This window comes from Zoogloea oryzae (assembly GCF_030161255.1).
Classification (GTDB): domain Bacteria; phylum Pseudomonadota; class Gammaproteobacteria; order Burkholderiales; family Rhodocyclaceae; genus Zoogloea; species Zoogloea oryzae.
Genome location: NZ_BSPX01000010.1, coordinates 1 through 54,084, shown reverse-complemented (window position 1 = coordinate 54,084; position 54,084 = coordinate 1). Strand labels below are relative to the sequence as shown.

The window sequence follows — 54,084 nt, the reverse complement described above, 5'->3', positions numbered from 1 at the left end:
GCGCTCTCTGTTTTCTGCGACTCAAGCCTGTATATCGATGGAAAGCCTGTGATCCTGATGGAGGTGGATGAGCAGTACCGCTACGAGCTGGATCTGGACGATTTCTACAAAGGCAATCTGGCGCTGTGTGTTAGCCGACTGATCGATAAGAACCTTATTCAGAAGGTTGCTACACAGTTCATGACTACGGAGCCTGTCGAGCTTAAGTATCAGTCTGGAAAGACCTACTTGGTCCACCGGATTGAAGGTGTTGGCCCGGATGCAGAGACAGCGGTGCGGGTGGATGGCTATGCACCAACCGACCACTGTCTGGATATCTGCAAGCTCTACGAGGCCAAGTTGAACATTGCGTCGGTGCGCAGTCTTGAACTGCTGCAAGCTCAACTGGAGGACGAGTCCATTCAGTCGGTAGAAGGCTCGCACAAGAGTAGTTTTGAGTTCGTATCGCAGATCTGATCGACTGGAAACAACCATGCAGAACATCCTCATCATCGTCCACGCCCCACCCTACGGCAGCGAGCGTTGCCTGTCGGCCCTGCGTCTTGCCACCGCCCTGGCCGGGCGGGATGGTGACAGGCCCGAGCTGCGCGTCTTTCTCATGTCCGACGCCATCCACGCGGCCCTGCCCAATCAGCAGGACGGGGCTGGCAGCGGGCTGCAGGGGATGATCGAGCAGCTGGTGGAGCTGGGTGTGCCGGTGAAGCTGTGCCGCACCTGTGCGCTGGCCCGGGGGCTGGTGGAACTGCCGCTGATCGCCGGCTGCACCATCGGCACCCTGCCGGAGCTGGCCGAATGGACGCTGGCGGCGGACAAGGTCATCACCTTCTAGCCATTTGCAGCGTTTTGGACCAAAAAGCAGCGTTTCTTCACAAGAATATCGATTCTTGCGGCGGGAAACGTCGTTTCAGCCCGAGAAAGAAGGATTCAGCGCCTGAAACGATCTTTTCGGCGCGTGCAACGAAGTTTCAGGGCGTGAGGGTTCAGTTTCAGCCGCTGAAACGATGATTCAGGGCCTGAAACCTTGATGCGGGGGTGGGCAAGTGTGTTTCAGCGTGCGAAACGATGCTCGCCAAGCTGCAAGGGCGTTTCGGTGCCGAACGGCCTGATACCGCGTGTGCCTGTGCCCGGCCGGGACGGATTCACCACTTCGCCCTGCCAGCAGGTAGTGCTGCGCATCGGTGATGGCCGGTACGTCTCAATGCCGCGAGAACAGATCCCGCAGCTTGCACAGGGTGGTGGTGATGTCGAAGCGCTGGTCGGGCAGGGGCTGGCCGGAGACGATGCGGGTGATGACCTCGGCGGGGTCGGTCTCGCCGGTGAGCATCACGTCGGTGCCGCGGGTGCGCATGTGGCGCACGAAGCCGTCGCCGGCGCTGGCGGCGACCACCAGATCCACCCCGTCGAGGGGGTGGGGGGCGTTGTCCTTGAACACGTGCAGCACCTGCTCGGCGGCCAGGTCGATCTGGCGGGGCGCGGGCAGCAGCTGGCCGGGGGCGTAGCGGGCGAGGTCGTAGAGCAGCCAGTGGCGGGCCTGGCCGGCGTGGCCGCCGACGGTGGCGAAATCCCGGGTGGCGATGGCGATCTTCATGGTCGGGGGCGGGGCAGTGGGTGGGTTCAGGGGGCGGGCCGCAGGGTGACGGCCACGTCGCGGGGCGGGGCGAAGTAGGGGCTGCTGGTGACGAGCACCCCGGCGCCGGCCCGGGCGAAATCTTCGGCGTTGCCGGCATTCACCCCACCGGCGGCGGCGATCAGCGGCGGGCGAGGCATGCGCGCGGCGATGGCGGCGATACGGGCCACCGCGGCGACGGGGAGTTTCTCGAGCTGCAGCACATCCGCGCCGGCGTCGAGCCACAGGGCGGCTTCGGCTTCGTCGCCCACTTCCACCACGATGCGCCGCTCGGGCCACGCATTGCGCAGGCGGGCGAGGCTGGCGGCGGGGGATTCATCAAGAAAGGCCCGGTGCTCGGCAAACACCAGCAGGGTTTCGGAGAGGCTCAGGCGGTGGGGCGTGGCGCCGCCGCACAGGATGGCCTTGATGGCGGCGGCCTTGGTGCCGGGAAAGTTCTTGCGGGTGCACGCCACCGACGTTACCGGGTTGCCCCGCCGGGCGGCGGCCACGATGGCGGCGGTGGCGCTGGCGATGCCCGAGAGGTACTCCATCAGGGTCTGGCTGGTCTTCCACACGGCGTGGAGATCGGCCGCCCGGCCTTCGAGGCGCAGGATGAGCTGGCCGGCGTCGAGCACGCTGCCGCCGGCGGCCACCGGGCCGGCGATGATGAGATCGCGCAGCTGGCCCATGCGGGCGGCTTCCTCGCTGCCGCACAGGGTCATCGGGCCCCGGGCACGGTATTCGAGCACACCGGGCGCATCGCCGATGCCCAGCGCAAAGGTGGTGGCGTCGCCCTCGGGGGTGTCTTCGCCGAGGATGGCTTCGAGGGCCGGGTCGGGCAGCCGGTAGGGCGACATGAGCGGGCGCTACACCGGGCAGGTGGGCGAGAAGCTGTAGAAGCCGCGGCTCACGGTGCCGTCGCTGCCGCACACGGTGCGCCGCCAGGTGAGCCAGCGGTCATCCCGCAGGCGCCAGGCGCGCAGGGTCTCGCCCCGGGTGACGACGGTGTAGAAATCCTCGTCGTTGTCGGAGCGGGTTTCGGTGAGCACGTAGCTGTGGTGGTAGAAGCAGCGCAGGTCGTAGGCGTCGTAGCCGAAGGTGCGGCTGGCGGCCAGTTCGTATTCCCGGTGCACCGTGAAGCTGATCGGGGCCACCACCATGTCGCGCCAGGCGGGGGGCAGGTCGTCGAGCCAGCGGGCGTCGTCGCGCTTCTCGCTGCGGGCGGCGGCCAGGTTGAGGCGGGGCGGCGGGAAGAACATGGCGAGGCGGCCTCCTCAGGCGTCGAAGTGCATCCTGAGCCCGTCGAGCACGCGGGCCAGGGGCTGGTTTTCGATGCTGCTGGGCATGTCGGGCAGCGGGTTGGGGTATTCGTAATACACGCCGTAGGTGCCAGGGCGCTGCCCGTGCAGGAAGACGTGGGCGCGCAGGCGGTCGAGCTCGGCGTGGCGCAGGGTGACGATGGCGGGGTCGGTGCCGCTGTCGGGTTCGATGTCGCAGGCTTCACCCAGGGCCGGGTCGAAGGAGACGAGCAGGCGGCGCAGGGCGCGGTCCTTGGGCAGGGCCCAGGCGTTGGTGTTCATGGCAGCAGCTCCGGTCGGATCTGGGCGAGCCAGGTGTCGATGCGCGCTTCGGTGAGCACCGGCTGATTCACCTGGTCGAGGGCGAGGCCCAGAAAGTATTCGCCCTCCAGCGCCCGGGAGGCGTTGAAGTCGTAGCCGGCGGCGGGCCACTGGCCGACGAGCCGGGCGCCCCGGTCGCTGAGGGCTTCGTGGAGGATGCCGATGGCGTCCACAAACACGGCCGGGTATTTCTTCTGGTCGCCCAGGCCGTACAGCGCGATCACCTTGCCGGAGAGGTCGACCCCGGCCAGCTGGGGCATGAACTCCTCCCAGCTCGGCTTGAGGCCCACCGAATCGCCCGGCAGCTCGCCGTCGCCGTAGGTGGGGCAGCCGAGGATCAGGGCGTCGTGGGCGAGGAACTCATCCAGCGTGGTGCGGCCGATGTTGACCGGTGCCGCCGCCACGTCGCCGAGCTTCTTCGCGATCTGCTTGGCGATGAGGCGGGTGCGGCCGGTGTCGGTGCCGAAGAAGATGCCGATGGACGTCATGGCGCGGGGGCTCGAAGGTCAGTGGCTCGGGGGCGGGTCTTGGGTGAGCTCGTCGGGCAGGCAGCCGACCGGGTCGCCGAGGCTGCCGTCGGCGCCGGTCTCGAAGCGCACGAGGTAGATCTCGCGGCTCGGGTCGACTTCCGAATGACCGAAGTGCACCACCACGCCCCGGGCGCCGGCGGGGGCGATCAGGCCTTCCTCGTCGTCGATGCCGGGCATGCCGCCATCGTTGAGGATGTCCTCGGCCGCAAAGACCATGTCGCCGATGTCGTACTGGGTTGCGCTCATGGCATCAGCTCCAGATGTCGGCCGGGGCCAGCAGGCGCTCGACCGGGGCGTCGAGGAGCAGGTGTTCCTCGATGATGGCGGAGACGTCGGTGGGCTTGATGCCGGTGTACATCACGCCTTCGGGATAGACGATGGCGGTGGGGCCAGCCTGGCAGGGGCCGAGGCAGCCGGTGTTGGTGAGCTGGAAGCCCGAGGCCCACAGGTTGCGGGTGGTGAATTCGTCCGAGAAGGCCTGCCAGACCTGGCCGCAGCCCTTGTCCTGGCAGGAACCGCGCGGGTGGCCCTGGGGGCGGCCCTGGACGCAGACGAGGATGTGTTTTTTGGGTTTGGGCATTTTTGTGGCTCCTGAAAGTGCAAGTGCTGGGGTCAGGAGCCTCTCGTGCAAGTTGAGTGCCAGATTTTTTGTCTGGCAAATCAGCGGCTTGCCGGCCGTGCGCGATGTCGCAAAGCCGACAAGCGGGTCAGAATTGCTTCACTTCGATGTTGAGGGTCTGGATGCGGTAGGCGATCTGGCGGGGCGTCATGCCCAGCAGGCGCGCGGCCTTGGCCTGCACCCAGCCGGCTTGTTCAAGCGCGGCCACGACCCGCTCCTTCTCGGAGATGCCCGGGTCGTTCAGATCCACGTCGGCCGGCGGCCGGGCAGGCGCCGGGCTGCCCAGGCCCATGTCGCGGGGCGGGCGGGCCGGCTGGCGTTCGCGGGTGCTCGGGAAGCGGATCAGATCCACGTCGATGACGCCATCTTCCGACAGCACGGCGGCCCGCTCCAGACAGTTCTCCAGCTCGCGCACGTTGCCCGGCCACTCGTGGCTGGCGAGGCGGCGCTGGGCCATGTCGGTGAGGGTGAGCTTGCGCTTCTGCTCGCCGCCGATCTTGGTGAGCAGGTGGCGGGCGATCTCGGGGATGTCCTCGATGCGCTCCCTCAGCGGCGGCAGGAACAGGGGCATCACGTTGAGGCGGTAGAACAAGTCCTCACGGAAGTCGCCGAAATCCACCGCGGCTTCCAGATCCCGGTGGGTGGCGGCGACGATGCGCACGTCCACCTTCACGGTGCGGCTGCCGCCCACGCGCTCGAACTCGCCTTCCTGCAGCACCCGCAGCAGCTTGGCCTGGAAGGAAGGCGAGATTTCGCCGATCTCGTCGAGGAACAGGGTGCCGCCGTTGGCCTGCTCGAAGCGCCCCTTGCGGGCCTCGACGGCGCCGGTGAAGGCGCCCCGCTCGTGGCCGAAGAGCTCGGATTCGAGCAGGTTCTCGGGCAGCGCTGCACAGTTGAGCTTGACCATCGCGTTGCGGGCGCGGGGCGAGTTGTAGTGGATGGCGTTGGCGATGAGCTCCTTGCCGGTGCCGGTCTCGCCGCGGATCAGCACGGTGGTGTTCCACTTGGCCACCAGGCGCGCCTGGTCGAACACCCGGCGCATCACCGCAGAGCGGCCAACCATGCTGTCGAAGCCGAACTGGTGGCGCACCGTGCGGCGCAGCAGGTCGCGCTCTTCGACGAGGCTGGATTTCTCCTGCTCCACTTCCAGCGACAGGCGCAGGGCCTGGCCGATGAGGTTGGCGACCATCTCGACGAACTGGCCGCGCTCCTGGATCAGGCCGTCTTCCGGCGCCTCGGGCTGCACCGCCAGGATGCCCTGGAGGTTGCCGCCGACCTTGATCGGCACCGCGATGAAGGGCAGCTCCTGCTGGTAGATGCCCTGGCGGTTGAGGAAGCGCGGTTCGTCGGCGACCCGGGTCAGCATCACCGAGCGGGGCTTCTCGAGCATCAGGCCGAGGATGCCCTCGCCGGGCTGGTACTGCACGCCGGTGGGGCCCGTGGGGTGATGGAGGGTGTGGGTGATGAGGTTGCCGCTCTGGGCGTCGACGACGCCGATCATGCCGGCGGTGAGGCCGGCTTCGTCCTGCAGTACCCGCAGCACGTCGCGCAGGGTCTCCTCGAACACCAGCGAACGGCTGAGAACCCGGCTGACCGCGTAGAGGGCGGCGAGCAGCTGGATGTTCAGCTCGTGGGTGCGGCAGTAGCCGCCGGGGGGCGGACAGTCCGCGGAGTGGATCACGTGTTCGTGCATTCTGCTCTCGTCGTTGTGTCTCAGATCGGGTCGCCGTCCAGGCGGAACTCGACGACCACGTGGCAGCCGCCGCCGGGGCTCTCGTCCAGGTCGATGATGCCGCCGTGGTCCGAGACGATCTGCTGGGCCCGCGACAGGCCGGTGCCCAGGTGGCGGCTCGCCCCTGTCTTGGCCGAGAAGAAGGGCTCGAAGGCCCGGTGGCGCAGCTCGGCCGGGATGCCGGGGCCACTGTCGGTGACGGTGACGACCATGCAGTTGCGTACCACCGAGGTGGCGAGGGTCAGCTCGCGGCGTTTCCAGCCTTTGGTGTCCATGGCTTCGATGGCGTTATCCACCAGCGCCTTGAAGAGCATCCGCAGCTGCAGCGGGCGGCCCAGCAGGGGCGGCAGGGTGGCGGCCGGGTGCCAGTCCACCACCACGCCGGCGCGCAGCAGGCGGGGCGTGCACACTTCCAGCACGTCGCGCAGCAGCTCGTTGAGATTGACGCTGAAGACCATCTCCGGCGCGCTGGGCGGGATCACCAAGCGCAGGGATTCCATGTGCTCGCGGCCGGCGGAGAGGGCGTGCTTGAGCAGGTCGGCGCTGGACGGATCGCGCCGCTGCAGGATCGAGACCGCCGAGGCCATCACGTTCATGGGTTCTTCGAGCCGGAAGATCGCCGCGGAGAGGCCCTCGCGCAGGGCGGCGGTGCGCTCTTCCTCGGCCATGGCGGCCTGCAGGGCGGCGGTGCGGGCGCGCTCCTGCTCGGCGCGCAGGCTGGTGACGTCGGAGATCACCAGCAGCAGCCCGGGCTGGTCGGACGAGGCGAAGTAGTTGTCGGCGCTGTCGCTGTGGATCTGGATCATCGAGGTGGTCACCGACAGCCAGCGGGGCCGGCCGTTGCGGTGGTCCACCCGGGCTTCGCGGTTTTCGAAGACGCAGGTGACGATGTCGTCGGAGAGCTGCGTGCGCCAGGTGCCCAGCACGCTGTCGAGCAGGGTGTGGGCCGGTTCGGCCACCCGCAGGTCGGTGACGAGCTTCTTGTAGGCCTGGTTGTCCAGCAGCACCCGGCCCTTCTGGTCGAGGAGGGCGATGGCGATCGGGGCGGCGTCCACCACCGATTCGATCAGCGCCTTCTGGTTGCGCACCATCTGCTCGAGCCGGTGGAACTCGGTGATGTCCCGGTGCATGCCCAGGTAGTGGGTGGTCTTGCCGGCGGCGTCCACCACCGGCGAGATCGTCAGCTCGGCCAGGTACAGCTGGCCACTCTTCTTGCGGTTGAGGAGCTTGCCCGACCAGGGTCGCTGCTCCATCAGCGCGGTCCACATGGACTGGTAGATCTCCCGCGGGGTGGTGCGGTTAGAGAGCATCGACTCGTTGTTGCCCACCACCTCGCCGGGGGTGTAGCCGGTGACCCGGGTGAAGCTCTCGTTGGCGAAGAGGATGTTCGCCGCGAGGTCGGTGATCGAGATGGCCAGATCGGCCTGGTCCACGGCCTGGAGATAGACCTCCGGCGGAAGCTTCGGGCTGGGTTGCGCGTGTTGAGCCGCGAGGCATTTGGCTGACGGCATGAATTTGGCTCCTCGGGTGTGCGTTTCTCGGATCGGACGCTTCTTTGGTTTGCCGGAGCATCTTCCGTGCCGTGGTGCACAAAAATGCCCGTTTCCCGCGGCTGGCGCGGCAGACGGCGGGTTTTCGGGGCAAATGCGACATAAACGCCTGTCGGCTTTGTGACATTCCGCCCCCCGAAATCCGCCCCTCTTTGGTGCGTGCCCCACAATTCCGCACGCCGCCGGGCATTTGCGGCACTGCAGCGAGGTTGGCATGGCTTATGCGTTGGGCTGGCTAAACCCGAACAGAGGCGCCATCCCATGAAGGACTTCCTGCTACTGCTGCTGTCGACCGCGTTGGTGAACAACGTGGTGCTGATCAAGTTTCTTGGCCTGTGCCCGGTGATGGGCGTTTCCAAGAGCGTGGACAGCGCCCTCGGCATGGGCCTGGCGACCACCTTCGTCATCACCCTGGCGGCCGGCGCGTCGTGGATGCTCGACAACTGGTTGCTCCAGCCCCTGGGCCTGGGCTATCTGCGCATCCTCACCTTCATCCTGGTGATCGCCGCGGTGGTGCAGTTCACCGAGATGTTCATCAAGAAATCGAGCCCCGGGCTGTACCAGTCGCTGGGCATCTACCTGCCGCTCATCACCACCAACTGTGCGGTGCTGGGCGTGGCGCTGCTCAACGTGCAGCAGGGCTTCAGCCTGTTCAAGAGCCTGGTGTATGGCTTCGGTTCGGCCCTGGGTTTCACCATCGTGCTGCTGATCTTTGCCGGGCTGCGCGAGCGCGTGGCCCTTGCCCGGGTGCCGGCGGCCTTTGCCGGCGCGCCGATCGCCTTCGTCACCATCAGCCTCTTGGCCCTGGCCTTCATGGGCTTCTCGGGCATGAACGTGTAAGGGAGCGCCGCAAAATGTTGATCGCCATCTTCAGTCTCACCGTGCTGGGTGCCGTGCTCGGCATCGTGCTGGGTTTCGCCAACAAGGTCTTGCGGGTCGAGGGCAACCCCGTCGTGGACGAGCTGATCGCCATGATGCCGGGCTCCAACTGCGGGCAGTGCGGATTTCCGGGCTGCTCCGGCGCCGCCACCGCCATCGTCGATGGCACGGCGCCGCCCACCTGCTGTCCGCCCGGTGGCAAGAGCCTCGCTGCGGCGATCGCCGCCAAGCTGGGCCTCACCGTCGATCTGTCGGGGCTGTCGGACGATGGCCCGAAGATCGCGATGGTGGCCGAGGAGTTGTGCATCGGCTGCTGCCGCTGCAGCAAGGTATGTCCGACCGATGCCATCGTCGGCGCGGCCAAGCAGATCCACAACGTGCTGCGGGAGGCCTGTACCGGTTGCAGCAGTTGCGTCGAGAAATGCCCCACCGAGGCGCTGGCGATGAAGCCGGTGCCGGTCACCGTCCAGCACTGGGTGATGCCCAAGCCGCTGGCAGCATGAGGAAAGCGATGACGATCCGCGAACGCAATCTGCCGGCTGCCGTGGTCACGGCGCAACGGGTAACGGGAGCCTAAGGAGCCACCATGGACTTCAGCAGTCTGATCAAGAAACTCACGGGCAAGCACTGGGGCGTGCATCCGGCCGACCACAAACGGCCGGCCGCCGACCAGCCCGTCCATGCGGTGCCGCTGCCGCAGCGCCTGCATCTGATGCTGTCCCAGCACGTGGGTGCCGCTGCGCGCCCGGTGGTGCTGGTGGGCCAGAAGGTGAAGAAGGGCGAACTGATCGCGGCGGCCCAGGGCAACATCTCGGCTCCGCTGCATGCGCCCACCTCGGGTGTCATCAGCGCCATCGGCGAGATCACCGCGCCCCACGCCTCGGGCCTGCCGGCGATGGCGATCACCCTCACGGTTGACGGCGACGACCGCTGGATCGAACCCGACAACCTGCCCGCCGACCCCTACGCCCTGGCCGCGGCCGACGTGGCCGCGCGGGTGGCCGCCGCCGGCGTGGTGGGGATGGGCGGGGCGACCTTCCCGTCTTCGGTCAAGCTCAACCTGGGGCGCCGCTCCGACATCGACACCCTCATCATCAACGGCAGCGAGTGCGAGCCCTATCTCTCGTGCGACGACCGGCTGATGCGCGACAAGGCCGCCGAGATCGTGTCGGGCATCCGCCTGATGCTGATCGCCACCGGCGCCGGCTGCGCGAAGGTGGGCATCGAGGACAACAAGCCCGAGGCCATCGCGGCGATGCTCGAGGCCGCCAGGGGTTTCGACAACATCACCATCGTGCCGGTGCCGGCGCGCTACCCGATGGGGTCCGACCGCCAGCTGATCGTCGAGCTGACCGGCCGCGAGGTGCCGTCGGACGCCCGCGCCGCCGACGTGGGGGTGATCGTCCATAACGTGGGCACTGCCCGGGCCGTGCATGACGCGGTGGTGCTGGGTCGGCCGTTGGTGAGTCGCCTCGTGACGGTCAACGGCGCCGCCGCGGCCATGCCCGGAAACTACGAAGTGCCGCTGGGCATGCTGGTGAGCGACCTGATCGCCTTCACGGGCGGGGCCAGGGGCGAGGTGGCCCGGCTGGTGATGGGCGGCCCGATGATGGGCACCCTGCTGCCCCATGCCCGGGTGCCGGTGGTCAAGGGCACCAGCGGCATCCTGCTGCTCGACGCGAAGGAGGCCGAGGCGCTGGAGCCCGAAGCCTGCATCCGCTGCAGCAGCTGCGTGAAGGCGTGCCCGATGGGGCTGCTGCCCCTCGAGATGAGCGCCCGCATCCGCAACGACGACCTGGATGGCGCGATGGACCTGGGCCTCGCCGACTGCATCGCCTGCGGCTGCTGCGCCTACGTGTGCCCGTCGCACATCCCCCTGGTGCAGTACTTCTACCACGCCAAGGGCGATCTCTCGGCCCGGGAGCGCGCCAAGCTGCGCACCGAATCCACCAAGAAGCTCGGCATTGCCCGGCAGGAGCGGCTCGAGCGTGAAGCGCGCGAGAAGGCCGAAGCCGCCGCCAAACGCAAGGCCGAGCGGGCCGCCCAGCAGGCTGCAGCCGCCGCAGCCGCGGCGCCAGCCAGCACCGAACCGCAGAAGGGAGAAATCGCGTGAATCTCGCCACCCTCCAGGGCGAAGCGATCGCCTCGCCCCACGCCCACGGCGGCAACACCGTCGGGCGCACCATGGTCCGGGTCCAGCTCGCGCTGGTGCCGGCCACCCTCTACGGCTTCTGGCTGTTCGGCTGGCCGTCGTTCTTCCTGTGGCTGCTGACGGTGGTGTCGTGCCTCGTCTTCGAGGCCATGGCCCTGCGCATGACCGGCTCCACCCGTGTGCGCAAGACGCTGTTCGACGGTTCGGCGCTGCTCACCGGCTGGCTGCTGGCGATGACCCTGCCGCCGTGGGCGCCCTGGTGGGTGGCGGTGGTGGGCGGCTTCATCGCCATCGTGATCGGCAAGCAGGTGTTCGGCGGGGTGGGGCAGAACGTCTTCAACCCGGCGATGGTCGCCCGGGTGGCGCTGCTGGTGTCGTTTCCGGTGCCGCTCACCCAGTGGGTGCTGCCCATGAGCCTGGCCAGCGTGCCGACGCCGGATTTCCTGCAGGGGCTGCACATCTTCGTGACCAGCGCGCCGCCGCTCGACGGCATCGCCAGCGCCTCGCTGCTGGGCCACACCAAGACCGAGATGTCCCGGGGCATCGACCTGCTGCAGTCCCTCGCCGCCGCCAACGCGCCGGCCCTGTCATGGTTCGGTACCCGGGCGGGCAGCCTGGGCGAGTCGGCCTCGCTGCTGATCCTGGCAGGCGGGCTCTACCTGCTGGCCACCGGCGTCATCACCTGGCACACGCCGGTGGCGGTGCTGGCGGGGCTGGCGATTCCGGCGGCCATCGGCCACGCGGTGGACCCGGCCCATTATCTCGGTGTTGCCGAGCACCTGCTCTCCGGTGCGGCGATGCTCGGCGCCTTCTTCATCGCCACCGACTACGTGACATCCCCCAACACCGGCCCGGGGCAGATCGTCTTCGGGCTGTGCGTCGGTCTCATCACCTGGATCATCCGCACCTGGGGGGGCTACCCCGAGGGCATGGCCTTTGCCGTGCTGATGATGAACGCCCTCACGCCGGTCATCGACCGCCTGGTCAAGCCGCGCATCCTCGGCCGCGACCGCAAGGGCAAGCCGCTGGAAATTCCGGCCAAGTAAGGGAGCGCCTGACCCATGAAACTGGACGAAATCCGCGAGCACATCGGCTACCAGCCGGTGCTGCTCGGCATCGTGGCCCTGGTGGCGAGCGCTGCGCTGGCGATGGCTGCCGGCTCTACCGGCGAGGCCATTGCCGCCGCCGAGGCCAAGGATCTGCGGGATTCCCTCGCCGAGGTGCTGCCGGCAGGGCTGGCCGACAACGATTTCCTGAAGGACACGCTGGCCATCGACAAGGCCGGCAAACCGGTGACGATCTACCGCGCCCGCCGCGCCGGGGCCGTGAAGGCTGCGGTCTTTCAGGTGGCCGAGCGCGGCTACGCTGGCGAGATCAGCATCCTGATGGCCGTCGATGCCGAAGGCCACACCCTGGGCGTACGGGTGCTAAAGCACACCGAGACCCCGGGCCTGGGCGACAAGATCGAGGTGAAGAAAGACCCCTGGGTGAAGGCCTTCGACGGCAAGTCCCTGGGCGATCCGGCCCCCGAACGGTGGGGGGTGAAGAAAGACGGCGGCGTGTTCGACCAGTTTGCCGGCGCCACCATCACCCCCCGGGCGGTGGTCAAGGCGGTGAAGGGCGGGCTGGATTTTTTTGCCGAGCACCGCACGGAAATCACAGGAGGCTGACATGAGCAACGACTACCGCAGCATCATCAAGGAAGGCCTGTGGGACCAGAACGTGGTGTTCTCCCAGCTGCTGGCCATGTGTCCGACCATGGCGGTCACCACCAGCGGCACCAACGGCCTCGGCATGGGGCTGGCGACCACCGCGGTGCTGGTGGTCTCCAACGTGCTGGTGTCGATGATCCGCCACACCGTCAGCTCCCAGGTGCGCATTCCGGTGTTCGTGGTGCTCATCGCCACCCTGGTGACGGTGGTGGACATGGCCATGAACGCGTGGCTGCACGATCTGTACAAGGTGCTCGGGTTGTTCATCGCGCTGATCGTGGTCAACTGCGCCATCCTCGGCCGCGCCGAGGCCTTCGCGGTGAAGAACGGGGTCGCCGCCTCGGCGGTGGATGGGCTGGCGATGGGGCTGGGCTTCACCGGCGCGCTCACGGTGGTGGGGTTGCTGCGGGAGTTCCTCGGCGCCGGCACGCTGTTCGCGCAGGCTTCCAACCTGCTCGGGCCTTCGTTTGCCTTTCTTGAAATGAAACTGCCCGGCTATGGCGGCGCACTGCTGATGATCCTGCCGCCTGGGGGCTTCGCCCTGCTGGGCTTCCTGCTCGCCGGCAAACGGGCGATGGAGCGGCGCGCCGAAGCCCGGGCGTCGGCGCGGGACAGCGGGCTGGCCACGCCGTCGGCGGCTTGAGGAGACCACAAAATGCAGATTGGCGTTGCTTACTCCGAACCCGGAAACCAGATCTGGGTGACCATCGAGGTGCCCGAGACGGCCACGGTGACGGATGCCATCAAGCGCTCGGGCATCCTTGACCAGTTCCCCCATATCGACCTCACGAAGCAGAAGGTCGGTGTCTTCGGGCGGCTGGTGAAGCTCGATGCAGCCCTGCGCCCGGGTGACCGGGTGGAGATCTACCGCGGCATCATCGCCGACCCTGAAACCGTGCCCCGGCGCGATCTCGCCGACGACTGACCTGCCTCGACCGGCCGGCCCGCCCGGCCGGTTTCATGTCGGCTCCCCGATTTTTCATTTGCCTTCGAGAACGCCCATGTCCGCTCATCCTTCGCACCCACCCCGTCCGGGCCGGGCGCTGCTGGCCCTTGGCCTGCTGCTCCCCGTGTCGGCCTTCGCGGCCGGCAGCCTGCCGTCCGTCGGCGGCATTCCCCTGGATTTCATCCTCTTCGCGCTCACCCTGCTGGGTGTGGCGCTGTTCCATAACGCCACCCTCTACGTGGCTCTTGTCGGCCTCGTCACCATCAGCGCCTACAAGGTGCTCATCACCGGCTTCAAGACCGGCGCCGGCGTGGCCGGCCTCGTCGGCCATCTGGGGCACGAATGGGTGACCATCGCCAACCTGTTCTGCCTGCTCACCGGCTTTGCGCTGCTCGCCCGGCATTTCGAGAAGAGCCACGTGCCGGTGATCCTGCCGCGCTTCCTGCCGGACGACTGGAAGGGCGGCTTCCTGCTGCTGGTGATGGTCTTCGTGATCTCCAGCTTCCTCGACAACATCGCCGCGGCGCTGATTGGCGGCGCGATGGCCCATCAGCTCTTCAAGGCCAAGGTGCACGTGGGCTACCTGGCGGCCATCGTCGCGGCGTCCAACGCGGGTGGCTCGGGCAGTGTGGTGGGCGACACCACCACCACCATGATGTGGATCGACGGGGTGAGCCCGCTGATCGTGGTCGATGCCTACGTGGCGGCGGGGGTGGCGCTGGTGATCATCGGCTACTTCGGTGCCCGTCAGCAGCACGCCTACTCGCCCATCCTGCGCCACGCCCACCAGCACACCCATGTGGACTGGGGGCGGATCTTCGTGGTGTTGGTGATGCTGGTGTTCGCGGTGGTCACCAACATCACCATCAACGTGAAGTTTCCCGAGATGGCCGACGCCTTCCCCTTCATCGGTGTGGCCGTGTGGGCGGCGATCCTGCTGACCATCCCGGTGCGCCGCCATGACTGGGAGGTGCTGCCGGACACCATCAAGGGCTCGGTCTTCCTGCTGTCGCTGGTGCTGTGCGCCTCGATGATGCCGGTGGAGGAGCTGCCCGCCGCATCGTGGCAGTCGGCGCTGGCGCTGGGCTTCGTGTCGGCGGTGTTCGACAACATCCCGCTCACCGCGCTGGCCCTGCGCCAGGGCGGCTACGACTGGGGCTTCCTGGCCTACGCGGTGGGCTTTGGCGGCTCGATGCTGTGGTTCGGCTCGTCGGCCGGCGTGGCCCTGTCGAGCATGTTCCCCGAGGCCCGCTCGGCGGCCCAGTGGCTGCGCCATGGCTGGCACGTGCCGGTGGCCTACGTGACCGGCTTCTTCATCATGCTCACGGTGATGGGCTGGCATCCGGATGCCGACCACAACGCCCCGGCGCCGGTCGCGCTGGAGGCGCCTGCAGCCACCCCCGTCGGCCACTGAGTTCCTCCGCGCTTCTGCCCGAAGGCCGCCCTCTGGCGGCCTTTGTCTTTGGTGGGGCGCTGTTGGGTTTGTACCGGCAGCGGGGCTTTGTCGGCTTTGCGACATGCGTGGGATGGCCTTCAGGCCTTTAAAAACAGAGGTTTGGAGCTGGCACTCAAATTGCAGGAGGGTAGTGGAACCCTTGGAGAGGCCAGCATGAAAGCCAGCGAAATCCAGGCCCTGCTCGACGAGCCGGCCTGCAGCCACAACAAGAAGGAAAAGTCCGGGTGCGCCAAGCCCAAGCCCGGCGCCACCGCCGGCGGGTGTTCCTTCGATGGCGCACAGATCGCGCTGCTGCCGATCGCCGACGTGGCCCACATCGTCCACGGCCCCATCGCCTGCGCGGGCTCGTCGTGGGACAACCGGGGCACCCGCTCGTCTGGCCCCACCCTGTACCGCATCGGGATGACCACCGATCTCTCCGAGACCGACGTGGTGATGGGCCGCGGCGAGAAGCGCCTGTTCCACGCCATCAAGCAGGCCATCGACAGCTACTCGCCGGCCGCGGTGTTCATCTACAACACCTGCGTCACCGCGCTGATCGGTGACGACGTGGAGGCTGTCTGCCGCGCCGCCACCGAGCGCTGGGGCACCCCGGTGGTGCCGGTGGATGCGGCCGGCTTCTACGGCACCAAGAACCTCGGCAACCGGCTGGCCGGCGAGGCGATGTTCAAGCACGTGATCGGCACCCGCGAGCCCGAACCCGCCGCGCCCCGCGCCGACGGCCTCCCGACCTACGACGTGAACCTGATTGGCGAATACAACATCGCCGGCGAGTTCTGGCACGTGCTGCCGCTGTTCGACGAGCTGGGCCTGCGCATCCTGTGCACCCTGTCCGGCGACGCGCGCTTCCACGAGGTGCAGACCATGCACCGGGCCAGGGTGAACATGGTGGTGTGCGCCAAGGCGCTGCTCAACGTGGCCCGCAAGATGGAAGACAACTTCGGCATCCCGTTCTTCGAGGGCAGCTTCTACGGCGTGCAGGACATGAACAACGCCCTGCGCGACTTCGCCCGCATCATCGGCGACGCCGACCTGATCGCCCGCACCGAGGCGGTCATCGCCCGGGAGGAGGCCAAGTCCCGCGCGGCCCTCGACCCCTGGCGCGAGCGCCTCACCGGCAAGCGCGTGCTGCTCTACACCGGCGGCGTGAAGTCCTGGTCCATCGTCTCGGCCCTGCAGGACCTGGGCATGAAGGTGGTCGCCACCGGCACCAAGAAGTCGACGGAAGAAGACAAGGCGCGCATCCGCGAGCTGATGGGCGACGACACCAAGATGATCGACGACGGTAGCCCCAAGGCGCTGCTGTCCACCTATCACGAGTACAAGGCCGACATCCTCATCGCCGGCGGCCGCAACCTCTACACGGCCCTGAAGGCGCGGATCCCCTTCCTCGACATCAACCAGGAGCGGGAATTCGGCTACGCCGGTTACGCCGGCATGGAAGAGCTGGCCCGCCAGCTGGCCCTGTCGATGGGCAGCCCGGTGTGGGCGTCGGTGCGTAAGCCGGCGCCGTGGGCCGCCAAGCAAGGGCCGGGCACCGTGCTCGCCGCCTGAGGAGATCAAGATGGCTGAAATCGTCCATTCCAAGAAGGCGCTGGCGGTCAATCCGCTCAAGGTGAGCCAGCCGGTGGGGGCCTCGCTGGCCTTCCTCGGCCTGGGCCGGAGCCTGCCGCTGATGCACGGCTCGCAGGGCTGCACGGCCTTCGGCAAGGTGTTCTTCGTGCGCCACTTCCGCGAGCCGATTCCGCTGCAGACCACGGCGATGGATCAGGTGGCCTCGATCATGGGCGCCGACGACAACGTGGTCGAGGGCCTGCGGGTGCTCTCCGAGAAGAGCAAGCCGGACGTGATCGGGCTGGTGACCACGGGGCTGTCCGAAACCCAGGGCACCGACATCCGCCGCACGGTGCGGATCTTCCGCGAGAAGCACCCGGAATACGCCGGCGTGGCGGTGGTGCCGGTCAACACGCCGGACTACGTGGGCTGCCTCGAAAGCGGCTATGCGCTGGCGGTGGAATCGATGATCGACGTGCTGGTGCCTGAAGGCCGCAGCGCCGGGCGCCGGCCCAAGCAGGTGAACGTGCTCGCCTCGGGCATGCTCACCCCCGGCGACATCGAGGCGATCCGCGAGTGGATCGAAGCCTTCGGCCTGCGCGCGGTGGTGCTGCCGGACATCGGTGACTCCCTCGACGGGCACCTCACCGACGCCGAGTTCTCGTCCCTCACCATCGGCGGCACGCCCCGGGCCGAGATCGAGATCATGGGCGAATCGGCGGCCACGCTGGTGGTCGGCCCGTCGCTCTTCAAGGCGGCGGATCTGCTCCACGCCCGCACCGGCGTGCCCGACTACCGCTTTGCCGGCCTGATGGGGCTGGAGGACTGCGACGCCTTCACCCAGGCCCTGGCCGACATCTCCGGCCAGCCGGTGCCGGCGCGCATCGACCGCTGGCGCGCCCAGCTGCAGGACGCGATGGTCGATTGCCACTTCATGCTCGGCTTTGCCCGCGTGGCCCTGGCGGCCGACCCGGACCTGCTGGGCATGCAGGCCACCTTCCTCACCGGCATGGGCGCCGAGATCGTCGCCGCGGTGAGCCCGGCCAAGCACGAGAGCCTGGCGCTGCTGCCGGTGCCCAAGATCGTCATCGGCGATCTGGAAGACCTGGAGAAGGACGCCCGCGCCGGCGGCGCCCAGGTGATCGTCGCCAACTCCCACGCCGCGGGCACTGCCGAGCGGCTGGGCCTGCCCCTGATGCGGGCCGGCTTTCCCCAATACGACCAGGTGGGCGGCTACGCGCGCACCTGGGTGGGCTACCGCGGCACGCGGCAGGCCTTGTTCGATTTCGCCAACCTGATGCTGAGGCAACACCATGAACTCGAACCCTATCAATCAATCTACCGGGCCGAGCCCCGCCTCGGCGACAACCATGGCGCCCCGTCGTCTGCAACTGGTCTGGTCCATTAAAGAGGAGCCCGCCGCCGTGCTCAGGGTCGCCTTCGCCTCCACCGACCGCAGTCGGGTCAATCAGCACTTCGGCGCCGCCGAAGGTTTTGCCATCTACGAAGTGGTGCCCGACAAGGCCACCCTCGTGGGCGTCGCCGACTTTCCCGAAGAGGCGATGGACGGCAACGAGAACAAGCTCGCCGCCAAGGTGGAGTTTCTCGCCGGCTGCCACGCGGTGTACGTGATGGCCATCGGCGCCTCGGCGATCAAGCAGCTCATGGCCAAGGGCATCCAGCCGATCCGCACCGACGAGGTGGACGCCATCCCCGAGCTGCTGGCCGAGATCAGCCGGGCGATGAAGGAGGGCGGCGTGCAGTGGATCGACCGCGCCATCGCCGCCCAGACCAAATCCGACGACCGCTTCTCGGAGATGGAAGACGAGGGTTGGCAGGGATGAGCGCGCCCTTCATCGAACACCGCGGCGTGGTCCGCCGCATCGAGGGCGGCAAGGCCATCGTCGCCATGGAGACCGGCGGCTGCTCGGCCTGCGGTCACGTGAGCGCCTGTGGCGTGGGCAAGATGGCCGGCGACCGCCCGGCCACGCTGCTCACGGTGCCCCTCGAAGCGGGCGTGGCGGTGGGGGATGTGGTCACCGTCGGCCTGCCGGCGGCGGGCCTGTCGGCCAGCGCCGTGCTCGGCTACCTCTTTCCGGCCATCGCCATGCTGCTGGGGGCGGCGCTCGCTGCCGCCTTCGACGGCCGCGATGGCGTTACTGCACTGGGGGCGATGGGGGGCTTTCTCGCCGCCCTGATCCTCGCCCGATTTGCGGTCGCACTGGCGCCCCGCCTGATGCCCGCTCCCCGGCTCGTGCCGATCCGCACGCCTTCCTCACCCATTTCCATCCAGGAGTTTCATCATGACTGACCCCGTCGTCGAACGCGATCCCATCCTCGATACCGATTTCATCAAGGAGATGGCCCGCCAGATGCGCGCCCTCGACACCTACGGCACCTACCAGGGCTGGACGGTGGAGAAGATCCTCGACCCCTACATCCTCACCAAGGAGCGCAAGGCGGAGATTCCGCTGATCGGCGACCCGGACGACGTGACCATCGCCCGCGTCAAGGCCTTCTACAACGCCATCGCCGTGCTCATCGAGAAGGAATGCAAGCAGCTCGCCGTGCCGCTGGTGCACCTCACCCACGAAGGCTTCGGCCGCGCGCTGATCACCGTCGGCAAGCTGGTCGCCGTGGATCGCACCCTGCGCGACGTGCATCGCTTCGGCTTTGCCAGCCTCTCGAAGATGAAGGACGAGGCCGACAAGATCCTCTCCGTGGCCCTTGAGCGCATCGGCGAATACCCCGCCGTCGCCGGGATGTGAGCAGGGAGGCCGTCATGAGCACTGCCGAAGAGATCGCGGCCCTCGACAAGGAAGTGAAGAAGCTCAAGCGCATCGCTTCCGAATGGGCCTCCCAGCTGCACGACCTCGTGGAAGACCGCCTGCCGGCGGGCTACCACGAGATCCCGGGCATTTCCCAATCCACGTACGACGCCTGCCAGGCATGGGCGGAGGCCAACGCCCGCCTGTCTGCGGCACAGAAAGGTTGAACCATCATGGCGCAGATCACTGGCCTGACCCGCGGGGGCGTGGAATGGACGCCCGAATTCGTCACCAACCTGGATCAGGCCAAGTGCATCGGCTGTGGCCGTTGCTACAAGGTCTGTCCGCGCAACGTGCTCGATCTGGTCGAGCGCGAGCTGGAGGATGACGACGACTCCGACGACGACAACATGATGGTGATGTCCATCGCCAACGGCGCCGACTGCATTGGCTGCGGCTCCTGCGGCCGGGTGTGCCCGAAGGACTGCTACACCTACTCGCCGGCGAGCGTGTGATGTCCGGGCCCGTGCCTGCCGCTGCGGTTGCGCCGCAGCCCGACGCCGCCACCGGGGCCGCCGTGTGCGCGGCCCTGCGGCGGGAGGTGGAGCGCCTTGGGCTGTCCATCGGCAACGAGCCGGACTGGTCGCTGCTCTCCTTCGAGGAGAAGACCGACCCCTTCTCCCAGGAGGTGAGCCTGATCGGCACCTGGCGCGGCTCGGCCCGCTACGGCACCGTCACGCTGTTCCCCGATGGGCGCGTGTTTGCCGAATACCAGGTGCTGCTGCCCCATCCCGACAAGCCCGAGCGCTACGTGGAATCCGTGCAGGTGTGGGGCAAGCCCGACACGCTGCGCGGCGAGGCCGTGATCGCCGCCTACATGACCTGACGATGGACACGCAGCCGCGGCTGATCCTGCTGCACAAACACAAGACCAGCGGGCGGGTGCGCTTTTTGTGCCTGCCCTATGGCGTCGTCGCCTTCAAGGCCCTGCCGGCGCTGGCCGCGCTGCGGGACGAGGACTGGTCGCCGAAGATCCAGATCCACCCGGCCGCCATCGTGCGCGAGGCCGAGGTGCGGCTCGGCCTGCCCGAGGATGCCATCGACCCGGAAGGCGATTTCCAGGCCTGGGTGGATACCCCGGGCGGCGACGTGCCGGTGCTGCTGGGTGCCTTTGCCGGCATCGACCCGCCCTTCGGGGCGGCGGAGCGGGTCGGAGCCCGCTTCATCGCCATCACCGAATCCCGCGCCCTGACCGACGTGGAGCGCCAGCTCCTGCGCCGGGCCTACGAGCACGTGCTGGGCTGATCCGCGTCAAACCCCGGGCATCGGCACAAAGCCGGGCAGCGCCTTGACCCGCGCGATCCACGCGCGGATGTGGGGGAAGTCGTCCAGCGCCACGCCGCCTTCCGGGGCCAGCGCCACGTAGGGGAGCACCGCGCAGTCGGCAATGGTCGGCCGGTCCAGTGCCAGCCAGTCGCGATCGGCCAGCCTGGCGTCGATGAGCGGCAGGATGCGCGCCGCCCGGCGCAGGGTGTCGGCCTTGTCGAGGTCGTAGCCGAACTTGTCCACCAGCCGCGCCGCGCCGGGGCCGTTCTGCACCTCGTTGGCGGCGGTGGACAGCCACTGCACCACCTCGGCCATCGCCGCCGGATCGCCGGGCAGCCAGGCCTCATCGGCGTAGCGGCGGGCGAGATAGACGAGGATCGCCTGGGAATCCCGCAGCACCACCTCGCCATCCACCAGAATGGGGATCTCACCCCACGGGTTGAGCTCGATCAGGGGCGGGCGCTTGTGCTCGCCGGCCAGAAAATCCACCGGCACGATCTCAAGCGGAATGCCGGCCAGGGCGGCAAACAGGCGGACTTTGTAGCAGTTGCCGGAAAGGGTGAGGTCGTACAGTTTCATGGGTGTCTCCTTCTCTCGTCGGGGTGTCAGGGCTTGGGAAGTGAATCGCGTTCGGCCAGTTCGGCGGCCGAATAGCGCGGGGTGATGTGCTGGGAGCAGTTCCAGTCGAAGGCCGCGATGTGCAGCACCATCACCCGCTCGGTGGGCGGTGCGCCGGGCAGGCTGATGGCAGCGACCAGCTCCGGGTCGGCCACGTCGGCGGGCAGCACCTGCACCTCGGCCAGCAGCTTGAGGCGCCGCCGGTTGGGGTAGTCCATCAGGAGCAGAGCCGCCTTGGGCTGGCCTGCCAGGTTGCCGACGCTCACGAACTGACGGTTGCCGCCATAGTCGGCAAAGGCCAGCGTGCGCGCGCCGATCACCCGCAGAAAGCCCCGCGGCCCACCCCGGTGTTGCACGTGGGGCCAGCCGGTCTCGCTCACGGTGGCGAGGTAGGCGCTGTCGCGGGCGGCGATGAAAGTGCGCTCCCGGTCGCCCAGCGTCGCCTCGGGCTTGCCCGCTGGCGTGGGCAGCGGGGCGCCCAGGTAGCGCTGCTGCGCGTCGCGCACGCCAGGCGTGCAGGTGATGTCGGCAAAGTGACGGGACATGACAGGTTCTCCGGACCGTTTTGGCTATCGTGATCCTTTCGATACGGGCAATAAATGGGCGTTTGAGAATTTCATTGGTGCGGCAATCGGTTTAATCTTGGCCGCATGGACAAGTTCAAGGCGATGAACACCTTTGTCGGCATCGTCGAGGCCGGCACCCTGACGGCCGCCGCCGAGCGGCTCGGGGTGTCGCTGGCGGCGGTGGTGCGCAGCCTCGCGGCGCTGGAGGAATCCCTCGGCCTGCGCCTGCTCAACCGCAGCACGCGGCGCATCGCGCTCACCGAAGAGGGCCGCGACTACCTGGAGCGCAGCCGGCGCCTGCTCGCCGATCTGGCCGACATGGAGAACGCCGTCACCGCCCGGCGCACGCGGCCGTCGGGGCGGCTGGTGATCACCGCGCCGGTGATGTTCGGCCGGCTGCACGTGGCGCCGGTGGTCACCGATTTCCTCGCCGAGCATCCCGAGATGCGCGTCGAGCTGACGCTGGCCGACCGGATGCTCGATCTGCTCGACGAGAGCATCGACCTGGCCCTGCGCATCGGCGCGTTGCCGGATTCGGGGCTGGTGGCGGTGCCGGTGGGCAGCACCCGGCGGGTGCTGTGCGCGAGCCCGGATTACCTCGCCCGGCGAGGCCATCCGGCCCACCCGGCCGACCTGCGCGAGCACATGCTGATCCGCCACACCGGGCTGGGCGACGGGCACGAATGGCACTTCGAGCGGGGCGGCGAGCGCGTGCGGGTGCCGTTCGAGGGCAGCTTCGCCACCAATCAGGTGGATGTGGCGCTGGACGCCTGCCGCAAAGGCGTGGGCTGCGGGCGCTTCCTGGCCTATCAGGTGCGCGCGGCCGAGGCGGCCGGCGAACTCGAGCGCCTGCTCGACGAATGGGCGCCGCCGGCAGTGCCGGTGAGCCTGCTCTACCCCCACGGGCGGCTGCTGCCGTCGCGGGTGCGGGCCTTTGTGGACTGGGCCGCGCCGCGCCTGCGCGAACGCCTGGCCGGCTGATCGAGCGCGTCGCGGCGGCGGCGCGAATCCCCCATTGTCGTAAACGCGACACGCCTCCGACAGTCGTCCGAAGGCTGACATCCCTATCAAAAACAATGGTTTGCCGGTTTGGCTCGGCGTGGCACGCCCCTTGCAGAGTGGAGGCATAGCCCCCCAAATCGGAGAACCGAAATGATCAATCTCACCCCCGCTGCCGTCAAAGCCGTCCAACGTTTCATCCGCGGCTCCGAAACCCCCGTTGCCGGTCTGCGCCTGGTTGTTTCGGGCGGTGGCTGCTCCGGCCTTCAGTACGGCATGAAGCTCGAAGCCGAAAAGGCCGAGGACGACTGGGAACTGGAAATCGACGGCGTGAAGCTGCTGGTGGACCCGATGACCATGCCGATGATCGACAACGTCACCGTGGATTTCGTGGACACCCTGACCCACACCGGCTTCAAGTTCGACAACCCCAACGCCAGCGCCAAGTGCGCCTGCGGTTCTTCGTTCTCGGTTTAAGGAGCCGCCGCCATGTGGGAATACTCAGACAAGGTCCGCGAGCACTTCTTCAACCCGCGCAACTCCGGCCCGCTGGAAGAGGCCAACGGCATCGGCGACGTGGGCTCCATCCAGTGCGGTGATGCGCTGCGCCTGATGCTCAAGGTCGAACCCGAGACCGAGATCATCCAGGACGCGCACTTCCAGACCTTCGGCTGCGGCTCGGCCATCGCCTCGTCGTCGGCGCTCACCGAGATGATCAAGGGCATGACCCTGGATGAAGCCCTCAAGGTTTCCAACCAGGACATCGCCGACTTCCTCGACGGCCTGCCGCCCGAGAAGATGCACTGCTCGGTGATGGGCCGCGAAGCCCTGCAGGCCGCCATCGCCAACTACCGCGGCGAAGAGTGGAGCGACGACCACGAGGAAGGCGCGCTGATCTGCAAGTGCTTTGCCGTGGACGCGGTGATGATCGAGGACGTGGTGAAGGCCAACAACCTCAACACCGTCGAGGAAGTCACCTTCTACACCAAGGCCGGCGGTGGCTGCGCCGCCTGCCACGAAGGCATCGAGGAGATCCTCGCCAAGGTGATGGCCGAGCGTGCCGGCCCCGGCGAAGTGTCGCCCCCGCCCGCCTGCCCGGCCACCCCGGAAGCGCCGAAGCCACCTTCCACCAAGCTCACCCTGGTGCAGAAGATCAAGAAGATCGAGGAAGTCCTCGACTCCGTCCGCCCGATGCTCCAGCGCGACCACGGCGACGTGGAGCTGGCCGACGTGCAGGGCAAGAAGATCTACGTGCATCTGAAGGGCGCCTGCTCCGGCTGCATGATGGAAGCGGCCACCCTCGGCGGCATCCAGCAGAAGATGATCGAGGCGCTGGGCGAGCTGGTACAGGTGCTCCCGTCCTCCCACATGCCAGCCGAAGCCTGAAGGGGCGCATAACGCTACTGCGCAACCCGATCTCGCGATTCCGGTGCTCGACGTACCTCACGTACGTCTCCGCTCCTCATCGCGACCTCGGGCTGCTCGCGACGCGTTCTGCACCCCTTCAACCAGCGAATTGAAGTCCAACAGAGAATCAGAGAGGCCCGTGCCATGAAACCCGTCTATCTCGACAACAACGCCACGACGCGGGTCGATCCTGCGGTGGTGGAGGCCATGCTCCCGTTCTTCACCGAGCATTTCGGCAACGCCTCGTCCATCCACGCCTTCGGCAGCGAAGTGGGCAAGGCCCTCAAGAAGGCGCGCAGCCAGGTGCAGGCGCTGCTGGGCGCCGAGCACGACTCGGAGATCATCTTCACCTCGTGTGGCACCGAATCCGATTCCACCGCCATCCTCTCGGCCCTCAAGGCCCAGCCGGAGCGCAACACGGTCATCACCACCGTTGTCGAACACCCGGCCATCCTGACCCTGTGCGAATGGCTCGAGAAAGAGGGCTACATCGTCCACAAGCTCAAGGTGGATAAGAAGGGCCGCCTCGACATCGACGAATACAAGTCGCTGCTGAATGACCGCGTGGCCGTGGTGTCGGTGATGTGGGCCAACAACGAGACGGGCACCATCTTCCCGGTGGAAGAGATGGCCGAGCTGGCGGCGGCCAAGGGCATCATGTTCCACACCGACGCCGTGCAGGCCGTGGGCAAGATCCCCATCGACCTGAAGAACACCAAGATCGACATGCTGTCGCTCTCCGGCCACAAGCTGCACGCGCCCAAGGGCATCGGCGTACTCTACCTGCGCCGTGGCTGCCGCTTCCGTCCGCTCTTGCGCGGCGGCCACCAGGAGCGCGGCCGTCGCGCCGGCACCGAGAACTCGGCGTCCATCGTCGGCCTCGGCATGGCCTGCGAGCTGGCGATGAAGCATATGGAAACCGAGAACACCACCGTGCGCGCCCTGCGGGACAAGCTGGAAAAAGGCATCCTCAGCCAGATCACCCACTGCTTCCCCACCGGCGACGTGGCCAACCGGCTGCCCAACACCAGCAACATCGCGTTCGAGTACATCGAGGGCGAGGCCATCCTGCTGCTGCTGAACAAGCTGGGCATCGCCGCCAGCTCGGGTTCGGCCTGCACCTCGGGCTCGCTCGAACCTTCCCACGTGATGCGGGCGATGGGCATCCCCTACACCGCTGCCCACGGCACCATCCGCTTCTCCCTGTCGGTGTACAACACCGAAGAAGAAGTGGACCGCGTCATCGCCGCCGTCCCGCCGATCATCGAACAACTGCGCAAGCTCTCGCCCTACTGGGGCGACAAGGGGCCGTCCGCCAACCCGGAAGCCAGCTTCGCCCCGACCTACGCGTAGGCCGGCATCGAACGTAACTCCTCAAGCAGTAACCAAGGCTTGGCCCCGGAAGCAATTCCGGGGCTCTTTTTTTGGGGGGGGGCGCGACGGGCGGACGGCCAATCGCAGGGGGAAGGGCAGGGGAAGGGTGGGGAAAGGGGTGTCGGAACGCGCAGTCGATACGCGTCTGCGAGATGGCGCGCCGACCGCGGTCAGCTTATCGCTGGATGGGCGTCTCGGGGCCGGTGGCTACCGGCCGGGCCGGATCTGCGCACCACTCGCTCCATGAGCCCGCGTAGAGCCGCGCGCCGGAGAGGCCCGCGGTCTCCATCGCCAGCAGGTTGTGACAGGCCGTGACGCCGGAACCGCACTGCAGCACCACGTTGTGCGCGTCGCCGCCGTTGATGAGCTTGCCGAACTCTTCCTGGAGCTGGGCGCCCGACTTGAAGCAGCCGCTGGCGTCCAGGTTGTCCTTGAAAAAACGGTTGATCGCACCGGGAATGTGGCCGCCCACGGGGTCGAGGGTTTCGTTCTCGCCGCGGAAGCGGTCGGGCGCCCGGGCGTCGATCAGCAGCATGGCCGGATCGTGCAGGTGGCTCAGCACGAAGTCGGCATCAACCCGCAGCTGCTTCTGTACCCTCGGCGTGAAGGCCGCGGAGGTGGCCTGCGGGACGTCGGTGACGACCGGGTGGCCGGCAGACGTCCAGGCCTGGATGCCGCCGTTGAGCACCGCAACGCGATCATGTCCCAGCCAGCGCAGCAGCCACCACAGCCGGGACGCGAACATGCCGCCGGCGTCGTCGTAGGCGACGACCTGGGTGTTCGGGCCGACGCCGAGGCTGCCGAGCTTGTCGGCCAGGAGCTGCGGATCGGGCAGCGGATGGCGGCCGTTGAGGCCGGAGCAGGGGCCGGAGAGGTCTTCTTCGAGATCGAGGAAGAACGCGCCGGGCAGGTGCCCCACCGCGTAGGCATCCCGGCCGGCGGCCGGATTGGCGAGGTTGAAGCGGCAGTCGAAGAAGCGCCACGCGGGCGTGGCCAGGGTGGCGGCTTCCTGGACGCTGACGAGCTGGGTGAAGGGCTGCGGCACGACCGGCGTCCTCAGGCGACCGGCGATTCGATGCCGCTGAGCCAGGCTTCGGCGTCATCGGCGTCTTCGAAGACGCGCACGTCGGCATCCACGAAGATCTTCGACAGCCAGGCGCTCCAGGCGACCCACTGGTCGTCGGTGAGGATGGCGATGCGCGCGAAATCGTGGGCGTGGGCCCGGGCGAAGCGGATTTCCTCGAGGGCCATGTCGATGGTGAAGCCGCTCATTTCCCGCAGGTCGAAGAACAGGCTGACCGGCCCTTCAAACTTGACCTTGTAATTGACGACCTCTTCGAATTCCTTGTAGTCGGCGAGGGTGAATTCGCCGAAGACGGTGAGATTGACCCGGCTTTCCTTCTGGTCGGTGGTGATCATTTCCTGGGTCCTCTTGGGGGTGAAGGGATGCCAGCAGTGTAGCCCCGCGCGCCCCGCGCTTCAATCGGACTCAAGCGCTGGCGCGGGTCGGCGCGAGACGGCGGAGATCAGCACGCCGCTGGCGATGATGGTGGCGATGCCCAGCAGCGAGGCCCAGGGCAGGCGCTCGTCCCACAGGGCGACGCCGAACAGGCTCGAGAAGATCACCGTGCTGTAAGACAGGTTGGCCGACACGACCGTCTTGCCGTAGCGGTAGGCGCGGGTCATGGCGAGCTGGGCGAAGCCGCCGAAGCCGCCCACGCCCAGGACGATCGCCAGCGTGTGGGCGGCCATCGGATGCAGGCCGCCGGACAGCATCGCCCAGCCCAGACCGAACAGGCTGGTGACGAAGGAGAACCACAGCACGGTGCGGGCTTCTGGCTCGCCGACGCGGCCGAGCTCGCGCACGTTGATGTAGGCGATGCTCGCCAGCATGCCACCCGCCATGCCGACCAGCGCGCCGAACCATTGGTCTGGCTGCAGGGTGGGCTTGAGGAGCATCACCACGCCGGCAAAGCCCAGGGCGATGGCGGCGAGGGCGCCGCGTCCGGGGCGCTCGCCGAACCACAGAATCAGCAGCAGGGCGACGAAGAGCGGTGAGGTGTAGCTGAGGGTGACGGCGGTCGCCAGCGGCAGTACGCCGAGGGCAAAGAAGTAGCACATCAGCGAGATGGTGCCGGAGAACCCGCGGGACAGCTGCATGCGCCAGTGGGGCGTGCGCCACGGGATGCCCTGCCAGCGGATTAGTGCCAGCATCATCACGAAGCCGACAGCGCCCCGGTAGAACACCAGTTCGCCGGTGGATAGATGCGACGAGCCGAGCTTGACGCAGACGCCCATGCAGGCGAACAGCAGGCTGGCGACGATCATCCAGAGGGATTGCATGGCGTGGGCGGAGGGGCGAAAGCGCCCGATTCTACCGGAGGCCCGCACCGGTCCCGGAAAACCAAGTGAAAAACCCCCGGGGGCTTGCGCCCGCGGGGGTCGATCGACCAAGCGTGCCGGTGAGGGTTACCGGCGATCGAAGCTTAGTGGAACTGCTCTTCTTCGGTGGAGCCGGTGAGGGCCTTGACGGAGGAGGAGCCGCCCTGGATGACGGTGGTCACGTCGTCGAAGTAGCCGGTGCCGACTTCTTGCTGGTGCGAGACGAAGGTGTAGCCTTGTTCGCGAGCGGCGAATTCCGGCTCTTGGACCATTTCAACGTAGTGCTTCATGCCTTCGCCGCCGGCGTAGGCCTTGGCGAACTTGAAGGTGTTGTACCAGTTGACGTGGATGCCAGCCAGGGTGATGAACTGGTACTTGTAGCCCAGCGCCGACAGTTCTTCCTGGAAGGAAGCGATCTGCGAGTCGTTGAGGTTCTTCTTCCAGTTGAAGGACGGCGAGCAGTTGTAGGACAGCAGCTTGCCCGGGCAGGCGGCCAGCACGGCTTGGGCGAATTCACGGGCGAAGCCGATATCGGGCACGCCGGTTTCGCACCAGACGAGGTCAGCGTACGGAGCGTAAGCGACGCCGCGGGAGATGGACTGCTCCAGACCGTTCTTGACGCGGAAGAAGCCTTCCTGGGTGCGCTCGCCGGTGAGGAACGGCTTGTCGTTCTCGTCGTAGTCGGAGGTGATCAGGTTGGCTGCTTCGGCATCGGTACGGGCCAGGATCAGGGTCGGAACGCCCATGACGTCGGCAGCGAAACGAGCGGAGATCAGCTTTTCACAGGCTTCACGGGTCGGGACGAGCACCTTGCCGCCCATGTGGCCACACTTCTTGGCGGCAGCCAGCTGGTCTTCGAAGTGAACGCCAGCGGCACCGGCGGCGATCATGTTCTTCATCAGTTCGAAGGCGTTCAGCACGCCACCGAAACCGGCTTCAGCGTCGGCAACGATCGGCAGGAAGTAGTCGATGAAGCCTTCGTCGCCCGGGTTGATGCCACGGGACCACTGGATCTCGTCGGCACGCTTGAAGGTGTTGTTGATGCGGCGAACCATGGTCGGCACGGAGTCGTAGGCGTACAGCGACTGGTCCGGGTACATGGTTTCGGAGGTGTTGCCGTCGGCGGCAACCTGCCAGCCGGACAGATACACGGCTTCCAGGCCAGCCTTGGCCTGTTGCATGGCTTGACCAGCGGTGATCGCGCCGAAGGCATTCACGTAGCCCTTCTTGGCGCCGCCGTTGACCTTGTCCCACAGAACCTTGGCGCCGCGCTGGGCCAGGGTGTATTCGGGCTGCAGGGAGCCACGCAGACGGACGACGTCAGCAGCGGTGTAGCCGCGCTTGACGCCCTTCCAGCGGGGGTTTTCAGCCCAGTCTTTTTCGAGGGCGGCGATTTGCTGTTCGCGGGTCAGAGACATACGACATCCTTTACAAACATAGGGTGAAGGGAGGGAAAGCCGAGGCGCACGCTCAACCTGCTTGGGGTGGGGGCGTTGCGTAACTCTTGCTCTGCTTGAGCGGGGCCGGTCTGGCTGAAACAGCGCTTCCGGAACCTCGATCAACAGGAGACAGTATAGGCAGGATTTTGCATGGCAGCAACAAGTCTTATATAAGACATAAGAAATAAATTTACGTTGCTAATCAATGCGTTGGTGCCAATTTTTTATATCGTGAAACGACGTCGGCGCCAGTGAAATGAAAATTCGCTGCGCCGCGTCGTTTTTTATTGTGCGGGCAGGTTTACAGCAGTGCTGTCGCCGAGACGATCACGCCATCTTCGTCCGCGTAGATGTACTCGCCCGGCGTGAAGGTGACCCCGCCAAAGGTGACCGGGATGTCCACATCGCCGGCGCCTTTCTTGACGCTCTTCATGGGGTGGGTGCCGAGGGCGAAGACACCGATGTCCATGCCGGCGATCGGGCCGGAATCGCGAATGCATCCATAGACGACGATGCCGGCCCAGTTGTTCTTGACGCCCAGGAGCGCAAGCTGGTCGCCGACCATCGCGCAGCGCATCGAGCCGCCGCCGTCGACCACCAGCACCGCGCCGTTGCCGGCGGTTTCGAGGGTGCTGCGGACCAGCGAGTTATCCTCGAAGACCTTGAGGGTGCGGATCGGGCCGGCAAAGCGGGTCTTGCCGCCAAAGCTGCGGAACATCGGCGCGACGGCGCGCACCTTGCCTTCGTTGGCATCGCAAAGATCGGTGGTCTGGAAATCCATGGCAACTCCGTGAGAATCAGGATGGGAAGGGAGATCGCGGCCCACAAAAGCACACGGGCGGCATGGGCCGCCCGTGGGTTGTGTGCGACGCGCGCGGCGAGACTATACCGTAGCTTCCGCCATTTCCTCGAACAGCAGGAGCGCCTTGCCGTTGTCGTCGATGTCGATGGTGACGCTGCCGCCGCCCGCCAGCCGGCCGAACAGGAGCTCGTCGGCCAGCGCCGAGCGGATCGTGTCCTGGATCAGCCGCGCCATGGGGCGGGCGCCCATCAGCGGATCGAAACCCTTCTGGCCGAGCCAGGTCTTGAGCTTGTCGGTGAAGTGGGCTTCGACCTTCTTCTCGTGGAGCTGGGCTTCGAGCTGCATCAGGAACTTGTCCACCACCCGGACGATGATCTCGGAGTCGAGGGACTTGAACGAGATCGTGCCGTCGAGACGGTTGCGGAACTCCGGCGAGAACAGGCGCTTGATCTCCGCCATCTCATCGCCCATCTCGCGTTTGGCCGAGAAGCCGATCACCGATTTCTGCATGCTTTCGGCGCCCGCGTTGGTGGTCATGATGAGGATGGTGTTGCGGAAGTCGGCCTGGCGACCGTTGTTGTCGGTCAGCGTGCCGTGGTCCATCACCTGCAGCAGGATGTTGTAGATGTCCGGATGGGCCTTCTCGATCTCGTCGAGGAGCAGCACGCAGTGGGGCTTCTTGTTGACCTGCTCGGTGAGCAGGCCGCCCTGGTCAAAACCGACGTAGCCCGGAGGGGCGCCGATCAGTCGCGACACCGCATGGCGCTCCATGTACTCGGACATGTCGAAGCGAACGAGCTCGATGCCCAGCGTGTAGGCCAGCTGGCGGGCGACTTCTGTCTTGCCGACACCAGTGGGGCCGCTGAACAGGAAGGCACCGATCGGCTTCTGCGGATTGCCGAGGCCCGAACGGGACATCTTGATGGCCTTGGCCAGCGCGTCGATGGCGGCGTCCTGGCCGAAGACCACGTTCTTCAGATCGCGGTCCAGCGTCTTGAGGGCGGCGCGGTCGTCGTTGGAGACGTTGCGCGGCGGGATGCGGGCGATCTTGGCGACGATTTCCTCGATCTCGGTCTTGCCGATGAGCTTCTTCTGGCGCGACTTGGGCAGGATGCGCTGGGCGGCGCCGGCTTCGTCGATCACGTCGATGGCCTTGTCGGGCAGGTGACGGTCGTTGATGTAGCGGGCCGACAGCTCGGCGGCGCTGGACAGGGCCGACGACGAATACTTGATGCCGTGGTGCTGCTCGAAGCGCGACTTGAGGCCCTTGAGGATCTCGACGGTTTCGTCCACCGACGGCTCGACCACATCAACCTTCTGGAAGCGCCGCGACAGGGCGTGATCCTTCTCGAAGATCTGGCGGAACTCGGTGTAGGTGGTGGCGCCGATGCACTTGAGCTGGCCGGACGACAGGGCAGGCTTGAGCAGGTTGGAGGCGTCCAGCGTGCCACCCGACGCGGCGCCAGCGCCGATCAGGGTGTGGATCTCGTCGATGAAGAGGATCGCGTTGTTGTGCTCGACCAGCTGCTTGAGCACGGCCTTCAGGCGCTGTTCGAAGTCGCCGCGATACTTGGTGCCGGCGAGCAGGGCGCCCATGTCGAGGGCGTAGACCTGGGCGTCGGTCAGGATGTCGGGCACGCGGCCTTCGACGATGCGGCGGGCCAGACCTTCGGCGATGGCGGTCTTGCCCACGCCGGCTTCGCCCACTAGCAGCGGGTTGTTCTTGCGGCGACGGCAGAGGGTCTGGATGACGCGCTCGACTTCCTTGTCGCGGCCGATGAGCGGGTCGATCTTGCCCAGCAGGGCCTGCTGGTTGAGATTTTGGGTGTAGTTGTCGAGGGCGCCGCCGGGCGTCGTGGCTTCCGGCTCCTGCTCGCCCTGCTCGGAATCACCCGAGGCCGGACGCGGCTGTGGGCCGGCGCCCGGCTGCGGGCTCTTAGTGATGCCGTGGGAGATGAAGTTCACCACGTCGAGGCGGGAGATGTTCTGCCGCTGCAGGAAGTAGACCGCGTGGGAATCCTTTTCGCCGAAGATGGCGACCAGCACGTTGGCGCCGGTGACTTCCTTCTTGCCGGAGGACTGGACGTGGAGGATCGCCCGCTGGATGACGCGCTGGAAACCGAGCGTCGGCTGGGTGTCGATGTCTTCGGTGCCTTCGACCTTGGGCGTGTGCTCGTTGACGAAATTGGTCAGCTCTTTGCGCAGTTCGTCAGTCTTGGCCGCGCAGGCGCGCAGCACTTCGGCCGCGGAGGGGTTGTCGAGGAGCGCGAGCAGAAGATGCTCGACGGTGATGAACTCATGGCGCTTCTGCCGTGCTTCGACAAAGGCCATGTGCAGACTGACTTCCAGCTCTTGCGCGATCATTTCAGCTTTCCTCCATGACGCATGCCAGCGGATGCTGATGCCGACGTGCGTACGCGATGACCTGCTCGACCTTGGTGGCTGCGATGTCCCGTGGGAAAACACCGCATACCCCAACGCCCTCTCTGTGGACTTTGAGCATGACCCGCGTCGCTTGTTCGCGGTCCATGGCAAAGAATTTCTGAATCACGGTCACCACGAAATCCATCGGGGTGAAATCGTCGTTGAGGAGCATGACCTTGTAGAGGGGCGGCGGTTTGACCCGCGTGACCTCTGACTCAAGTACCGATTCTTCCTGCTTTTTGATGACCATGCGACTCATTCTAAACAACCTCGATGATTGTGCAAGAGAGAATTGGCACACTTTCCCGGTCCGCTTCTCGGTGGTGCATCGGGTCGTTTTTGGTGCGCTGCAAGAAAACAATAAGTGATGAAAAAATAAGACTTTTGTCTTTTTTGTCAGAAAAAACGCCAAAAAATGCGCTGTTTTTTGCTGTGTTGCAGCAAATTTAATGCCCGACAAATGCGTTGACGACGTGAATCAAGTCACGTAAAAGTTGGGGTGTGTTCGCGCCAAGGTTGAGGCGGCGTTCGTGCGGCGTGCTTTCAAAGGGATGTCTTTGAAGGCTTGGCGCCGGAGACCTCCCCGTCCTGACCGATCGCAAGCCGGAAGTCCGGATCGTGTATTACTGAAATCAAGAAGGAACTTGCAATATGGCAACTGGTACTGTTAAGTGGTTCAACGACGCCAAGGGCTTCGGCTTCATCACGCCGGACGACGGTAGCGAAGACCTGTTTGCGCACTTCTCCGCCATCACCATGGCTGGGTTCAAGTCGCTCAAGGAGGGGGAGAAGGTTCAGTTTGAGGTCACGCAAGGTCCGAAGGGCAAGCAAGCGTCGAACATTCAACGCGCCTGATCTTCGCGACTTTCGGGGCCTGGCCCTGGAGTTGTGATCCACGACCGCCGGCACATGCAAATGTGCCGGCGGTTTTGTTTTGTAGGGCCGGATCGGGATGGGTGCCAGATCTGGCACGAGGCGGGTGGCCTGGAGTGTGGTGAGTCTGCGTTTTCGACAGGCAACAAAAAACCCGCTGAGAGCGGGTTGTTTGTTTTGCGGTGCAACAAGCGGTAATCGCGTGCCGGAAGCAATTACTTGAGTTTCACTTCCTTGTACGGCACGTGCTTGCGGGCAACGGGGTCGTACTTGCTGAATTCCAGCTTGTTGGGGGTGGTGCGCTTGTTCTTGGACGTGGTGTAGAAATGCCCGGTCCCAGCGGTGGACTCGAGCTTGATCTTTTCGCGGCCGCCTTTTGCCATTTCGATCTATCTCCTGGTGTTAAAAGGATCAGACCTTTTCGCCGCGAGCGCGAAGCTCAGCGACGACTTCGTCGATGCCTTTTTTGTCAATGGTGCGCAGGGCAGCGTTGGATACGCGCAGGCGCACCCAGCGGTTCTCGGCTTCGCTCCAGAACTTGCGGTTTTGCAGGTTCGGCAGGAAGCGGCGCTTGGTTTTGTTATTCGCGTGGGAAACGTTGTTGCCCACCATCGGTGCTTTTCCGGTCACTTGGCAAACGCGAGCCATTTGTTGCTCCAAACTGGTTTGATTCGGTAAGACCGTCGATTATAGAGGACGAACTTCGCTTGAATCAAGAGCTTGCCGCGTTTTTCGTGCGGAAAGCCCGTCAAGGCCCTTGAAACCTAGAGCAGGCCGCGCTCTGCGAAGGATACCGGACTGGCATTGCCGGCGACGATGAAGTGGTCCAGAACCCGCACGTCCACAAGCGCGAGCGCCTGTTTGAGGGTGTCGGTGAGGAGCCGATCGGCCTGGCTGGGCTCGCCGACACCCGATGGATGGTTGTGGGCCAGGATGACCGCCGCGGCGTTGTGGGCGAGCACCAGTTTGACTACTTCGCGGGGATGGACTGAGGTCTGGGCGAGGGTGCCCTGGAAGAGTTCCTCGCTGCCGATGACCCGGTTCTGGCTGTCGAGCAGGATCACCAGGAAGACTTCGCGGGGCAGCCGGCCGAGCTTGAGACGCAGCCAGTCGCGCACTGCGGCGGGGGAGTCGAACACATCGCGCTGGGCCATCTCCTCGCCCAGGGCGCGGCGGGCGAGCTCGAGCACGGCCTGCAGCTGGGCATACTTGGCGAGACCCATTCCGGGGATCGCCGAGAAGGCGCCGGGCGATGCGCTGCACAGGGCGGTCAGGCTGCCGAACTCGGTGAGCAGGTCGCGGGCGAGATCCACGGCGCTCTTGCCCTTGATGCCTACGCGCAGGAACAGCGCCAGGAGTTCGGCGTCGGAGAGCGCGGCGGCGCCCCGGGCGAGCAGGCGCTCACGAGGGCGTTCGTCGGCAGGCCAGTCGGTGATTGCCATGGCGTGTACAATTCCAGCTTCCGAAAGATGTGGATTATAACATTGGCATGAGCGAGCTGAAGGGCAGGAAACTGGTGCTGGGCGTGACCGGCGGGGTGGCGGCCTACAAGGCGGCCGAACTGGTGCGCTTGCTGGGCAAGGCCGGCGCGGATGTGCATGTGGTGCTCACCGAAGGCGGGGCGCGTTTCGTCACTGCGGTCACCTTCCAGGCGCTGTCGGGCAACCCGGTGTGGACGGATCTGTGGGATCCGCGGATGGGCAACAACATGGCCCACATCGACCTCACCCGCGACGCTGACGCGATCCTCATCGCCCCAGCCACCGCAGACGTGATGGCCAAGCTGGTGCATGGCCTCGCCGACGATCTGCTCACCACGCTGTGCCTCGCCCGGGATTGCCCGCTGCTGGTGGCGCCGGCGATGAACCGCCAGATGTGGGAGCACCCGGCGACCCAGCGCAACGTGCGCCAGCTGGCCGACGACGGTGTGACGCTGTTCGGCCCTGCGGCGGGCGAGCAGGCCTGTGGTGAAGTGGGCCTGGGGCGGATGCTGGAGCCGGAGGCGCTGTGCGAAGCGGTGATCGGCTTCTTCCAGCCCAAGCAGCTGGCGGGACGGCGCATCGTGATGACCGCCGGGCCGACCTTCGAGCCCATCGATCCGGTGCGCGGCATCACCAACTCCAGCTCCGGCAAGATGGCCTATGGCCTCGCCCGCGCCTGCGCCCAGGCGGGCGCCGACGTGACGATCGTGAGCGGCCCGGTGGCGCTGCCGGTGCCGGCGGGCTGTGCGCGGGTGAGCGTGAAGAGCGCGCTCGAGATGCGCGAGGCAGTGTTTGCCGCGCTGCCCGGCGCCGACGTGTTCATCGGCGTGGCGGCGGTGGCGGATTACCGCCCGGCTACTTCCGCCGAGCACAAGATCAAGAAATCCGGCGCCGAGATGGCGATCACCCTCACGCCGAACCCAGACATTCTGGCCGATGTGGCCGGGCTGCCGAACCCGCCGTTCTGCGTGGGTTTTGCCGCCGAGAGCCAGAACCTCGACCAGTACGCCGAGGGCAAGCGCAAGGCCAAGAAGCTGCCGCTGATCGTCGGCAACCTGGTGCAGGATGGCCTGGGTGGCGACGACAACCAGGTGGTGCTGTTCGACGACGCCGGCCGCCATCCGCTGCCCCGGGCGCCCAAGCCCGACGTGGCCCGCGCCATCGTGGCCCATCTGGCGGGCCTGCTGCCCAAGTCCTGAATCCAACCGAACGAGACGACCATGCAAAGCATCGACATCCGCATCCTCGACGACCGCCTCAAGCAGCAGCCGCCGGCCTACGCCACCAGCGGCTCGGCTGGGCTGGACCTGCGCGCCTGCCTGGAGGCCCCGATCAATCTGGCGCCCGGCCACACCACGCTGGTGCCCACCGGCATCGCGATCCACCTGGCCGATCCGGGCCTGGCGGCGATGATCCTCCCGCGCTCCGGCCTGGGCCACAAGCACGGCATCGTGCTGGGCAATCTGGTCGGGCTGATTGATTCGGATTACCAGGGCCAGATCTTCGTGTCGGTCTGGAACCGCGGCCACGACCACTTCACGATCCAGCCGATGGAGCGCGTCGCCCAGCTGGTGGTGGTGCCGGTGCTGCAGGTGGCTTTCAACGTGGTTGAATCCTTCGACGAGAGCGATCGCGGCGAAGGCGGTTTCGGCAGCACGGGCAAGCACTGATGCGGCATCCCGGCATCCCCACTGGCGTGCATGTTCTGCTGGAGCGGGACGGCCGCGTGCTGCTGATGCGCAGGGCCGGTACGGGGTTTTTCGATGGCCTCTACAGCCTGCCCGGCGGGCATGTGGAGGAGGGCGAATCCCTGCGCGCAACCGCTGTGCGCGAGATGCGCGAGGAGCTGGGCATCGAGCTCGCCGAGTCGGCGCTGGCGGTGGTGGGCGTCGTGCATCGGCGCTCCGACACCAATCGCATCGACTTCTTCCTGCGGGCGTCCGTCTGGCAGGGCGAGCCCGTGATCGCCGAACCTGATCGCTGCGATGACCTGCGCTGGTGTGCGCCCGACGCGCTGCCCGAGGCGACCGTGCCCTACATCCGCGACGCCCTGGCGGCTGGGCCCGGCCCATGGTTGCAAGAGTCGGGCTGGGGCTGACGTCCGCTGTTCCGCACCTGCCAGACGAAAAAGCCCCCTCGATGCGGAGGGGGCTTTTGCTTTGTGCTGGCGCTGCCGCCGGCGGACAGGATTTACATGCGTTCGATCATCGCGTCGCCGAACTCTGAGCACGACACTTCGGTGGCGCCTTCCATCAGGCGGGCGAAGTCGTAGGTGACGATCTTGTCGCCGATGGCGGCTTCCATCGCCTTGATGACCAGGTCGGCGGCTTCCGTCCAGCCCAGGTGGCGCAGCATCATCTCGGCGGAGAGGATGATCGACCCCGGATTGACCTTGTCGAGGCCGGCGTACTTGGGTGCGGTGCCGTGGGTGGCCTCGAAGCAGGCGTACTGGTCGGAGATGTTGGCCCCCGGCGCGATGCCGATGCCGCCCACCTGCGCCGCCAGCGCGTCGGAGATGTAGTCGCCGTTGAGGTTGCAGGTGGCGATCACGTCGTACTCGGCCGGGCGCAGCAGGATCTGCTGCAGGAAGGCGTCTGCGATGGCGTCCTTGACGATGATCTCGCGGCCGGTCTTGGGGTTCTTGAACTTGCACCACGGGCCGCCATCGATCGGCTCGGCGCCGAACTCCTGCTGCGCCACCTTGTAGCCCACGTCGCGGAACAGGCCCTCGGTGAACTTCATGATGTTGCCCTTATGCACGATGGTCACCGACTTGCGGTCGTTGTCGATCGCGTACTTGATGGCCGCGCGAACCAGGCGGGTGGTGCCCTCGATGGACACCGGCTTGATGCCGATGCCGGAGGTTTCCGGGAAGCGGATCTTCTTGACGCCCATCTCCTCGGTGAGGAACTTGATGACTTTCTTCACCGCCTCGGATTCGGCCGCCCATTCGACACCAGCGTAGATGTCCTCGGTGTTCTCACGGAAGATCACCATGTTCACCAGGTCTGGCCGCTTGAGGGGCGAGGGCACGCCCTTGAAGTACTGCACCGGGCGCACGCACTGGTAAAGATCCAGTTCCTGGCGCAGGGCCACGTTGAGGGAGCGGATGCCGCCGCCGACCGGCGTGGTCATCGGGCCCTTGATGGACACGCAGTATTCCTTCAGGGCGTCGAAGGTTTCCTTCGGGAACCATTCGTCGGGGCCGTATAGCTGGGTGGATTTCTCGCCGGCGTAGACCTCCATCCAGTGAATCTTCTTCTTGCCGCCGTAGGCTTTGCTCACCGCGGCGTCGATGACCTTGATCATCACCGGGGTGATGTCGATGCCGATGCCGTCACCCTCGATGAACGGGATGATGGGATTGTCTGGGATAGCCTGGCCAGCAACGATTTTTTGACCGCCTGCCGGCACCTTGATCAGAGAAGAACTCATTCCAACTCCCTCGCAATGTTTCGGATGTGTGGGCGAATCGGCCGGGTCGTGGAGGCTGCCACGCGCGACTTCTGCTGTTGGCGAAACGTCGTCGGGGGCCATTGCCCGGCGACAGCCGATTCACTATCTGCTCCCTGCCGGGCCAACCCCTTTGCCGGGCGCGGCGGCAGCAAACCGGACTGATTATGTCCGAAATGTGTGACCACTAAAAGCACCGGAAAATTCCCCGAAATCCTTGTGCAGTGCGGCATTCCGGCGGCTGGGTGCGGGAAAACGGCGGTGCTAGACTTGCGGGCTACATGCGGCGGCTCATCGCCGGAAACAGCGCATCGCGCATCGTTCGAGGGGAAGGAAGATGGATAGCAGTGCCACCGAAAACCCGGTTGCCCAGGCCATCGCGCACGCCATGGTCGAGGGCTTCAACAAGCACTACCGGATATTTCGCGAGACATCCCGCCGGGCCAAGGAAAGCTACGAGGCGGCCGACTGGCAGGGACAGCTGTCGGCGGTGCGCGACCGGGTGCAGTTCTACGATGACCGGGTGAACGAGACGGTGCAGCGCCTGCATGAGGAGTTCAATGCCGAATCCATCGACGACGCCACCTGGCAGGCGGCGAAGCTGCAGTTCATCGGGCTGCTCATCAACCACAAGCAGCCGGAGCTCGCCGAGACCTTCTTCAACTCGGTGACCACCAAGATCCTGCACCGGGATTACTTCAACAACGCCTACATCTTCACCCGCCCGGCGATCTCGACGGATTACATCGAATCCTTCCCGCCCACCTATTCGAGCTACTACCCTCAGGACGAAGGCCTGCGGGCGACGATCCGCCGGATCATCGAGGATTTCGACTGGCAGCGTTCCTTCGAGGATCTCGACCGGGATGTGGACTACGTGATGCGCACCGTTGAGCGCCACCTGGGCGAGTGGCCGAAGATGGAGGTGAACTGCCAGATCCAGGTGCTGTACTCGGCGTTCTACCGCAACAAGACGGCCTACATCATCGGCAAGGCCATCAACGGCTACCAGGAATACCCCTTCGTGATCGCGGTGCGCCACGGGGCGTCGGGGATGCTCTACCTCGACACCATCCTCCTCGACACCTGGCGGATCTCGCTGCTGTTCTCGCTCTCCCGCGCGTACTTCCTCGTCGACATGGAGGTGCCGTCGGGCTACGTGCAGTTCCTGCGCAGCATCATGCCCCACAAGCCGCGCTCCGAGCTCTACACCATGCTGGGCCTGGGCAAGCAGGGCAAGACGATCTTCTTCCGGGATCTCATCGCCCACCTGCGCCATTCCAACGACCAGTTCATCGAGGCGCCGGGCATCCGCGGGCTGGTGATGCTGGTGTTCACGCTGCCGTCGTATCCCTACGTGTTCAAGATCATCAAGGACACCTTCGGCAGCTCGAAGAACATGGACCGCGCCACCGTGAAGCGCAAATACCTGCTGGTGCGCCAGGTGGACCGGGTCGGGCGGATGGCCGACACGCTGGAGTTCTCCAACGTGGCGCTGCCGCGCAGCCGCTTCCACCCCGATCTCATCGCCCAGCTGCGCGAGCTGGCGCCTTCGGTGATCGAGGAGGACGGCGACACGCTGGTGGTCAAGCACCTCTACATCGAGCGGCGCATGACGCCCCTCAACATCTACCTCGACAAGGCCAGCGAGGAGCAGGTCGAAGAAGCCGTCAAGGAATACGGCCAGGCCATCGGCGAGCTCGCCATCGCCAACATCTTCCCGGGCGACATGCTGTGGAAGAACTTCGGCGTCACCCGCTACGGCCGTGTCGTGTTCTACGACTACGACGAGATCGAGTACATGACCGACTGCAACTTCCGCAAGATCCCGCCGGCGCCCAACGAAGAGATGGAGATGTCCGGCGAGCCCTGGTATTCGGCCGGGCCGATGGACATCTTCCCGGAAGAGTTCGCCACCTTCCTGCTGGGCCAGGCGCGCATCCGCAAGGCCTTCCTCAAGCATCATCGCAACCTGCTCGACCCGCGCTTCTGGCAGGACGCCCAGCAGAAGATCCGCAATGGCTACGTGGAAGACTTTTACCCCTATCCCCAGGAGCTGCGCTTCTCGCACCTTTACGCCGACGACAGCGCGCCTGCCGGATGATCTGAGTCGAGCGCTTCAGTCGGCTCCAATGCTTCCGCCGGTCATGCCGGCGGTTTTTTTTGGGCTGATTCAGGTAAACCCCAGTGTCATCCTCCGTCCGATGGTCCCAACATGAAAGGCGGACGTCGCCCAAGCGACGCCATCCCGAAACGATAATCGGAGGAGACCCATGGAACACCGGATTCGCATGCGGGCAATTGCCCTGGCTGTCGGCAGCACCCTGATCCTCGCCGCCTGCGGCGGTGGTGGCAGCAGCAATCACAGCGTGAGCGGCATCGCCGCCGAGGGCCTGGCCATTGCCAATGCCGTCGTCACCGTCAAGGATGCCGCGGGCACGACGCGCAGCGTCACCACCGACGCCAGCGGCAACTACGTCTTCGATACGTCCGGCCTCAGCTATCCGCTGATGCTCCAGGTCACCGGCACCAAGGGTGTCTGGCATGCGCTCGTCACCGAGGACGACCGTGGCAAGCCGGCCAACATCAACAACGCCACCAACAGCGTCGCCCTGCTGGCGCTTGGCGCCACCACCACCGCCGAACTGCAGGCCGCCTTTGCCGCCGGCAGCTTCAAGTCGGTGAGCAATGCCGCCGTCGCCAATGCGGATTCCAGGCTCCTCGACGCCCTCGAAGCCGAACTCGGCAAGCGCCCGGAAAGCCTGCGCAGTGCGCGCTTCACGCCGGGCACCGCCGAGGCGGAAGGCGACGAGACCGACCGCCTGCTCACCCTGGTCGATGCGCGCCCGACCGGCGGCGGCTTCGGCACCTACAACGTGATGCCCGAACACGTCTGGGCCGACACCTACACCACCAAAACCTACGACGGCGTCTCCGACGACCTGCTCACTGCCGGCTACGGCAAGAGCGGCCTCTCCGCCGCCACCACCGCGATCTTCGGCAGCGCCGCCGAACTGCGCCGCTACGCCATCCACACCAACTACCGGGCGCTGGTCGATGCCAACAAGGCGGCCGGTGGCTTTGGCACGCTCTACGGCCCCAACATCGACGTGAATGGCAACGACACCCTGGGCGAAGGCAAGATCCCCGGGCTCGAGGCCATCGCCTACTCGGGGGATTCCAGCGGCAAGCGCAAGGTCACGCTGATGGTCCAGGTGCCCGACAGCTTCGACCGGACCAAACCCTGCATCATCACCGCCACTTCGTCGGGTTCCCGCGGCATCTACGGCGCCATTGGCACCTCGGGCGAATGGGGCCTCAAGCACGGCTGCGCGGTGGCCTACACCGACAAGGGCAGCGGCAACGGCATGCACGACCTGGCCCGTGACACGGTGAACATGATCGACGGCACGGTCTCGACGGCGTCGGCTGCGGGCAAGAAGGCCCACTTTGCGGCCGACATCACCAAGAGCCAGCTGGACGCCTTCAACGTCGCCACCCCCAACCGCATCGCCTACAAGCACGCCCACTCCCAGCAGAACCCCGAGAAGGACTGGGGCCGCAACACGCTGGATGCGGTCGCCTTCGCCTTCTACGTGCTCAACGAGAAGTACTCGACCGCCGATGCCAGCGGCAAGAAGCCGCGGGTGATCCGCCCGGCCAACACCATCGTGATCGCCTCGTCGGCCTCCAATGGCGCCGGCGCCGCGCTGATGGCCGCCGAGCAGGACCGCCTCGGCCTGATCGACGGCGTGGCGGTGAGCGAGCCGCAGATCCAGCCGAAGGACGTCTCCGGCATCACCATCAAGCAGGGCTCGGCCACCGTGCCCACCATCGGCAAGCCGCTGCTGGATTACTTCACCTACGCCAACCTCTACCAGCCCTGCGCCGCGCTGTCGGCCGCCGCCGCCGGTGGGCCCGCCGGCGCTGCGCTGGCCTTCTATGCTACCGACCGCTGCACCTCGCTGAAGGAAAAGGGGCTGCTCACCGCCGCCACCCTGGCCGGTCAGGCGGACGAGGCGCTGCAGAAGCTCCACGCCTACGGCTGGGCTGCCGAGCACGACGTGCTCCACGCCACCCACCACGCCTTCGCCACCCCGTCCATCGTCGTCACCTACCTCAACACCCTCGGGCGCTTCAGCGTGCTCGATAACGTCTGCGGCTTCAGTTTCGCCACCACCGGCGGTACGGGCGCAGTGACGGCTACTGCAGCGGTCATCCAGTCGATGATCTTCTCGGTGGGCAACGGCGTGCCGCCCACCAGCGGCATCAACCTCGTCTACAACGACGCAGTGGGCGGCCCGACCCGGGACATCAACGCCAAGTCGCCCTCCACCAACCGGGCCGACGGCGCGCTGGACGGCGCCCTGTGCGCCCGGGCGATGGTGACGGGCGTCGATCCGGTGACGGGTGCCAAGCTCACCGGCACCCAGCTGGCCCTGTCCGAGAAGGTGCAGAAGGGCATCCGCGAAGTGCAGGTCGAGGCGAAGCTCGGCACCAAGCCGACGATCATCGTGGCCGGTCGCTCCGACACGCTGATCCCGGTCAATCACGCTGCCCGGGCCTACTACGGCGCCGGCCAGAAGGCCGGTAGCAGTCTGCTGCGCTACTACGAGGTGACCAACGCCCAGCACTTCGACACCTTCATCGATCTTTTGCCGGGCTACGACAGCCGGATCGTGCCGCTGCACGTGTACTTCAATCAGGCCCTCGACCTGATGTACGCTCACCTGAAGACCGGCGCGCCGTTGCCGGCATCTCAGGTGGTGCACACGACGCCGCGGGGCGGCACGGCCGGCAGCGCGCCGGCGATCAGCGCCAGCAACGTACCCCGGATCGCCACCAGCCCGGCGGCGGCCGACGTGATCGGCTACGCCGCGGGGACCGTGAGCGTGCCCGACTGATCGGCCGGAAGCACAGAGCCCGGCGAAAGCCGGGCTTTGGGTCGATGCAATAAAAAACGGGGGTGGGCCGTTGCCGGCGCACCCCCGTTTCTACTGGCCCCCGTGGTGGCGGGGCAGGTTTTCCTTACACCCGGGCAGCCTTGAGGGCGGCGTTCAGGGTCGGGCTCGGACGCATCACGGCCTTGCACTTGTCGGAATCGGCCTTGTAGTAGCCACCGATATCCACGGCCTTGCCCTGGACGGTCTTCAGCTCGGCAACGATCTGCTGTTCGCTGTCGGTGAGGGCCTTGGCCAGCTTGGCGAAGTGGGCGGCCAGCTCGGTGTCCTCGGTCTGGTTCGCCAGTTCCTGGGCCCAGAACATGGCCAGGTAGAACTGGGAGCCGCGGTTGTCGAGCTCACCGGTCTTGGGAGACGGCGACTTGCGGTTGTCGAGCAGCTTGCCGGTGGCGGCGTCGAGGGTCTTGGCGAGCAGCACGGCGCGCTTGTTGCCTTCCTTGAGGCCCAGGTCCTCCAGCGATACGGCCAGAGCCAGGAACTCGCCCAGGGAATCCCAGCGCAGGTGGTTTTCTTCGGTGAGCTGCTGGACGTGCTTCGGCGCAGAGCCGCCGGCACCGGTTTCGTACATGCCGCCGCCGGCCATCAGCGGGACGATGGACAGCATCTTGGCGGAGGTGCCCAGTTCCATGATCGGGAACAGGTCGGTGAGGTAGTCGCGCAGGATGTTGCCGGTGACGGAGATGGTGTCGAGGCCGCGGATCACGCGTTCCAGGGTGAAGCGCATGGCGCGGACCTGGGACATGATGTAGATCTCGAGGCCGCTGGTGTCGTGATCCTTCAGGTAGGTCTGGACCTTCTTGATCAGCTCGGCTTCGTGCGGGCGGTAGGAGTCGAGCCAGAAGACCGCCGGGGTGTTGGAGTTGCGGGCGCGGGTGACGGCCAGCTTGACCCAGTCACGGATCGGGGCGTCCTTCACCTGGCACATGCGCCAGATGTCGCCGGCTTCGACGTTCTGGGTGAGCAGCACTTCACCGGTGTCGATGTCGACGATGTTGGCGATGCCGTCTTCGGCGATCTCGAAGGTCTTGTCGTGGGAACCGTATTCTTCGGCCTTCTGGGCCATCAGGCCGACGTTCGGCACGGTGCCCATGGTCTTCGGGTCGAAGTTGCCGTTGGTCTTGCAGAAGTTGATCATCTCCTGGTAGATCCGGGCGAAGGTCGATTCCGGCATCACGGCCTTGGTGTCGTACTGCTTGCCGTCGGCGCCCCACATCTTGCCGCCCGAGCGGATCATCGCCGGCATGGAGGCGTCGACGATCACGTCGTTGGGGGAGTGGAAGTTGGTGATGCCCTTGGCGGAGTCGACCATCGCCAGCTTCGGACGGTGTTCCTGGCAGGCGTGCAGGTCGCGGATGATCTCGTCGCGCTTGGATTCCGGCAGGGTCTTGATCTTCTCGTACAGATCGACCATGCCGTTGTTGACGTTGATGCCCAGCTCGTTGAACAGCGCTTCGTGCTTCTCGAAGGCTTCCTTGTAGAAGATGCGCACGCAGTGGCCGAACACGATCGGGTGCGAGATCTTCATCATCGTCGCCTTCACGTGCAGCGAGAACAGGATGCCGGACTCACGACAGTCTTCCAGCTGGTCCTCGTAGAACTTGCACAGGGCCTTCTTGCTCATGAACATCGAGTCGATGATCTCGCCTTCGAGCAGCGCGACCTTCGGCTTGAGCACGGTGATCTTGCCGCCCTTGGCGATGAGCTCCATGCGCACGTTGCGGGCCTTGTCCAGGGTCATGGACTTTTCGCCGTGGTAGAAGTCGCCGTTGTGCATGTGCGACACGTGGGTGCGCGACCAGGGCTTCCACTCACCCATGGAGTGGGGGTTCTTGCGGGCGTAGTTCTTGACGGCGAGGGGCGCGCGGCGGTCGGAGTTGCCTTCACGCAGCACCGGGTTCACGGCCGAGCCCAAGCACTTGCCGTAGCGGGCGGCGATGGCCTTCTCTTCTTCGGTGGCCGGGGCTTCCGGGTAGTCGGGGATCGGGTAACCCTTGGCCTGCAGCTCCTTCACACAGGCCTTGAGCTGGGCCACGGAGGCGCTGATGTTCGGCAGCTTGATGATGTTGGCGTCCGGCTCGAGGGTCTTCTTGCCCAGCGCGCCGAGGGTGTCGGGAACCTTCTGCTCGTCGCTCAGGCATTCGGAGAACTCGGCGAGCACGCGGGCAGAGACGGAGATGTCAGCCTTCTCGATCTCGATGCCCGCCGGGCCGGTGAAGGTCCGGATGATGGGAAGAAATGCGCACGTTGCGAGCAGCGGGGCTTCGTCCGTGAGCGTGTAGATGATCTTCGATTTCCCAGTAGCCATTTGTCTTCCCTCAGTATTGGATTATTTTGACGACAGCCCTGCGCAAGCCTCGATGGTCCGGCGCGCTTGCAAAATGCGCTTTCTGAAATGCGATTTCACAACCTGAGAAAAATATCACGTATCCCGCCGCTCTGCATCCATGCCGTGATGCCTTCCCGCGAAATTGACACGCCGGGCGATGACGGTGGACGCAAAAAAGCCCGCGCTGCCGAAGCAGGGCGGGCTTTTCTGTGCCTGTCAGACGGGCGCGCGGGGCGTCCGCTTCCAGTCAGCTGGCCAGATTAGGCAGCCTTCTTGGAGGACTTGGCGGGAGCGGTGGTGCTGACGGCCTTGACGGTGGCGTTGGTCGCGGCAGCCACGTTGGCTTCGGCGATCTCGGCGACTTGCTTGGCAGCCTTGGTCACGCTGTCATAGGCGGAGTTGGCGGCGGCGATGGCGGACTTGACAGCAGCCACGGCGACGTCGGAACCGGCGGGAGCGGACTTGGCAGCCTTGTCGAGGGCGGCAGCGAAGGTCTTGTTGGCTTCAGCAACTTGAGCTTCGAACAGCTTGGAAACTTCTTCCTGGGTCTGGGAAGCGATTTCGTAGATGCTGCGGGAGTAGGCAACGGCCTTCTCGACAACCGGCTGGGCCAGGGAGGTCTGCAGGGCCAGCAGCTCTTGAGCATCCTTGGCGCCCATCAGGGTCTTGGCGGCGGCAACGGAGTCTTCCAGAACAGCGCGGGCGGTGTTCAGGTTGAGGGCAGCGATGCGCTCGGCGCTGGCGAAGGCGGTGTTGGCCAGGGTCAGCAGGGTTTCGACGTTAGCCTTGTTGGCAGCAACGATTTGTTCGGGGGTGGTCATGTCAATCTCCTTAAGTGAATGTGGATCAATTACCTGAAATCATCCGACGCCTCTTTGTGCGTCGCAGCAATGGAGTCCATTATATTCAGAGCGGGAGAGCTGTCAACAACTATTTGTTGCGACGCACAATAATCTTTGTGGTGCTGCAATTCTTTTGCAATCAAACAGTTGTACGGATTTTGCGAAACTACCCGAAGACTGTTGAGGGCTGCGGCTTTGCGCCGCATCATGCCCATTACGGGTTGGTTGCGCCGTCCTTCTTCTTGGGCTGGATGGTGACCTGCACGCGACCCTGCTGGCTGGGCAGGGTGGTGGCGTTGGGGCCGTTGGTGACCAGGTAGGTTTCGGTGACGCCGTTGAACTGGATGTACTGGCCACGCACTTCGTCCTCGCCGCTCTTCACGCGGGCGCGGAGGAAGAACTGGGAGAGCTCGCTGCGGGCGTCGTGTTCGATGCGCTCGCCTTCGCCGTCGACCCACTCGTTCTTGCCTTCACGCTTCTGGCGGAAGCGGGCGAGGCCGCCGTCGCCGCCGGTGGCGATACCGCGCTGGTAGCCTTCCTGATCCTGGCTCACCACCAGCTTGTCGCTGCGGATGGTGAGGGTGCCCTGGGTGAGCACGACGTGGCCTTCGAAGATGTGGATCTTGTTCTTGTCGTCCACCGTCACCTTGTCGGCCTCGATGTTGACCGGCTTGCCGCGGTCGGCCTTTTCGGCGTGGGCGGGCGCGGCCAGCGCGAGGGTGGCGATGGCGATGAGGGGGGCGAGATGGGCGTGCAGCCGGAAGAATGGTTTCATGGTTTCGGCGTCGGGGTGTTTCGGTAGATGGTGCCGCGGACCTGGCCCTGCAGACGGACCTCGCCGACGATGTTGTCGCTTTCCATGCGCTCGGCGTTGATCACCGTCTTGCCCTGGGTGAGGACCACGGGTTTGTCGGAGCGCATCTTCTCGTCGTCGGGCCAGACGGTCATTTCCTCGGTGCGGAGGGTGGATTCGGGCTTGCCGGCGGTGGCGTCGCGGCGGACGAAGACGTTGTCGGTGAGGACGACGGCGTCGCCGTCCTTGTTGACGCGGGCGAAGTTGGATTCGACCCACACCGGCTCGGGCCGGTTGAGGTAGTTGAGGCGCGGGCGGACGAGTTCGGTGGTTTCGTCGTCGGCGTAGTGGACCATCCGGTCTGCCACCAGCACGTACTGGATCTTGCCGGTGAGGTCGAAGCGGCGGACGGTGAGCTTGTCGGCGGAGAAGTCGGCCTCGTGCGCTTTTTCGGCCCGTGCGACGGCGGGCTGCTGGGTGACCCGGTCGAGCCACACCGAGACGCCGGCGAGGAGGGTCAGCACCACGAGGGGGAAGAGGCTGTGGCCCCGGCCGTTCATCGGGCGCTCCGCGAAGTGTGGGTTGCGGCTGCCATCAGATGACCTTGGCGAGCATCAGGTCGTGATGGTTGAGGGCGCCGATCAGGCGGCCGGCGGAATCCGCCACCAGCAGCTGGCTGATGCGCCGGGTCTCCATCATCTCGGCGGCCTCGACGGCGAGGGCTTCGGGATGGATGGTGCGCGGGCCGCGGCTCATCACGTCGGCGACGCGGGCGGTGCTGAAGTTGCAGCCGCTGGCGAGCGAGCGGCGCAGGTCGCCGTCGGTGTAGATGCCGACGATGCGCTGGTCGGCATCGACGATGGCGGTCATGCCCATGCCGGCGCGGGTCATTTCCATCAGGGCGTCGGCCAGCAGCGCGTCTTCGGTGACTTTCGGGACGGCGCTGCCGCTGCGCATCACGTCGGAGACGTGGGTGAGCAGGCGACGGCCGAGGGCGCCGCCCGGATGAGAGCGGGCGAAGTCGTCGGCGCCAAAGCCGCGGGCGTCGAGCAGCGCCACCGCGAGGGCGTCGGACAGGGCCAGGCTGGCGGTGGTGCTGGCGGTGGGCGCGAGGTTGAGCGGGCAGGCCTCTTCCTTCACCGCGCCGTTGAGATGCACGTCGGCCTCGCGGGCGAGGGGCGATTCCGGATTGCCGGTGATGGCGATCAGCCGGGCGCCCTGGCGCTTGACGAGGGGGACGATCTTGAGGAGTTCTTCGCCGGAGCCGGAGTAGGACAGGGCGATCAGCACGTCGTTGGCGGTGATCATGCCCAGGTCGCCGTGGGCAGCCTCGGCGGCGTGCACGAAATACGCGGGCGTGCCCGTGCTGGCGAGGGTGGCCGCGAACTTGCGCCCGATGTGGCCCGACTTGCCGACGCCCGACACGATGACCCGGCCGCTGGAGGCGAGGATCAGGTCGACGGCCTTGACGAATTCCGGGCCCAGCTGGTCGGCGAGCGCGTGAACGGCTTCGGCCTCGATCTCGAGGACGCGGCGGGCAAGGGCGAGGACGCGGTCGTGCGCAGCGGGATTCGGGGCGGAGCTCATGGGCGGCGTGGGTATAATCGGGCTCAGGAGTATATCAGATCGACTATTCCGCCCGTCCCGGGCGCCCCTTGCTGCCTTCCATGGTCAATACCCTCGAGCTTGTGCTCGCCCTTCTTGCCGGCGCAGTGCTGGTGGTCGGAATCTTCCGGTCGCTCAACCTGCCGCCGGTGCTCGGTTACCTGATGGTCGGTGCGGCCGTCGGGCCCCACGCGATGAACCTGATGCCGGACACCGGCGGGGCGCGCTACCTCGCCGAGTTCGGGGTGGTGTTCCTGATGTTCACCATCGGGCTGGAGTTCTCGCTGCCGCGGCTGTACAGCATGAAGCGCATCGTATTCGGCTTGGGTGCGATGCAGGTGCTGGCGTCCATCGTGCTGGCGATGATCGCGGGGCGCATCGGCGGGCTGGGCTGGGGGGCGGGCTTTGCGCTTGGCGGCACGCTGGCGATGTCGTCCACGGCGATCCTCTCCAAGCTGCTGTCGGATCGCCTCGAGCTGGATTCGAGGCAGGGCCGCGAGACTATCGGCGTGCTGCTGTTCCAGGATCTGGCGGTGGTGCCGCTCTTGATCCTGATCCCTGCGTTGTCGGGGCCGGCCGATGCGCTGTTCGACACCCTGGCGCTGGCGACGGCCAAGGCGGTGGCGCTGCTTTCGCTGGTGCTGTTCTTCGGCCAGCGGGTGATGCGGACGTGGTTCTTCTACGTGGCGCGCCAGAAGTCGGCCGAGCTGTTCATGCTCAACGTGCTGCTGATCACCCTCGGGCTGGCGTGGCTCACCGAGATCGTCGGGCTGTCGCTGGCGCTGGGGGCTTTCCTGGCGGGGATGCTGATCTCCGAGACCGAATACCGCTACCACGTGGAAGAGGACATCAAGCCTTTTCGCGACGTGCTGCTGGGGCTGTTCTTCGTGACGGTGGGGATGTTTCTGGACGTGGGGCAGATCATCCTCAGCCTGCCCGCGGTGCTGGCCATGCTGGCGGCGCTGCTGGTGGGCAAGTTCCTGATCGCCGGGGCGGCGTCGCGGCTGCTGGGCAGCCCCCAGGGGACGGCGGCGCGTACCGGCCTGTGGCTCTGCGCGGGGGGCGAGTTCGGTTTTGTGTTGCTGTCGCAGATCGACGAGGCCAGGCTGCTGCCGCCGGCGTTGTCGCAGGTAGTGGTGGCAGCGCTGGTGCTGTCGATGCTGCTGGCGCCGCTGATCGTGCAGGCCAGCGAGAAGATCGTGCTGCGTCTGGTGCCGTCGGAGTGGATGAGCCGCTCGCTGCAGCTCACCAGCATCGCCACCCAGTCGATGTTCGTGGACAAGCACGCGATCCTGTGCGGCTTCGGCCGCAATGGCCAGTACCTCGGGCGCCTGCTGGAGCAGGAGGGCATCACCTACATCGCGCTGGATCTCGACCCGGAACGGGTGCGCGAGGCCGCCGCGGCGGGCGAGACGGTGGTGTTCGGCGATGCGGCCAAGCGCGAGACGCTGATGGCGGCGGGCATCGCCAGGGCGTCGGTGGTGGTCATCACCTACGCCGATACCGACGCAGCGCTGCGGGCGATGAGCATGGTCCGGGCCTGCCGGCCGGACGTGCCGGTGGTGGTGCGCACCGCCGACGAGCGGGATCTGGAGAAGCTGCAGGAGGCCGGTGCCGCCGAGGTGGTGCCGGAGTCGGTGGAGTCGTCGCTGATGCTGGCTTCCCACGCGCTGGCGCTGGTGGGGATTCCGCTGCCGCGCATCCTCAAGCGCATCCGCGAGATCCGCGCCGAGCGCTACCACTTGCTGCGCGGCATCTACCGGGGCGGCGAGCACCTGCATGAGGAATCCCTCGAGGAGCGCCAGCAGGTGCGCCTGCATTCCGTGCCTCTGGAGGCCGGCGCGTACGCGATCGGCAAGAGCCTCGCCGAACTGCGCCTGAGGGAGCTGGGCGTGGAGATCACCGCGGTGCGGCGTCAGCGCATCCGGGTGGTCGACCCGGTGCCCGAGACGCGGCTCGAGCTGGAAGACGTGCTGGTGCTGCTGGGTACGCCGTCGCAGATATCCAGCGCCGAGACCCGGCTGCTGAAGGGCGTCTGAGCCTCAGTAGGCGGCGCACACGGTATAGACCGTCGCATCGTTGAGATCGGCCTGGGCAACAGCCGCGCCGCCTGACAGCAGGCGGACGGTGCCGGTGTTGGGCAGGCCGTCGTCCATCGCGATATCCACCTGCCGGGCAAAGGTGCCGGCGAGGTTTTCCTGGCAGATGAAGAAGCTCCCGCCCCAGCCGGTGAGCGGGCTGGTGCTGGTGATGCCGATGCGCCCGCTGAAGGCATTGCGGGGCACCCAGTCGGCGATCACCACGCCTTCGGCGCCTGGGTTGCGGCTGTCGCCGCTGGCCAGGTTGGCAAGGCGCACGTGCTGCCAGAAGAGCACGGTCTCGTCGGTGGCGGTGGTGGAGTTCCAGGCGCCGTCGATCCGCCCGTTGCCGGAGGTGCCGCCGGTGGTGGCCCGCACCGCGCCGGTCAGCCGGTTGGCCACGCCGGCGTCGTCGCCGGGCAGGGCGCGGAAGCGGTCCTGGTAGGCGTAGATGTAGGTGGCGGTGTTGCGGAAATCGCCGATGACGTTCTTCACCTTGGCGCTGTTGATGAGCTCCTGCCCCTTCAGGATGCCGCCGAGCAGCAACCCGATGATCACCAGCACGACCGCGATTTCAACCAGGGTGAAGCCCTGTTGCCGAACCTTCATTTAGCCTCCCGTGAGCAGCCCTGCACGGCGCGTGCAAGGCAATGTCTATTGATACAGTACGGGTATTCTAATGCAGATCGGCTTGCCGGTGAATGCCAATGGCCTCAGGTGGCCCGCGTCGGCTGGATGACCGTCGCCGCCGGCGCAGCGAAGATCCGCGGGCCCTGCAGGCGATACACCGGCACGTAGCCCTTGCCCTTGAGCATCAGGAGGATCGGCTTGGCGAAGGCGAAGGCGCCGTGCAGGCGCTCGAAGGCGCGGCTGTCGCACTGGATGGTGCTGGGCTCGCCCTCGGTGCATAGGCGGAAGGCGAGATTGACGGTGTCGCCCCACAGGTCGTAGATGAACTTGGCGCGGCCCACCACCCCCCCCACCACCGGGCCTGAGGCGATGCCGATGCGCACCTCGAGCTCGAGCCCGTCGGTGAAGTCGTGGTTGCGCAGGGTGGCCTGCATGTCGAGGGCCAGGGTGGCCATTGCCGCGTGGGGTTCGATCGGGTGGGCGTGCAGCCCGCCGGCCACCATGTAGCCGTCGCCGATGGTCTTGATGCGCTCGAGGCCGTGCTGTTCGCACAGCTCGTCGAAGCGGCAGAAGATCCGGTTGAGCATCTCGAACACCGCCTTGGGCGTCATGCCGCTGGCGATGCGGGTGTAATCCACGATGTCGGCGAACATCACAACCACCTCCGGGTGGCCGTCGGCGATGGTGCTGGTGTTGTCCTTGAGGCGGGCGGCGATGGGGGCCGGCAGGATGTTCAGCAGCAGGCGCTCGGAGCGCTCCTGGGCAAGGCGTAACTGCCGGTGGGCGTCGGCGAGGCGTTCACGGGTCTTGTTGCGCTGGCCCATCGCAAAGCGCAGCTGGACGTAGATCACCAGGGCCACGAGCGTCACGTGGCAGGCCAGGGCGAGGGCGGAGGGCTGGGCGGTCGTCGGCAGCAGGGCGCCGGCGGCGAGCGTGATCGCGACAAAGCCCGCAAACCACGGCGCGGACCCTTTCCCCCCGAGACACAGCAGGCCGGCAGTGGGCGCAAGGATGGCCCACACGGGCAGCCCGGCGGTGGCCGGCGTCGGCCCGAGGAGTGCCTGGGCCGCGAAGGGGAAGGCCAGCATCAGCCCGAGTTGCGGCGGGCCGTACAGGCCGCCGCGCCGGTGCCGCCTGAAAAGCAGCAGGTTGCCCCCGGCGAGCACGGGCACCGCCGCGACGGCGAGCGCCATCGGGTTGCCGTCCACGAGCAGATCCCCCGCCAGCCAGACCAGGGCTGCGGTGGCAAAAAGCACGCTGGCCAGGTTCAGGCGGATTTTCCTGATGCTGGCTTCGTCGTCGTCGTCGGGGTGCGCGCCGATGTCCAGGATCGCCCTGAGGAAGCGGCGGACTGGATGGCCGGGCGGGGGATAGAGCCAGGGCTCCGGCATCGGATTTCCTGCGGAAGTGAACCGTGACAAGTTTCACGTCTGCGGGAAACGGGGGTCAAGCCGCTGCACCGGGCTGATTGTCGGGATGTGTGTCGTAGTGCGCAGCGTGGTGCATCCGCAGGGCGGTGCTCAGGGCAGCGTGCCGGCGCTGATGAGGCGGTGGGCGAGCAGGTTGGGCGACAGCCAGGTGACGCGGTCGTCGAAGCTGCCGCCGGGGGCTGCAGGGTTGTCGGAGGCGGGCCGGCTGAAGAACAGCCTGCCGTCGGCGCTGGCGTTGCGGGCTTCGTCGCTGCCTTCGGGGGGGGCGGCGAGTGCGTTGCCTTGCTGGTCGGTGGCGCCGAGGCCGTTGGCGCCATGGGAGAGGATCACCGCGGGGCTGCGCCCACCTTCGGTGGTGAGGAAGAGTTCGGCGCCGTCGAGGTTGCGGGTCTTGATGTCGAGATCGCCATCGGCGAGGTTGGCCTTTTCGCCCGTCACAACGTTGCGGATCGGCTGCACGTATGGTGCGGCGACGGCGTAGCGCAGGCGCCGCGACCAGCCGTCGAGCCCTTTGATGCCGAGGGTGGCCCAGGGCAGCAGGCCATTCTGCTTGCGGCAGGCGGTGGGGCTTACGCGGTCTTCGGCGCCGTCGGTGGCGCTTTTGGCGGGGCAGGGGAGGCAGCCCTTGCGCACCACGAAGCCGAGTAGTGCGTCGCGGGCTTCGCCGAGGGCGTCGTCGGTGGCGGCTTCGGCCCGGCGGGCGAGGTGGGTCGACAACCCGACGGTGAGCCCGCCAGCGAGGAGGGTGAGGACGAGCAGCACGACGGCCATCTCGACGAGGGTGAAGCCGCGATGGCGCTGGCGTACGGCGGCGTGGATCAGGGAATGCATAGGGCGATGTCGGCGCTGGCCGGGCGGTCGGGCGCGTTGATGGCGAAGGTGGCGGGCAGGCTGGCGAGCTGGCCGCTGGCGAGGGCGGCGAGGGTGTCGGCTTCGAGGTAGTTGCGGGTGACGATCCGGTCGGCGGGATCAACTCGGCGCTGGTTGGCGTCGGCACGTTCGCCGCCGAAGATCAGCGCGCCGCGGCAGCGCCGGCCGATGCCGGCGAGGCAGTCGGTGCCGCCCACGCAGCGGGCGTAGCGCATCGCCTCGGCCCAGTTGGCGGCGGCGTCGCGCAGGGTTTCGTTGCGGCAGGTGCCGGTGAGCCTG

At 66.4% G+C, this 54,084-nt stretch carries 60 protein-coding genes and 1 pseudogene (1 of these 61 only partly in view); 30 read left to right on the top strand and 31 right to left on the bottom strand.

The window, feature by feature from the left end; translation table 11 throughout:
* Positions 1–456 carry the final stretch of a hypothetical protein gene (locus QQK25_RS05460; RefSeq protein ID WP_284187022.1) on the top strand. 543 nt of this gene lie to the left of the window's left edge, so 456 of the gene's 999 nt are visible here — the last part of the coding sequence; the start codon falls outside the window, past its left edge; its stop codon occupies positions 454–456.
* Between the two features lie 16 nt (positions 457–472).
* Positions 473–829 (top strand): DsrE/DsrF/TusD sulfur relay family protein, encoded by a 357-nt coding sequence (locus QQK25_RS05455; RefSeq protein WP_284187021.1) that lies wholly within the window; start codon positions 473–475, stop codon positions 827–829.
* Between the two features lie 366 nt (positions 830–1,195).
* On the opposite strand, the gene QQK25_RS05450 is transcribed toward QQK25_RS05455, so the two are convergent.
* From QQK25_RS05450 to nifL, 9 genes are all read right to left on the bottom strand, one after another.
* A complete protein-coding gene (locus QQK25_RS05450) occupies positions 1,196–1,588 on the bottom strand; it encodes a NifB/NifX family molybdenum-iron cluster-binding protein (RefSeq protein WP_284187020.1) in 393 nt (130 codons plus the stop codon).
* Between the two features lie 26 nt (positions 1,589–1,614).
* Positions 1,615–2,466, bottom strand: a complete 852-nt coding sequence (gene modD / locus QQK25_RS05445) for a ModD protein (RefSeq protein ID WP_284187019.1) — start codon at positions 2,464–2,466, stop codon at positions 1,615–1,617.
* Positions 2,467–2,475: 9 nt separating this feature from the next.
* Positions 2,476–2,868 carry a hypothetical protein gene (locus QQK25_RS05440; RefSeq protein WP_153161130.1) on the bottom strand — a complete coding sequence of 131 codons (393 nt, stop codon included), beginning with the start codon at positions 2,866–2,868 and terminating at the stop codon, positions 2,476–2,478.
* A 15-nt stretch (positions 2,869–2,883) separates the two neighbouring features.
* A complete protein-coding gene (locus tag QQK25_RS05435; RefSeq protein ID WP_153161131.1) occupies positions 2,884–3,189 on the bottom strand; it encodes a hypothetical protein in 306 nt (101 codons plus the stop codon).
* Entirely contained in the window at positions 3,186–3,716 is a 531-nt protein-coding gene (locus tag QQK25_RS05430) for a flavodoxin (RefSeq protein ID WP_284187018.1), read from the bottom strand. Before QQK25_RS05430 ends, QQK25_RS05435 begins: the two co-directional genes overlap by 4 nt.
* 18 nt (positions 3,717–3,734) lie before the next feature.
* Positions 3,735–4,004: a nitrogen fixation protein NifZ gene (locus QQK25_RS05425; protein ID WP_284187017.1), complete on the bottom strand. Its 270-nt coding sequence runs from the start codon at positions 4,002–4,004 to the stop codon at positions 3,735–3,737.
* A gap of 4 nt (positions 4,005–4,008) precedes the next feature.
* Positions 4,009–4,338 (bottom strand): (2Fe-2S) ferredoxin domain-containing protein, encoded by a 330-nt coding sequence (locus tag QQK25_RS05420; RefSeq protein ID WP_153161134.1) that lies wholly within the window; start codon positions 4,336–4,338, stop codon positions 4,009–4,011.
* Between the two features lie 127 nt (positions 4,339–4,465).
* Positions 4,466–6,070, bottom strand: coding sequence for a nif-specific transcriptional activator NifA (gene nifA, locus QQK25_RS05415; protein ID WP_284187016.1), 1,605 nt, complete (start codon positions 6,068–6,070; stop codon positions 4,466–4,468).
* Between the two features lie 20 nt (positions 6,071–6,090).
* Positions 6,091–7,620 (bottom strand): nitrogen fixation negative regulator NifL, encoded by a 1,530-nt coding sequence (nifL, locus tag QQK25_RS05410; RefSeq protein ID WP_284187015.1) that lies wholly within the window; start codon positions 7,618–7,620, stop codon positions 6,091–6,093.
* A gap of 300 nt (positions 7,621–7,920) precedes the next feature.
* Here nifL and rsxA point away from each other — a divergent pair, with 300 nt between their 5' ends.
* From rsxA to QQK25_RS05325, 17 genes are all read left to right on the top strand, one after another.
* Positions 7,921–8,499 (top strand): electron transport complex subunit RsxA, encoded by a 579-nt coding sequence (gene rsxA / locus QQK25_RS05405; protein ID WP_153161137.1) that lies wholly within the window; start codon positions 7,921–7,923, stop codon positions 8,497–8,499.
* Between the two features lie 14 nt (positions 8,500–8,513).
* Positions 8,514–9,041: an RnfABCDGE type electron transport complex subunit B gene (locus tag QQK25_RS05400; protein WP_284187014.1), complete on the top strand. Its 528-nt coding sequence runs from the start codon at positions 8,514–8,516 to the stop codon at positions 9,039–9,041.
* An 83-nt stretch (positions 9,042–9,124) separates the two neighbouring features.
* Positions 9,125–10,651, top strand: a complete 1,527-nt coding sequence (gene rsxC / locus QQK25_RS05395; RefSeq protein ID WP_284187013.1) for an electron transport complex subunit RsxC — start codon at positions 9,125–9,127, stop codon at positions 10,649–10,651.
* Positions 10,648–11,736 carry an RnfABCDGE type electron transport complex subunit D gene (locus QQK25_RS05390; RefSeq protein WP_284187012.1) on the top strand — a complete coding sequence of 363 codons (1,089 nt, stop codon included), beginning with the start codon at positions 10,648–10,650 and terminating at the stop codon, positions 11,734–11,736. The genes rsxC and QQK25_RS05390 overlap by 4 nt, the downstream gene beginning before the upstream one ends.
* Positions 11,737–11,751: 15 nt before the next feature.
* Complete coding sequence (gene rsxG / locus QQK25_RS05385) at positions 11,752–12,360, top strand: electron transport complex subunit RsxG (RefSeq protein ID WP_284187011.1); 609 nt, start codon at positions 11,752–11,754, stop codon at positions 12,358–12,360.
* Position 12,361: 1 nt separating this feature from the next.
* Complete coding sequence (locus tag QQK25_RS05380; protein ID WP_284187010.1) at positions 12,362–13,045, top strand: electron transport complex subunit E; 684 nt, start codon at positions 12,362–12,364, stop codon at positions 13,043–13,045.
* Between the two features lie 12 nt (positions 13,046–13,057).
* Positions 13,058–13,327, top strand: coding sequence for an RnfH family protein (locus tag QQK25_RS05375; RefSeq protein WP_284187009.1), 270 nt, complete (start codon positions 13,058–13,060; stop codon positions 13,325–13,327).
* Between the two features lie 76 nt (positions 13,328–13,403).
* A complete protein-coding gene (locus QQK25_RS05370) occupies positions 13,404–14,762 on the top strand; it encodes a citrate transporter (RefSeq protein WP_284187008.1) in 1,359 nt (452 codons plus the stop codon).
* Positions 14,763–14,957: 195 nt separating this feature from the next.
* Positions 14,958–16,358, top strand: a complete 1,401-nt coding sequence (gene nifE / locus QQK25_RS05365) for a nitrogenase iron-molybdenum cofactor biosynthesis protein NifE (RefSeq protein ID WP_284187007.1) — start codon at positions 14,958–14,960, stop codon at positions 16,356–16,358.
* 10 nt (positions 16,359–16,368) lie between these two features.
* Positions 16,369–17,766, top strand: a complete 1,398-nt coding sequence (gene nifN / locus QQK25_RS05360; protein WP_284187006.1) for a nitrogenase iron-molybdenum cofactor biosynthesis protein NifN — start codon at positions 16,369–16,371, stop codon at positions 17,764–17,766.
* Complete coding sequence (locus tag QQK25_RS05355; protein ID WP_153161145.1) at positions 17,729–18,202, top strand: NifB/NifX family molybdenum-iron cluster-binding protein; 474 nt, start codon at positions 17,729–17,731, stop codon at positions 18,200–18,202. The genes nifN and QQK25_RS05355 overlap by 38 nt, the downstream gene beginning before the upstream one ends.
* Positions 18,199–18,669, top strand: a complete 471-nt coding sequence (locus QQK25_RS05350) for a SoxR reducing system RseC family protein (protein ID WP_284187005.1) — start codon at positions 18,199–18,201, stop codon at positions 18,667–18,669. Before QQK25_RS05355 ends, QQK25_RS05350 begins: the two co-directional genes overlap by 4 nt.
* Positions 18,662–19,126 carry a NifX-associated nitrogen fixation protein gene (locus tag QQK25_RS05345; protein ID WP_284187004.1) on the top strand — a complete coding sequence of 155 codons (465 nt, stop codon included), beginning with the start codon at positions 18,662–18,664 and terminating at the stop codon, positions 19,124–19,126. The genes QQK25_RS05350 and QQK25_RS05345 overlap by 8 nt, the downstream gene beginning before the upstream one ends.
* A gap of 14 nt (positions 19,127–19,140) precedes the next feature.
* Positions 19,141–19,353: a CCE_0567 family metalloprotein gene (locus QQK25_RS05340; protein ID WP_153161148.1), complete on the top strand. Its 213-nt coding sequence runs from the start codon at positions 19,141–19,143 to the stop codon at positions 19,351–19,353.
* 6 nt (positions 19,354–19,359) lie between these two features.
* Complete coding sequence (gene fdxB, locus QQK25_RS05335; protein ID WP_153161149.1) at positions 19,360–19,641, top strand: ferredoxin III, nif-specific; 282 nt, start codon at positions 19,360–19,362, stop codon at positions 19,639–19,641.
* Positions 19,641–20,012 carry a hypothetical protein gene (locus QQK25_RS05330; RefSeq protein ID WP_284187003.1) on the top strand — a complete coding sequence of 124 codons (372 nt, stop codon included), beginning with the start codon at positions 19,641–19,643 and terminating at the stop codon, positions 20,010–20,012. Before fdxB ends, QQK25_RS05330 begins: the two co-directional genes overlap by 1 nt.
* Before the next feature lie 2 nt (positions 20,013–20,014).
* Positions 20,015–20,431 (top strand): hypothetical protein, encoded by a 417-nt coding sequence (locus tag QQK25_RS05325; protein WP_284187002.1) that lies wholly within the window; start codon positions 20,015–20,017, stop codon positions 20,429–20,431.
* A gap of 6 nt (positions 20,432–20,437) precedes the next feature.
* Here QQK25_RS05325 and QQK25_RS05320 read toward each other — a convergent pair whose 3' ends face one another.
* The gene (locus tag QQK25_RS05320; protein WP_284187001.1) at positions 20,438–21,031 is read right to left on the bottom strand and encodes a glutathione S-transferase family protein; all 594 of its coding nucleotides are present in this window, start codon (positions 21,029–21,031) and stop codon (positions 20,438–20,440) included.
* A gap of 26 nt (positions 21,032–21,057) precedes the next feature.
* Positions 21,058–21,615, bottom strand: a complete 558-nt coding sequence (locus QQK25_RS05315; RefSeq protein WP_284187000.1) for a pyridoxamine 5'-phosphate oxidase family protein — start codon at positions 21,613–21,615, stop codon at positions 21,058–21,060.
* A 105-nt stretch (positions 21,616–21,720) separates the two neighbouring features.
* On the opposite strand from QQK25_RS05315, the gene QQK25_RS05310 reads away from it, so the two are divergent.
* From QQK25_RS05310 to nifS, 4 genes are all read left to right on the top strand, one after another.
* Positions 21,721–22,617 (top strand): LysR family transcriptional regulator, encoded by an 897-nt coding sequence (locus QQK25_RS05310; RefSeq protein ID WP_284186999.1) that lies wholly within the window; start codon positions 21,721–21,723, stop codon positions 22,615–22,617.
* A gap of 171 nt (positions 22,618–22,788) precedes the next feature.
* Positions 22,789–23,112 (top strand): HesB/IscA family protein, encoded by a 324-nt coding sequence (locus QQK25_RS05305; RefSeq protein WP_153161155.1) that lies wholly within the window; start codon positions 22,789–22,791, stop codon positions 23,110–23,112.
* Between the two features lie 12 nt (positions 23,113–23,124).
* On the top strand, positions 23,125–24,021 hold the full coding sequence (gene nifU, locus QQK25_RS05300) for a Fe-S cluster assembly protein NifU (protein ID WP_284186998.1): 897 nt from the start codon (positions 23,125–23,127) through the stop codon (positions 24,019–24,021).
* A 165-nt stretch (positions 24,022–24,186) separates the two neighbouring features.
* Positions 24,187–25,395: a cysteine desulfurase NifS gene (nifS, locus tag QQK25_RS05295; RefSeq protein WP_153161157.1), complete on the top strand. Its 1,209-nt coding sequence runs from the start codon at positions 24,187–24,189 to the stop codon at positions 25,393–25,395.
* Between the two features lie 196 nt (positions 25,396–25,591).
* Here the strand turns inward: nifS and QQK25_RS05290 are convergent, their stop codons facing one another.
* From QQK25_RS05290 to clpS, 7 genes are all read right to left on the bottom strand, one after another.
* A complete protein-coding gene (locus tag QQK25_RS05290) occupies positions 25,592–26,461 on the bottom strand; it encodes a sulfurtransferase (protein ID WP_438696425.1) in 870 nt (289 codons plus the stop codon).
* 11 nt (positions 26,462–26,472) lie between these two features.
* Complete coding sequence (locus tag QQK25_RS05285) at positions 26,473–26,835, bottom strand: SpoIIAA family protein (RefSeq protein WP_284186997.1); 363 nt, start codon at positions 26,833–26,835, stop codon at positions 26,473–26,475.
* Positions 26,836–26,895: 60 nt separating this feature from the next.
* On the bottom strand, positions 26,896–27,759 hold the full coding sequence (locus tag QQK25_RS05280) for a DMT family transporter (protein WP_284186996.1): 864 nt from the start codon (positions 27,757–27,759) through the stop codon (positions 26,896–26,898).
* Between the two features lie 143 nt (positions 27,760–27,902).
* On the bottom strand, positions 27,903–29,216 hold the full coding sequence (gene aceA / locus QQK25_RS05275) for an isocitrate lyase (protein WP_153161161.1): 1,314 nt from the start codon (positions 29,214–29,216) through the stop codon (positions 27,903–27,905).
* A gap of 322 nt (positions 29,217–29,538) precedes the next feature.
* Positions 29,539–30,018, bottom strand: a complete 480-nt coding sequence (rraA, locus tag QQK25_RS05270) for a ribonuclease E activity regulator RraA (protein WP_153161162.1) — start codon at positions 30,016–30,018, stop codon at positions 29,539–29,541.
* A gap of 102 nt (positions 30,019–30,120) precedes the next feature.
* Positions 30,121–32,403 (bottom strand): ATP-dependent Clp protease ATP-binding subunit ClpA, encoded by a 2,283-nt coding sequence (gene clpA / locus QQK25_RS05265; protein WP_153161163.1) that lies wholly within the window; start codon positions 32,401–32,403, stop codon positions 30,121–30,123.
* A gap of 1 nt (position 32,404) precedes the next feature.
* Positions 32,405–32,713, bottom strand: a complete 309-nt coding sequence (gene clpS / locus QQK25_RS05260; RefSeq protein WP_153161164.1) for an ATP-dependent Clp protease adapter ClpS — start codon at positions 32,711–32,713, stop codon at positions 32,405–32,407.
* Positions 32,714–33,114: 401 nt separating this feature from the next.
* Between clpS and QQK25_RS05255 the strand changes: the two genes are divergently transcribed.
* Positions 33,115–33,318, top strand: a complete 204-nt coding sequence (locus QQK25_RS05255; RefSeq protein WP_153161165.1) for a cold-shock protein — start codon at positions 33,115–33,117, stop codon at positions 33,316–33,318.
* Between the two features lie 233 nt (positions 33,319–33,551).
* On the opposite strand, the gene rpmG is transcribed toward QQK25_RS05255, so the two are convergent.
* From rpmG to radC, 3 genes are all read right to left on the bottom strand, one after another.
* Positions 33,552–33,719 carry a 50S ribosomal protein L33 gene (gene rpmG / locus QQK25_RS05250; protein ID WP_153161166.1) on the bottom strand — a complete coding sequence of 56 codons (168 nt, stop codon included), beginning with the start codon at positions 33,717–33,719 and terminating at the stop codon, positions 33,552–33,554.
* A gap of 28 nt (positions 33,720–33,747) precedes the next feature.
* Positions 33,748–33,984, bottom strand: coding sequence for a 50S ribosomal protein L28 (gene rpmB / locus QQK25_RS05245; RefSeq protein WP_153161167.1), 237 nt, complete (start codon positions 33,982–33,984; stop codon positions 33,748–33,750).
* A gap of 116 nt (positions 33,985–34,100) precedes the next feature.
* Positions 34,101–34,778: a RadC family protein gene (gene radC, locus QQK25_RS05240; protein ID WP_284186995.1), complete on the bottom strand. Its 678-nt coding sequence runs from the start codon at positions 34,776–34,778 to the stop codon at positions 34,101–34,103.
* A gap of 47 nt (positions 34,779–34,825) precedes the next feature.
* Between radC and coaBC the strand changes: the two genes are divergently transcribed.
* From coaBC to QQK25_RS05225, 3 genes are read left to right on the top strand one after another with little or no spacing between them, the layout of a single operon-like run.
* Positions 34,826–36,016 carry a bifunctional phosphopantothenoylcysteine decarboxylase/phosphopantothenate--cysteine ligase CoaBC gene (gene coaBC, locus QQK25_RS05235; RefSeq protein WP_284186994.1) on the top strand — a complete coding sequence of 397 codons (1,191 nt, stop codon included), beginning with the start codon at positions 34,826–34,828 and terminating at the stop codon, positions 36,014–36,016.
* 21 nt (positions 36,017–36,037) lie between these two features.
* Positions 36,038–36,487 (top strand): dUTP diphosphatase, encoded by a 450-nt coding sequence (gene dut, locus QQK25_RS05230; protein WP_284186993.1) that lies wholly within the window; start codon positions 36,038–36,040, stop codon positions 36,485–36,487.
* A complete protein-coding gene (locus QQK25_RS05225; protein WP_284186992.1) occupies positions 36,487–36,915 on the top strand; it encodes an NUDIX hydrolase in 429 nt (142 codons plus the stop codon). The genes dut and QQK25_RS05225 overlap by 1 nt, the downstream gene beginning before the upstream one ends.
* 92 nt (positions 36,916–37,007) lie before the next feature.
* Here QQK25_RS05225 and icd read toward each other — a convergent pair whose 3' ends face one another.
* Positions 37,008–38,252: an NADP-dependent isocitrate dehydrogenase gene (gene icd / locus QQK25_RS05220; RefSeq protein ID WP_284186991.1), complete on the bottom strand. Its 1,245-nt coding sequence runs from the start codon at positions 38,250–38,252 to the stop codon at positions 37,008–37,010.
* A gap of 355 nt (positions 38,253–38,607) precedes the next feature.
* Here icd and aceK point away from each other — a divergent pair, with 355 nt between their 5' ends.
* Both aceK and QQK25_RS05210 read left to right on the top strand, forming a co-directional pair.
* On the top strand, positions 38,608–40,374 hold the full coding sequence (aceK, locus tag QQK25_RS05215; RefSeq protein WP_284186990.1) for a bifunctional isocitrate dehydrogenase kinase/phosphatase: 1,767 nt from the start codon (positions 38,608–38,610) through the stop codon (positions 40,372–40,374).
* Between the two features lie 169 nt (positions 40,375–40,543).
* On the top strand, positions 40,544–43,174 hold the full coding sequence (locus QQK25_RS05210) for a 3-hydroxybutyrate oligomer hydrolase family protein (RefSeq protein WP_284186989.1): 2,631 nt from the start codon (positions 40,544–40,546) through the stop codon (positions 43,172–43,174).
* 124 nt (positions 43,175–43,298) lie between these two features.
* On the opposite strand, the gene QQK25_RS05205 is transcribed toward QQK25_RS05210, so the two are convergent.
* The 5 genes from QQK25_RS05205 to QQK25_RS05185 form a co-directional block, all read right to left on the bottom strand.
* Positions 43,299–45,536, bottom strand: a complete 2,238-nt coding sequence (locus QQK25_RS05205) for an NADP-dependent isocitrate dehydrogenase (protein ID WP_284186988.1) — start codon at positions 45,534–45,536, stop codon at positions 43,299–43,301.
* Positions 45,537–45,817: 281 nt separating this feature from the next.
* Entirely contained in the window at positions 45,818–46,378 is a 561-nt protein-coding gene (locus QQK25_RS05200) for a phasin family protein (protein ID WP_153161175.1), read from the bottom strand.
* 235 nt (positions 46,379–46,613) lie between these two features.
* Positions 46,614–47,174, bottom strand: coding sequence for a lipopolysaccharide transport periplasmic protein LptA (gene lptA / locus QQK25_RS05195; protein WP_153161176.1), 561 nt, complete (start codon positions 47,172–47,174; stop codon positions 46,614–46,616).
* Entirely contained in the window at positions 47,171–47,752 is a 582-nt protein-coding gene (gene lptC / locus QQK25_RS05190) for an LPS export ABC transporter periplasmic protein LptC (protein ID WP_284186987.1), read from the bottom strand. Before lptC ends, lptA begins: the two co-directional genes overlap by 4 nt.
* A 34-nt stretch (positions 47,753–47,786) precedes the next feature.
* Positions 47,787–48,779, bottom strand: coding sequence for a KpsF/GutQ family sugar-phosphate isomerase (locus tag QQK25_RS05185; protein ID WP_284186986.1), 993 nt, complete (start codon positions 48,777–48,779; stop codon positions 47,787–47,789).
* Between the two features lie 80 nt (positions 48,780–48,859).
* Here QQK25_RS05185 and QQK25_RS05180 point away from each other — a divergent pair, with 80 nt between their 5' ends.
* Complete coding sequence (locus tag QQK25_RS05180; protein ID WP_284186985.1) at positions 48,860–50,836, top strand: monovalent cation:proton antiporter family protein; 1,977 nt, start codon at positions 48,860–48,862, stop codon at positions 50,834–50,836.
* A 3-nt stretch (positions 50,837–50,839) separates the two neighbouring features.
* Here QQK25_RS05180 and QQK25_RS05175 read toward each other — a convergent pair whose 3' ends face one another.
* The 4 genes and pseudogenes from QQK25_RS05175 to QQK25_RS05160 all read right to left on the bottom strand — a co-directional run.
* Positions 50,840–51,484 (bottom strand): prepilin-type N-terminal cleavage/methylation domain-containing protein, encoded by a 645-nt coding sequence (locus tag QQK25_RS05175; protein WP_284186984.1) that lies wholly within the window; start codon positions 51,482–51,484, stop codon positions 50,840–50,842.
* 104 nt (positions 51,485–51,588) lie between these two features.
* Complete coding sequence (locus QQK25_RS05170; RefSeq protein WP_284186983.1) at positions 51,589–52,896, bottom strand: adenylate/guanylate cyclase domain-containing protein; 1,308 nt, start codon at positions 52,894–52,896, stop codon at positions 51,589–51,591.
* A 129-nt stretch (positions 52,897–53,025) separates the two neighbouring features.
* Entirely contained in the window at positions 53,026–53,766 is a 741-nt protein-coding gene (locus QQK25_RS05165; protein WP_284186982.1) for a prepilin-type N-terminal cleavage/methylation domain-containing protein, read from the bottom strand.
* Positions 53,754–54,084 (bottom strand): annotated as a pseudogene (locus tag QQK25_RS05160) (hypothetical protein); the annotation flags it as partial. The pseudogene QQK25_RS05160 and the gene QQK25_RS05165, both read right to left, overlap by 13 nt.

Bases quoted from the DNA above. Each gene is read 5' to 3' on its own strand.
- QQK25_RS05455 (WP_284187021.1), top strand. From the start codon at position 473: ATGCAGAACATCCTCATCATCGTCCACGCCCCACCCTACGGCAGCGAG.
- QQK25_RS05450 (WP_284187020.1), bottom strand. From the start codon at position 1,588: ATGAAGATCGCCATCGCCACCCGGGATTTCGCCACCGTCGGCGGCCAC.
- modD (WP_284187019.1), bottom strand. From the start codon at position 2,466: ATGTCGCCCTACCGGCTGCCCGACCCGGCCCTCGAAGCCATCCTCGGC.
- QQK25_RS05440 (WP_153161130.1), bottom strand. From the start codon at position 2,868: ATGTTCTTCCCGCCGCCCCGCCTCAACCTGGCCGCCGCCCGCAGCGAG.
- QQK25_RS05435 (WP_153161131.1), bottom strand. From the start codon at position 3,189: ATGAACACCAACGCCTGGGCCCTGCCCAAGGACCGCGCCCTGCGCCGC.
- QQK25_RS05430 (WP_284187018.1), bottom strand. From the start codon at position 3,716: ATGACGTCCATCGGCATCTTCTTCGGCACCGACACCGGCCGCACCCGC.
- QQK25_RS05425 (WP_284187017.1), bottom strand. From the start codon at position 4,004: ATGAGCGCAACCCAGTACGACATCGGCGACATGGTCTTTGCGGCCGAG.
- QQK25_RS05420 (WP_153161134.1), bottom strand. From the start codon at position 4,338: ATGCCCAAACCCAAAAAACACATCCTCGTCTGCGTCCAGGGCCGCCCC.
- nifA (WP_284187016.1), bottom strand. From the start codon at position 6,070: ATGCACGAACACGTGATCCACTCCGCGGACTGTCCGCCCCCCGGCGGC.
- nifL (WP_284187015.1), bottom strand. From the start codon at position 7,620: ATGCCGTCAGCCAAATGCCTCGCGGCTCAACACGCGCAACCCAGCCCG.
- rsxA (WP_153161137.1), top strand. From the start codon at position 7,921: ATGAAGGACTTCCTGCTACTGCTGCTGTCGACCGCGTTGGTGAACAAC.
- QQK25_RS05400 (WP_284187014.1), top strand. From the start codon at position 8,514: ATGTTGATCGCCATCTTCAGTCTCACCGTGCTGGGTGCCGTGCTCGGC.
- rsxC (WP_284187013.1), top strand. From the start codon at position 9,125: ATGGACTTCAGCAGTCTGATCAAGAAACTCACGGGCAAGCACTGGGGC.
- rsxG (WP_284187011.1), top strand. From the start codon at position 11,752: ATGAAACTGGACGAAATCCGCGAGCACATCGGCTACCAGCCGGTGCTG.
- QQK25_RS05380 (WP_284187010.1), top strand. From the start codon at position 12,362: ATGAGCAACGACTACCGCAGCATCATCAAGGAAGGCCTGTGGGACCAG.
- QQK25_RS05375 (WP_284187009.1), top strand. From the start codon at position 13,058: ATGCAGATTGGCGTTGCTTACTCCGAACCCGGAAACCAGATCTGGGTG.
- QQK25_RS05370 (WP_284187008.1), top strand. From the start codon at position 13,404: ATGTCCGCTCATCCTTCGCACCCACCCCGTCCGGGCCGGGCGCTGCTG.
- nifE (WP_284187007.1), top strand. From the start codon at position 14,958: ATGAAAGCCAGCGAAATCCAGGCCCTGCTCGACGAGCCGGCCTGCAGC.
- nifN (WP_284187006.1), top strand. From the start codon at position 16,369: ATGGCTGAAATCGTCCATTCCAAGAAGGCGCTGGCGGTCAATCCGCTC.
- QQK25_RS05355 (WP_153161145.1), top strand. From the start codon at position 17,729: ATGGCGCCCCGTCGTCTGCAACTGGTCTGGTCCATTAAAGAGGAGCCC.
- QQK25_RS05350 (WP_284187005.1), top strand. From the start codon at position 18,199: ATGAGCGCGCCCTTCATCGAACACCGCGGCGTGGTCCGCCGCATCGAG.
- QQK25_RS05345 (WP_284187004.1), top strand. From the start codon at position 18,662: ATGACTGACCCCGTCGTCGAACGCGATCCCATCCTCGATACCGATTTC.
- QQK25_RS05340 (WP_153161148.1), top strand. From the start codon at position 19,141: ATGAGCACTGCCGAAGAGATCGCGGCCCTCGACAAGGAAGTGAAGAAG.
- fdxB (WP_153161149.1), top strand. From the start codon at position 19,360: ATGGCGCAGATCACTGGCCTGACCCGCGGGGGCGTGGAATGGACGCCC.
- QQK25_RS05330 (WP_284187003.1), top strand. From the start codon at position 19,641: ATGTCCGGGCCCGTGCCTGCCGCTGCGGTTGCGCCGCAGCCCGACGCC.
- QQK25_RS05325 (WP_284187002.1), top strand. From the start codon at position 20,015: ATGGACACGCAGCCGCGGCTGATCCTGCTGCACAAACACAAGACCAGC.
- QQK25_RS05320 (WP_284187001.1), bottom strand. From the start codon at position 21,031: ATGAAACTGTACGACCTCACCCTTTCCGGCAACTGCTACAAAGTCCGC.
- QQK25_RS05315 (WP_284187000.1), bottom strand. From the start codon at position 21,615: ATGTCCCGTCACTTTGCCGACATCACCTGCACGCCTGGCGTGCGCGAC.
- QQK25_RS05310 (WP_284186999.1), top strand. From the start codon at position 21,721: ATGGACAAGTTCAAGGCGATGAACACCTTTGTCGGCATCGTCGAGGCC.
- QQK25_RS05305 (WP_153161155.1), top strand. From the start codon at position 22,789: ATGATCAATCTCACCCCCGCTGCCGTCAAAGCCGTCCAACGTTTCATC.
- nifU (WP_284186998.1), top strand. From the start codon at position 23,125: ATGTGGGAATACTCAGACAAGGTCCGCGAGCACTTCTTCAACCCGCGC.
- nifS (WP_153161157.1), top strand. From the start codon at position 24,187: ATGAAACCCGTCTATCTCGACAACAACGCCACGACGCGGGTCGATCCT.
- QQK25_RS05285 (WP_284186997.1), bottom strand. From the start codon at position 26,835: ATGATCACCACCGACCAGAAGGAAAGCCGGGTCAATCTCACCGTCTTC.
- QQK25_RS05280 (WP_284186996.1), bottom strand. From the start codon at position 27,759: ATGCAATCCCTCTGGATGATCGTCGCCAGCCTGCTGTTCGCCTGCATG.
- aceA (WP_153161161.1), bottom strand. From the start codon at position 29,216: ATGTCTCTGACCCGCGAACAGCAAATCGCCGCCCTCGAAAAAGACTGG.
- rraA (WP_153161162.1), bottom strand. From the start codon at position 30,018: ATGGATTTCCAGACCACCGATCTTTGCGATGCCAACGAAGGCAAGGTG.
- clpA (WP_153161163.1), bottom strand. From the start codon at position 32,403: ATGATCGCGCAAGAGCTGGAAGTCAGTCTGCACATGGCCTTTGTCGAA.
- clpS (WP_153161164.1), bottom strand. From the start codon at position 32,713: ATGGTCATCAAAAAGCAGGAAGAATCGGTACTTGAGTCAGAGGTCACG.
- QQK25_RS05255 (WP_153161165.1), top strand. From the start codon at position 33,115: ATGGCAACTGGTACTGTTAAGTGGTTCAACGACGCCAAGGGCTTCGGC.
- rpmG (WP_153161166.1), bottom strand. From the start codon at position 33,719: ATGGCAAAAGGCGGCCGCGAAAAGATCAAGCTCGAGTCCACCGCTGGG.
- rpmB (WP_153161167.1), bottom strand. From the start codon at position 33,984: ATGGCTCGCGTTTGCCAAGTGACCGGAAAAGCACCGATGGTGGGCAAC.
- radC (WP_284186995.1), bottom strand. From the start codon at position 34,778: ATGGCAATCACCGACTGGCCTGCCGACGAACGCCCTCGTGAGCGCCTG.
- coaBC (WP_284186994.1), top strand. From the start codon at position 34,826: ATGAGCGAGCTGAAGGGCAGGAAACTGGTGCTGGGCGTGACCGGCGGG.
- dut (WP_284186993.1), top strand. From the start codon at position 36,038: ATGCAAAGCATCGACATCCGCATCCTCGACGACCGCCTCAAGCAGCAG.
- QQK25_RS05225 (WP_284186992.1), top strand. From the start codon at position 36,487: ATGCGGCATCCCGGCATCCCCACTGGCGTGCATGTTCTGCTGGAGCGG.
- icd (WP_284186991.1), bottom strand. From the start codon at position 38,252: ATGAGTTCTTCTCTGATCAAGGTGCCGGCAGGCGGTCAAAAAATCGTT.
- aceK (WP_284186990.1), top strand. From the start codon at position 38,608: ATGGATAGCAGTGCCACCGAAAACCCGGTTGCCCAGGCCATCGCGCAC.
- QQK25_RS05210 (WP_284186989.1), top strand. From the start codon at position 40,544: ATGGAACACCGGATTCGCATGCGGGCAATTGCCCTGGCTGTCGGCAGC.
- QQK25_RS05205 (WP_284186988.1), bottom strand. From the start codon at position 45,536: ATGGCTACTGGGAAATCGAAGATCATCTACACGCTCACGGACGAAGCC.
- QQK25_RS05200 (WP_153161175.1), bottom strand. From the start codon at position 46,378: ATGACCACCCCCGAACAAATCGTTGCTGCCAACAAGGCTAACGTCGAA.
- lptA (WP_153161176.1), bottom strand. From the start codon at position 47,174: ATGAAACCATTCTTCCGGCTGCACGCCCATCTCGCCCCCCTCATCGCC.
- lptC (WP_284186987.1), bottom strand. From the start codon at position 47,752: ATGAACGGCCGGGGCCACAGCCTCTTCCCCCTCGTGGTGCTGACCCTC.
- QQK25_RS05185 (WP_284186986.1), bottom strand. From the start codon at position 48,779: ATGAGCTCCGCCCCGAATCCCGCTGCGCACGACCGCGTCCTCGCCCTT.
- QQK25_RS05180 (WP_284186985.1), top strand. From the start codon at position 48,860: ATGGTCAATACCCTCGAGCTTGTGCTCGCCCTTCTTGCCGGCGCAGTG.
- QQK25_RS05175 (WP_284186984.1), bottom strand. From the start codon at position 51,484: ATGAAGGTTCGGCAACAGGGCTTCACCCTGGTTGAAATCGCGGTCGTG.
- QQK25_RS05170 (WP_284186983.1), bottom strand. From the start codon at position 52,896: ATGCCGGAGCCCTGGCTCTATCCCCCGCCCGGCCATCCAGTCCGCCGC.
- QQK25_RS05165 (WP_284186982.1), bottom strand. From the start codon at position 53,766: ATGCATTCCCTGATCCACGCCGCCGTACGCCAGCGCCATCGCGGCTTC.